The following is a 57671-nucleotide window of genomic DNA, read 5'->3' as shown; positions in this document are numbered from 1 at the left end:
TTGTTGCCGAATTCGTTCCCGGCAAGCAAGGGATACCTAACTAGAGCGTTGCGTAATTCACCGAGCCTAGCCGCGTCCTCGGTTATGAGCGCCCCAACGAGGGCGTGACCCGGTCGGCCCGTCCGGTGCGGCAGGGATGGCAGACCCGCCGCGACACGCGATCTAGGATGGTTCTGTGCTCACCCGCCTTCTCGACTTCGTCGCGCGGCACGGTCGCGGCCTCACCATCGCGAACATCTTCACCCAGGCGGGGATCATCGTCACGGGCGGCGTGGTGCGCCTCACCGGCTCGGGCCTTGGCTGCTCGACATGGCCGCAATGCGAACCGGGCAGCTTCACCCCCGAGTTCCACCCCGAGAATTGGCTCCATCCGGCCGTCGAGTTCGGCAACCGGCTCCTCACCTTCGTGCTGGTGATCGTGGCGCTCGGCGTCGCGATAGCCGTGTGGCGGAACCGTCCTGACCTGAAGTGGCTGGGGCTCGTCCCCGGCATCGGCGTGATCGTTCAAGCGGTCGTGGGCGGAATCACCGTGTTGGTGGAGCTGCACCCGCTCGTGGTCGCCCCGCACCTGCTGCTCTCCGCGCTGCTGGTCTGGTACTCCGTCTGGCTTGCGCTGCAATACCGCCGCGCGCCCCGGCGCGCAGGACGGCCGATGCAGTGGTCGCTCCGCCTGTCGTCCCTCCTGGTCGTGGTGCTGCTCATCCTCGGCGCCCTCACCACCGGTGCCGGACCCCACTCGGGCGACATCAACGCGACCGAGCGCCTCGCGCTCGACCCCGCCGCGATTGCGCGCGCCCACGCCCTTACGGTCTGGGCCTTTGTCGCGTGCCTCGCGTGGATCATCTGGCGCGTGCGCAAGGACGTCTCCGAGGGTGACCGCGACGAGGTGCGCCGCGCGTGGGTGGTGCTACTCGTGGTCACGCTGGCGCAGGGTGCCATCGGTTACGTGCAGTACTTCACGGGCCTGCCCGAGGTGATCGTCGGGTTCCATCTGCTGGGGATCGGCGTCTTCACGGCCGCGCACTCGGCGGCGCACTACCTGCTGAGTTCGCGCAGCTCGCCCATCGCTCCCCGCTAGTACCGGCTCACCTCTGAAGGCGCGTCGCCTCAGGGCGCATCCAGGCCGCATCGGCGGCGCGGAGCGTCGCGAAGCCGTCGCGGCGCGCGCGATCCGCGCTGAGCAGACCTACCACCGCGGACGAGGCGCGCACGCGGCCGTCCATGACGGCCTCGACAGCATCGTCCAGCGACACCCACGCGCCGATCATGTCGCGCTCCTCGTCACGGCGCTCGTGGCGCTCCCCCTCGGGAACCTGCGCGATGCCGCGGGCCAGGAAGACCCGCACGGTCTCGGAGCTGGACCCGCCGGACGGGCAGTAGTCCACGAGCGTGTGCCACTCGGTGGCGGTGAGGTCCGCCTCTTCGTGCAGCTCACGTCTGGCAGCGTCGACCGGGGCCTCGCCGCCGACGTCGAGCAGCCCTGCGGGCGGCTCCCAGCACTCGGCGCCCACAGGGTGCCGGTACTGCCGCACCAGATAGACGCGGTCCTGATCGTCCAGGGCGATGATCACCACCGCGCCCGTGTGGCGCAGGTAGTCGCGAGTGACGACCCCGGACTCCCCTAGGTCCACCTCGTCGCTCGCGACGTCCCACACGTGGCCCTGAAAGCGCTCATGGGTCGCGAGAACGGGGCGCACCCCGGGCTGGTCCGCGAGAGGCTCGTCCGCCATCAGGCGGTCGCGGGCTCGGCGGCCGTCGCGGACGCCTCCTCGCGCACCTCGAGGACCGCGCCGATGAGCCCGGCGAACAACGGGTGCGCCTTCGTGGGCCGCGACAGGAACTCGGGGTGGGCCTGCGTGGAGATGTAGTACGGGTGAGTCTCGCGCGGGAGCTCGACGAACTCGACGAGCTCACGGTCGGGAGACTCCCCCGAGACCACGAGACCCGCGTCCTCGAGCTGCTGGCGGTAGGCGTTGTTGACCTCGTAGCGGTGCCGGTGACGCTCCCCCACAGCCGTGTCGCCGTACGTCTGCGCGGCGACCGAGCCCTCCTTGAGGACGGCCTGGTACTCGCCCAGGCGCATGGTGCCGCCCATGTCGCCCGCGCCGTCAATGAATTCGTGCTGCTCCTCCATCGTGGCGACCACGGGGTGAGGCGTGCCGGGGTCGAACTCGGAGCTCGAGGCCCCCGCGAGACCCAGCACGTTGCGCGCGTACTCCATCACCATGGTCTGCAGACCCAGGCAGATGCCGAGCGTGGGGACGCGGTTCTCGCGGGCCCAGCGCAGCGCGCCGATCTTGCCGTCCACGCCGCGCACGCCGAAGCCGCCGGGCACGAGCACGGCGTCCACGCCGCCCAGCGCCTTCTCGGCGCCCTCGGGCGTCTGGCACGTGTCGGACGCGACCCACCGGATGCTCACCTTGGCGTTGTGGTGGAAGCCGCCGGCACGCAGCGCCTCCCCCACGGACAGGTAGGCGTCGGGCAGGTCGATGTACTTGCCGACCAGCGCGACCTCGACCTCGTGCGCGGGGCGGTGCACGCGGTCCAGGACCTTCTGCCACGCTCCCCACTCGACGTCGTGGAACGGCAGGTTGAGTCGGCGCACCACGTAGGCGTCGAGGCCCTCGGAGTGCAGCACGCGCGGGATGTCGTAGATGCTGGGGGCGTCCTTGGCGGTGACGACCGCCTCGCCCTCCACGTCGCACATCAGCGCGATCTTGTTCTTCATCGCCTGCGGGATCTCGCGGTCCGCGCGGCACACGATGGCATCGGGCTGGATGCCGATCGAGCGCAGCGCCGCGACGGAGTGCTGGGTGGGCTTGGTCTTGAGCTCGCCGGACGGGCCGATGTACGGCACCAGGGACACGTGCAGGAAGAACACGTTGTCGCGGCCCACGTCGTGGCGGATCTGGCGCGCGGCCTCGAGGAAGGGCTGCGACTCGATGTCGCCGACGGTGCCGCCCACCTCGGTGATGATGACGTCGTACTCGGGACCGGCCTGGTCACGCATGCGGCGCTTGATCTCGTCGGTGATGTGCGGGATGACCTGGACCGTGTCGCCCAGATACTCGCCGCGCCGCTCCTTGGCGATCACCTGCGAGTACACCTGGCCGGTGGTGACGTTGGAGCTCGCGGACAGCTTGACGTCCAGGAACCGCTCGTAGTGGCCGATGTCGAGGTCGGTCTCGGCGCCGTCGTCGGTGACGAAGACCTCGCCGTGCTGGAAGGGGTTCATGGTGCCCGGATCCACATTCAGGTAGGGATCGAGCTTCTGCATCGTCACGCGCAGTCCGCGCGAGCGCAAGAGGCGTCCGAGGGACGATGCAGTAAGGCCTTTGCCAAGGGAGGAAACGACGCCTCCCGTGACAAAGATGTGACGGGTGACATGGTCCGTGTTGGACATAAATCGCGTTCGCTCCACGGGCTTCAACACTAACAGCGATTCGCGGCGCGCGGACCGCGACGCCTCACGAGCGTGACCGATTCGTCACGAGCCGGGCGCCGGAACCAGCGTGCGCCCCTCCCCGGGTCCGTAGTGCCCGACCGTGCCGGCGAGGGCCTGCGCCGTCGCGAGCGGAACGGAGATCTGGCCGTACTGGTCGGTGCCCTCGACCACGGTCGCGACGACGGCCGATGCGTCCGGCGAGTTCTGCACCGCGCTCGGCAGGTCTCCGGGCAGGTCAGGGCCCGAGGCCACCGTCACGCCGGGTGTGTACTCGGCCAGGATGACCGCGGTCGCGGCGAGAGAGCTCGAGAACTCGGCCCGCACGGATTCCTCCTGCGACCCCGGCCCTGCGACCAGGACGAAGGACTCGATAGGCGCGGTGGCGGTGCCGGACACCAGCTCGGCCTCGATCAGCAGGTCCAGCAGCAGCGCGGAGCGTTCCGTCGCGTTGGCGGGGTCCGGGAAGTCGGTGTCTGCCAGGTCGGACTCGGTCGATCCGGGCGGCAGCAGCCCCGGCATGAGCGCCTGCGCGAGCGCGTGCGACAGGACCGTCGAGGGGGACGTCTCCGCGTCCACCCCCACCACGTTGGGAGCCATGGTGGACGCGAGCGACGAGCGGAACGCGGTCTGATCGGGATCGGTCCACGCCTCCTCGATCACGAGCTCGCCCGAGACGGTGGCCCCGGCCTGCACCAGTCGGTCGCGGACGCCGGCACCGTCCTCGGGCGCCGGCTGCGCGACCTCGACGGTCGCCACGGAGACTCCCAGGAGGGTGCCGTCCAGAAGCGTGGGGGCTGCCTCGTCCGCGAACTGCTGCGCGGTCGTGGTCTGTGCCATGGCCGCATCCGCGTCCGCACGCGCGGACTCGGCCTCCTGCTCCAGGCTCATGATCTGATCGGACAGATCGCCGACGAGAGCGTCGCGCATGGGACCGGATCCGAGGACGACGCCGACCGCGAGCGCCAGGAACACGGCCACGAGAGACACCACGTGGTATCGGAAATCCTTCATCATGCGCCACCGATCCACGAGTTGACCATCGTCCACAGGTCCTCGGCCCAGGCCCGCCCGGCGGGCGTCGACCATACTGCCGCCCCGAGCGCCACCAACCCGGCCACGACCAGCAGCACGAGCGTCATGGGCGAGTACCGGTGCCGGTACACCTGCGCGAGGGCGGGCGCGTCGACGATGCTCGTGCCGGCCTGCAGCCGCGCGAGGAACGTGCCCGAGGCGTCCGCCTGGGAGGTGTCCAGGTAGTCCTGAAGCGAGGACTCGACTCCCACGGTCACGATGACGGACGCGCCCTGCGTGTGCGCGAGCAGGATCGCGAGCGCGGTCGAGGACAGCGACGAGTCGGAGACGGTGTGCGCGAGCCCCAGCGCGTCGATGCGGGCCTGTCCCGAGGCTCCCCCGCGCGGCTCGTGCAGCAGCACGCGGTCCGCCGAGCGCAGCGCGTCGTCTCCCACGCCGTCGACGTCGCCGATGATCAGGTGAGGCGCCGATGCCAGCTCGAGGGTCGCATCGGCCGCATGCCCGACCGCGATGAGGATGGGGCGGTGGTCGCGAATGTAGCGCCGGATCGAGGCGATCTGCTCGCGGTGGCGGAAACCGGGCGCGACGACCACGACGTGGCGGCCCTCGAGGTCCAGGCCCACGTCCGGCAGCCCCGCCCCGTCGAGGATCGTGTCCGCCTCGCGCTCGACGTGATCCATCGCGTTGGCGGTGAACGTCGCGAGCTGCACGCGCATGCCCTCGGTGGCGTCCTGCATCGCGTCGGCGAGGACATCGTCGGTCACCTCGCGCCCGTCGGCGACGACCGTGCCGTCGACCAGCACCTGGGAGCCAGAGACGGTCGCCTTCGCGCCGTCCTTGGCACCGAGGATCGCGCTGCCGACCTCGTCGATGAGCGGCACTCCCGCCTCGAGCAGCACGCGCGGGCCGCCGGTCGGGTAGCGGCCGGAGATCGAGGCCTTGACGTCGATGACCGCGCCGGGCCGGCGCGCGGCGATCTCCTCGGCGGATTGCTGGTCGAGGTCCAGAATGTCGATGACGGCCACCTCGCCGGGACGCAGGCGCCGCAGCAGCGCCCTGACGCTCGGTTCGATGCGCAGTGCGCCGGTGACGGTGCCGTCGCCCGCGTGGGTGGTGCGGTCGGATCGGCTCATGCCGTCATCGTGCCACGGCGGAGCCCTCCAACAGCTCAAGCGCATGGGCGCGTGCGGTCGTCGAGTCCTCCTGGCCCGACAGCAGCCGCGCGACCTCCTGCACGCGATCCTCGCCGTCGACGGGACCCACCTGCGCGCGCGTGACCGCGCCGTCGGTGGACTTCGCGACCACCACGTGGGTGTGCGCGAACGCGGCGACCTGCGCGAGGTGGGTGACGACGATGACCTGGTGGGTGCGCGCCAGTTCGGCGAGCCGGTTGCCGACCGCGACCGCGGCCTTGCCTCCCACCCCCGCGTCGACCTCGTCGAAGATGAAGGTGCGGCCGGGGCTCTCGGACTCGTGGTCGGCGTCGGCGCCGGCGAGGGACACCTCGATCGCGAGCATGATGCGTGACAGCTCGCCGCCGCTCGCGGCCTCGGCGACCGGCCGGTGCGGCGCCCCCGGGTGGGAGGCGAGGGTCATGGTGACGACGTCCGCTCCATGTGCGGCGGGCTCGGTGCGCTCGACCTGGACGGCCAGGTCCGCGTCGGGCATCGCCAGCCGCGACAGCTCCTCGCGCACCGCGGCCGCGAGCCGGTCGCCGGCGGCGCCGCGCGCCTCGTGGAGCGCCTGCGCGGCGGTGTCGAGTGAGTCGCGCGTGCGGGACTCCTCTGCTCGGCGCTGCTCGAGGGTCTCGTCCCACGCGTCGTCCTGCGCGACTCGGGGGCGAGCGGTCTCGGCGTACTCGAGCACCGCGTCGACATCGGGCACGCCGATGCGCCGCATCAAGGTCGCGAGATCGGAGCGGCGCTGGTGGATCTCGTCGAGGCGACCCGGGTCGGCGTCGAGACGGTCCAGGTAGGACGCGAGTTCGCTGGCGACGTCGGTCGCACCGTACGAGAAGTCGGCGAGCCGCTCTTCGAGCGTCGCGAGCGTGGCGTCGTGCCGCGCGGCGTCCGCGAGGGCCCGTCGCGCCGCCTCGAGGACCGCCACCACTGTGACCTCCTCCTCGCCCGCGATCGCCGCGTGCGCGGCCGCGGTGCCCGTGCGCACCGCCTCGGCATTCTCGAGGACCTGCGCCTCCGCCACGAGGGCCTGATCCTCGCCCTGTTGGGGTGCGAGCTCGTCGATCGCCGCAAGGTCGTCGCGGAGCCGGGCGACCTCGGCCCGCTCGGCGTCGGCGCCCTCCTGCATGCGGCGCAGCGCCTCCGCGGCGTCGGTCCACGCCTCCCAGGCCCGCAGGTACTCGCGGCGCGCGGCCGTCACGTGCGAGCCGCCGTACGCGTCGAGGGTGTCCCGCTGACGCGCGGCCGAGCGCAGGCGCACCTGGTCCGACTGGCCGTGCACCGTCACCAGCTCCGCTGCGACCTCGGCCAACAGGCTCTGCGGCACGGTGCGCGCGCCCATGACGGAGCGCGAGCGGGTGGTCGCGCCCACCGTGCGCGCCACCACCACCGAGCCGTCGTCCTCGACCGCCACCCCCGCATCGGCCAGCCGCTCGGCGAGCGGACCCTCGGCGGGGACGTCGATGACCGCCTCGGCGACTGCCGCCTCGGCGCCCGTGCGCACGGTGGCGGGAACGGTCTTCGCGCCCAGGATCAGTCCCAGGCCCGTGAGCACCATGGTCTTGCCCGCCCCGGTCTCGCCCGTGACGCACGTGAGGCCCGGGCCGAACTCGAGCCGCGCGGACTCGATCACCCCCAGGTCAGAGATGGTCAGTTCGTGCAGCACGGATCAGCCGTCCTCGTCGGGGCCGCCGGCGCGGGTCGGGGTCGGTGCGTCCACGGGCTCCTCGGCCACGGGCCAGGCGTCACCGTGGATCTCCCGACCGATCGGCTTGGGGTGCGAGCGCTCGCCGCGCCAGCCGTCGGTGGGCAGCGAGAACTTCTGCACGAGCCGGGAGGTGAAGGGCGCATCGGACATCCGCGCGAGCTTGACGGTGTGGTCCCCGCGCCGAATGTCCACCACGCCGCCGCGCTCCACCAAGATGCTGCGGGCGCCGTCGAGCACCACCTGGCCGGAGGACTCGGAACCAGGCACCACCTGAATGGCGAACGATGACTGGGGACCCACGACGAGCGGCCGCGCGAACAGCGCGTGCGCGGCGAGGGGCACCAGCAGCAGGGCGTCGACATCCGGCCACAGCACGGGGCCGCCCGCGGAGAACGCGTGAGCCGTCGAACCGGTCGCGGTGGCGACCACCAGCCCGTCGCAGCCGAAGCTCGACAGGGGCTCGCCGTCCACCGCGAGCATCACTTCGAGAGTGCGCAGCCGGTTGGCGCGCTCGAGAGTGGCCTCGTTGAGCGCCCAGCCGTGCTGTTCGGCTCCGTCGGGGCCGGTCACGGTGACGTGGAGGGTGCGACGCTCCTCCACGGTGTAGTCGCCCGCCGCGAGCCGCTGCGCCGCCGAGGCGACGTCCTCCCGCTCGAGCTCGGCGAGGAAGCCCACCCGACCGAGGTTCACGCCCAGCAGCGGGATGTCCGTGCCGTGAGTCTTGCGCGCGGCGTGCAGCATCGTGCCGTCGCCGCCGAGCACGATGGCGGCCTCGATGGGCTCGGAGACGCCGGCAGTGAAATCAGTGCAGGACTCGATGCCCGCGTCCGTCAGCACGCGCGCCACCTCGTCTCCGGCCTCGAGAGTCTCGGGTCGGTGCGGGTTCGCGACGATCAGGATCCTGCGGGTCATGCCTCTCCCTTCACCTCGCGTGCGATGGCTTCCTCCAGGGAATCGCCCTCGAGCACGGGACGCGTGTGCGCGTCACCAGCCCCAGCCTGCCAGACGGATGAGCCCCAGACGAAGAACTCCACATTGCCCTGAGGTCCAGGCAAGGGACTGCGGGCCACGCGGTGAAGCGTGAGGCCCGCATCGGCCATCGCCCGGGCGACGCCCAGGACGGCCGATGCTCGGGCGGCGGGGTCGGTGACCACGCCTCGGGCGCTCAGGCGCCCGCGGCCCACCTCGAACTGCGGCTTGACCATCAGCACGTGGTCCGCGCCCGGGCCCGCGAAGTCCGCCACCGCGGGGATCACGAGCGGCAGCGCGATGAAGGACAGGTCCGCCACCACCAGATCGACCCCGGCGCCGGGCGACGCGGCGTCCAGGTCGCGGACATTGACGCCCTCGCGCGTGGTGACACGCGGGTCCGCGGCGATGCTGGCGGCGAGCTGGCCGTGGCCGACGTCGACGGCGAGCACGTGAGCGGCGCCGCGCTCGAGCAGCACCTGGGTGAAGCCGCCGGTGGACGCCCCCGCGTCGAGGGCGCTCTTGCCGTCGACGGTGAGCCCGTCGCGCGCGCACTCGTCGAGAGCTCCGATGAGCTTGTGGGCGGCTCGGGAGACGTAGCGGCCCGCGCCGGGAGCCACCGACAGCTCGGCCTCGTCAGACACTGGCGTGGCGGGCCTGGTCGCGACGACGCCGTCGACGGTGACGGCGGCCGCGGCGATCAGTTCCTGAGCGTGAGAGCGGGACCGGGCCAGCCCGCGCGCATGAAGCGCCCGGTCTAAGCGCATGAGTGCCCTGCTGTCTGTGCTGCGCTTGAAGTCTGGGCTTGCGCTGATGTCTCTACTGCTCTTCGCGCATGCGCGAGGACAGCGAGTCCTGGATCTTGTCGAAGAATTCGGCCTGCTTGTCGAGGTCGTCCGGGAGCTCCGTGACAGCGGCGAGCGCCTGTCGGACCTCGGCGGGGTACTTGACCTCACCCAGGGGCTCGCGCTGGTCTTTGAGTTCACCCATGAGTGGAGCGTACCTCCACGCCCGGAGTCACCTCAACCCTCACCTCATGCCCCGCGTCCGCGGCAGCCCACGCGGCGGCGCAGGCTGCGCGCGCGCCGTCGAGACCGTCAGGTCCGGCCTCCGACTCGTCGACGTGCAGCTCTCCCCCGTCGACCCACGCGGTGGCCCCGCGCACGCGCCAGCGGTCGCCCTCGCTCACGGGAGCCGGGTGCGGCACCGCCAGCGCGGACAGGTCGCGGCCCAGGAAGGATGGCCGGTCGGTGGGCGGAGCCATGATCGCCTCGCGCACGCCGTCGACTCCGGTGAGCACCAGCAGACCAGGGAACCCTGCGGCGCGCCCGCCCTTGAGGTCGGTGTCCAGGCGATCGCCGATCACCATGGGTCGCTTCGCATCCGCCTTCGCGGCGGCGAGCCGGAACATGGCGGGCTCGGGCTTGCCCGCGCCCGGCGGCACCACGCCCGTGGCGGTCACCACCACGTTGACGAGAGCGCCATTGCCCGGGGCCACGCCGCGCTCGTTGGGAATCGTCAGGTCCTTGTTCGATGCGAAGTACCGTGCCCCCGCGCGGATCGCATACGACGCCTCGGCCAGCTCCCGCCACGAGACGTCGGGCGAAAAGCCCTGCACCACCGCATCGGGCGCCGGGTCGGCGGAGTCCACGATGTCGTAGCCGGCCTCAGCGACGGCGGTGCGAAGTCCGGCACCGCCGACCACGTAGACGCTGGACCCCTTGTCGAGCGACTCGAGCATGAGGGCTGCGACGGCCTGAGCCGCGGTCATCACCTCGCCGACGCTCGCCGGCATCCCCAGGTCGGTCAGGTGTGCGGCGACCGTCTGGGGCTCGCGTGACGCGTTGTTGGTCACGAACACCACGCTCATCCCGGCCTCCCGCGCGGCCGCCAGGCCGGGAGGAGCCGACGGGATCGCGTGCGGGCCCCGGTACGTCACGCCGTCGAGGTCGACGAGCGCCGTGTCGAAGGCGGTGAACAGGGGTGCGTCGGAACCGAGCAGGCGGGACTCGCTCATGAGGTCCTTCCGGTCGTGTCGTCGTCGGAGGTGGACTCGCCGCTCGTCGCGTCCGCGTCGCCCGTCGACTCCGCGACGGGCTCGTCCACGGGTTCGGGGAGTTCGGCCACGTCGTACACGGTCACATCGAACTCGATCTCGCCGTCCTCGTCCACCGTCGCGAGGCCGGCCTCGAGGGCATCGGCATCCGAGTCGCGGCCCAGCGCCCGCAGCACGGGCACCGTCGCCTCATCGATCCGCGCGCGAAGGTCCGCGTCCGTGGTGGCGATGCGCCTGAGGCCCACGAGCGCCGCCTCGACGTCGCCGAGGTCCAGTCGCGCGCCGGCCGCGACGATCTCCAGCTCTGCGCGGGCGTGAGCCGACAGCTGCTCCGCGTCGTCGCTGCGCGCGAGGTCGATCGCGCGCTCGGGCCTGCCGAGTCCGCGTTCGCAATCGGCCATGAGAGGCAGGTACTCGTGAGAGCCGTTGAGGCGGCGCACGGTCCGCAGCTCGCGCAGCGCCTCCGTGTATCGCCCGGTCGCATAGGCCGCGAGGGCGTTGGCCTCGCGCACCACATCCACCCGCCCGCCGCGCTGAAGCGCGACCTGGGCGTGTCGATACGCAAGCTCCGGGTCGATCTCGATGAGAGCCCCGGCCATGATCAGGTGGCGGCCCACGTCCTCGGCATTGTCCTTGCTCAGGGTGCGCAGGCGCTGGCGCACCTCGCGATCCAGCTGGCCGAAGGTGATCTCATCAGGAATCTCGGGTGCCTCGACGACGGGCCGCTGCATGGAGCGGTCCCCGCGTCGCGAACCGCCGTCGTCACGCTCGGAGCGACGGTCGTCGCGCCGCACGGCATCACGGCCACCCGTCCGGGATCCCGCACCTCCATACGACGGGCGGTCACCCCTCTCGGGACGTCCGCGGGAGTCGCCCCGACCGCGAGAATCGGGGCCACCACGTGAGCCTGAACCGCCGCGTGAATCTGAACCGCCGCGTGAAAAGCGGTCGCCGGAGCGGCCGTCCTGACGGGATGCGTCGAGACGGCCATAGCGACTTGAGCCGCCTGCGCGGGAGTCGCCGCGCGGCGATGTGCCACGATCCTGGGCACTTCGAGACTGCGTGCCGCTTGCGCCGCGGTCGCCCCACTGGGGACGGTCTCGGCTCTGCGACCGCTCGGGTCGTGCACCACCTGCGCCCCGCTGGGCACGATCATCGCGCCCGGCACCGCCGCCGCCAGCAGGCCGAGAGTCTCGACGCCGAGCGTCTGAGCCTCCGGCTCGAGCGTCGGGCCTGTCACCGTCACGACCGGAACGCCCGCCGGCAGCGCCGCTGCGGGGTCGTCCACGATCGCCGCCGGCGCGCCCCTCCGAGGGCGCGCCAAATCCGCCGCGCGCAGCATCACCTGCGTTGCGGCGGGGTCCCCCAATCGCTGGAGGTCGTGTGGGTCCGCTCTTTCGAGGGGACGTGCGGTCGTCGCTCGATGGCGCACCTTCGCCAGAGCGCTCCGAGCGCTGCTCTTCGTCTCCGCTGTCGCCGTGTCGATCAGACATGACTCTCCGATCCCTGAAAAGGGCTGTTGCCGATGAACATTCTCGCAAAAATGACGAAGGGCCGCCCAGCATTGGGCGGCCCTTCGTAGAAAGAATGTCCCGCTGCGACCTACTCTCCCACACCCTCACGAGTGCAGTACCATCGGCGCTGAGAGGCTTAGCTTCCGGGTTCGGAATGGAGCCGGGCGTTTCCCTCTCGCTATGACAGCGGAAACTCTATTGAGATATCAGTTACCCGACCGTATCTCGGGAACCGCATAGTGGACGCATAGCACATTGATAAAAGTCAAGTTATCGGCCTATTAGTACCGGTCAGCTTCAAGAGTCGTTAGTCCTCTCTTCCACATCCGGCCTATCAACCCAGTGGTCTGCTGGGGGCCTCTCGAGACGAATCTCATGGAAATCTCATCTTGAGACCGGCTTCCCGCTTAGATGCTTTCAGCGGTTATCCGTTCCGAACGTAGCCAACCAGCCGTGCTCCTGGCGGAACAACTGGCACACCAGAGGTTCGTCCAACCCGGTCCTCTCGTACTAGGGTCAGATTCTCTCAAATTTCCTGCGCGCGCAGCGGATAGGGACCGAACTGTCTCACGACGTTCTAAACCCAGCTCGCGTACCGCTTTAATGGGCGAACAGCCCAACCCTTGGGACCAACTCCAGCCCCAGGATGCGACGAGCCGACATCGAGGTGCCAAACCATGCCGTCGATATGGACTCTTGGGCAGGATCAGCCTGTTATCCCCGGGGTACCTTTTATCCGTTGAGCGCTGGCGCTTCCACATGCCACCAGCGGGTCACTAGTCCCGACTTTCGTCCCTGCTCGACCTGTCAGTCTCACAGTCAAGCTCCCTTGTACACTTGCACTCGCCACCTGATTGCCAACCAGGCTGAGGGAACCTTTGGGCGCCTCCGTTACTCTTTGGGAGGCAACCGCCCCAGTTAAACTACCCACCAGGCACTGTCCCTGATCCGGATTACGGACCGAAGTTAGATATCCAGAGTGATCAGAGTGGTATTTCAACAATGACTCCACCAATACTGGCGTATCGGCTTCAACGTCTCCCACCTATCCTACACAAACCACACCGAATACCAATACCAAGCTATAGTAAAGGTCCCGGGGTCTTTCCGTCCTGCTGCGCGTAACGAGCATCTTTACTCGTAGTGCAATTTCGCCGAGTTCACGGTTGAGACAGCGGAGAAGTCGTTACGCCATTCGTGCAGGTCGGAACTTACCCGACAAGGAATTTCGCTACCTTAGGATGGTTATAGTTACCACCGCCGTTTACTGGGGCTTAAATTTTGAGCTTCGCCTTGCGGCTAACCCATCCTCTTAACCTTCCAGCACCGGGCAGGCGTCAGTCCGTATACATCGTCTTGCGACTTCGCACGGACCTGTGTTTTTAGTAAACAGTCGCTTCTCCCTGGTCTCTGCGGCCTTCAAACGCTCCGGAAGCAAGTTCCTTCACGCCTCAGGCCCCCCTTCTCCCGAAGTTACGGGGGCATTTTGCCGAGTTCCTTAACCGTGATTCACTCGATCGCCTTAGTATTCTCTACCTGATCACCTGAGTCGGTTTGGGGTACGGGCGGCTAGAACCTCGCGCCGAGGTTTTTCTTGGCAGCATAGGATCACCAGTTTCCCGCTATTGCGGTCACTATCAGCTCTCAGGCTATGTGAGTCGCGGATTTGCCTACGACTCGCCCTACAACCTTGGACGTGGACTACCATCGCCACGCCTGGCTACCTTCCTGCGTCACCCCTGTTAATACGCTTGCTTACTACGGACTTGGTTCGCGCGCTCCATCACGTTCCTCCGAAGAGTTCAGTGACTTCGGGCGCTTAGCATTATCTGCCTCTGCATGGGCGGTTCTTCGCCGGTACGGGAATATCAACCCGTTGTCCATCGACTACGCCTGTCGGCCTCGCCTTAGGTCCCGACTTACCCAGGGCGGATTAACCTGGCCCTGGAACCCTTGATCATTCGGCGGACGGGTTTCTCACCCGTCTTTCGCTACTCATGCCTGCATTCTCACTCGTGTGGCGTCCACCGCTGGGTCACCCCGCGACTTCACTCGCCACACGACGCTCCCCTACCCATCCACACGCTTGGATCCGAAGATCAGGCAATGTGTGAATGACACAACTTCGGCGGTGTACTTGAGCCCCGCTACATTGTCGGCGCGGAATCACTTGACCAGTGAGCTATTACGCACTCTTTCAAGGGTGGCTGCTTCTAAGCCAACCTCCTGGTTGTCTGTGCAACTCCACATCCTTTCCCACTTAGCACACGCTTAGGGGCCTTAGTTGGTGTTCTGGGCTGTTTCCCTCTCGACTATGAAGCTTATCCCCCACAGTCTCACTGCTGCGCTCTCACTTACCGGCATTCGGAGTTTGGCTGACGTCAGTAACCTGGTGAGGCCCATTAGCCATCCAGTAGCTCTACCTCCGGTAAGAAACACGCAACGCTGCACCTAAATGCATTTCGGGGAGAACCAGCTATCACGAAGTTTGATTGGCCTTTCACCCCTATCCACAGCTCATCCCCTCGGTTTTCAACCCAAGTGGGTTCGGTCCTCCACGCGGTCTTACCCGCGCTTCAACCTGGCCATGGATAGATCACTTCGCTTCGGGTCTAGAGCACGCGACTCAGACGCCCTATTCGGACTCGCTTTCGCTACGGCTGCCCCTCACGGGTTAACCTTGCCACGTACCACTAACTCGCAGGCTCATTCTTCAAAAGGCACGCCGTCACCCCTGCTAGGGAGGCTCCGACGGATTGTAAGCACACGGTTTCAGGTACTATTTCACTCCCCTCTCGGGGTACTTTTCACCTTTCCCTCACGGTACTGTTCCGCTATCGGTCAGTGGGTAGTATTTAGGCTTACAGAGTGGTCTCTGCGGATTCACACGGGATTTCTCGGGCCCCGTGCTACTTGGGATGACTCTCAGGAGTCCGCGCAATTTCGTCTACGGGGGTCACACCCTCTGTGCCGGGCCTTTCAATGCCCTTCGACTATTACACGGATTTTTGACTCCTTGAGAGAGCGGTAGCTCTCTCCAAAAGGTCCCACAACCCCGCCAACGCAACGCCTACCGGCTATCACACGCTGACGGTTTGGCCTCTTCCGCTTTCGCTCGCCACTACTCACGGAATATCTCTTCCTGTCGGTACTGAGATGTTTCACTTCCCGACGTTCCCTCCACTCGCCCTATGTGTTCAGGCGAGGGTCACTGGACATGACTCCAGCGGGGTTTCCCCATTCGGACATCCTCGGATCGAAGCTTGTTTGCCAGCTCCCCGAGGCTTATCGCAGGCTACAACGTCCTTCTTCGGCTCCCACTGCCAAGGCATCCACCATGTGCTCTTAAAAACTTGACTACAGAAATCAAAGATGCTCGCGTCCACTATGCAGTTCTCAAGGTGCGGGCGGGCCCACCTACCACTGGCGCCTGCCTCGCTGAGCGAGGTGGTTCATCCAGATCCGGTGGTCCGTCCAGCCGGCCATAAGGCCAGCCTGAGGTGAGCTTTCGCCCGATCCCTCAGGACCCAACAGTGTGCCATGCAGCGACTTCTCCATTACTCACGCGTTCCAGCCCTAGGGCGTACTTGGTGAGTGGTGCGTCTATCGCTGCCACGTCGATGTTCCATCCATGAGCTCTCGCCGTTCTACGTATGAGAACGAAACGAGATTTGGACGCTCCTGAGAGCGCCAAGTGCTCCTTAGAAAGGAGGTGATCCAGCCGCACCTTCCGGTACGGCTACCTTGTTACGACTTAGTCCCAATCGCCAATCCCACCTTAGACGTCTCCCTCCCGAGGGTTAGGCCGACGTCTTCGGGTGTTACCGACTTTCGTGACTTGACGGGCGGTGTGTACAAGGCCCGGGAACGTATTCACCGCAGCGTTGCTGATCTGCGATTACTAGCGACTCCAACTTCATGAGGTCGAGTTGCAGACCTCAATCCGAACTGAGACCGGCTTTTTGGGATTCGCTCCACCTTACGGTATCGCAGCCCATTGTACCGGCCATTGTAGCATGCGTGAAGCCCAAGACATAAGGGGCATGATGATTTGACGTCATCCCCACCTTCCTCCGAGTTGACCCCGGCAGTCTCCTATGAGTCCCCACCATTACGTGCTGGCAACATAGGACGAGGGTTGCGCTCGTTGCGGGACTTAACCCAACATCTCACGACACGAGCTGACGACAACCATGCACCACCTGTATACCCCCCCGAAGGACTCCCTATCTCTAGGGATAAAGGGTATATGTCAAGCCTTGGTAAGGTTCTTCGCGTTGCATCGAATTAATCCGCATGCTCCGCCGCTTGTGCGGGCCCCCGTCAATTCCTTTGAGTTTTAGCCTTGCGGCCGTACTCCCCAGGCGGGGCACTTAATGCGTTAGCTGCGACGCGGAACTCATGGAAAGAGCCCCACATCTAGTGCCCACCGTTTACGGCATGGACTACCAGGGTATCTAATCCTGTTCGCTCCCCATGCTTTCGCTCCTCAGCGTCAGTAGTGGCCCAGAGACCTGCCTTCGCCATTGGTGTTCCTCCTGATATCTGCGCATTCCACCGCTACACCAGGAATTCCAGTCTCCCCTACCACACTCTAGTCTGCCCGTACCCACTGCAGTCCCGAGGTTGAGCCTCGGGATTTCACAGCAGACGCGACAAACCGCCTACGAGCTCTTTACGCCCAATAATTCCGGACAACGCTTGCGCCCTACGTATTACCGCGGCTGCTGGCACGTAGTTAGCCGGCGCTTCTTCTGTAGGTACCGTCACTTTCGCTTCTTCCCTACTGAAAGGGGTTTACAACCCGAAGGCCTTCATCCCCCACGCGGCGTCGCTGCATCAGGCTTGCGCCCATTGTGCAATATTCCCCACTGCTGCCTCCCGTAGGAGTCTGGACCGTGTCTCAGTTCCAGTGTGGCCGGTCGCCCTCTCAGGCCGGCTACCCGTCGTCGCCTTGGTGAGCCATTACCTCACCAACAAGCTGATAGGCCGCGAGTCCATCCCAGACCGATAAATCTTTCCAGACGATGACCATGCGATCTCGTCTCGTATCCGGTATTAGCACCGGTTTCCCGATGTTATTCCAGAGTCTGGGGCAGGTTACTCACGTGTTACTCACCCGTTCGCCACTGATCACCCGGAGCAAGCTCCAGGGTCACCGTTCGACTTGCATGTGTTAAGCACGCCGCCAGCGTTCGTCCTGAGCCAGGATCAAACTCTCCGTGAATGCTTATTAGCAATCCGGCAAGCCGGTTTACTTACATAACGAAGTGGTTCCGAAGAACCGTTTAATCTCTAGCTTCGAACAAAATGTCACTGACATTTCGTTGTCTACCAAAGGAATCCTGCATCCCATTGCTAGAGCAAAAGCTCTACCGCCGAGATGCCGGAGTTTTTGGCATCGACTATGTGGCACACTGTTGAGTTCTCAAGGTTCGGACGCGCACCGTCTAGGGCTTTTTAGGCCGTAGTCCGGGGCAACCCTTATAAGTTACGCGCTTGTTTCCGCTCTGTCAAATCGCTGTCTCAGCGCTTGCCATTATGCGTTCCCTTGCGGCAACTCGATTAAGTTACTTGCCTGTCATTAACGTGTCAAATCGCTATTCGCGACTCACCGCTAACCCCGATCAGGCAACTCGGTTAAGTTACTCGGCCGCATTCAGCGTGTCAAATCGCACTCTGTGCGATTTCCACTTGGCTGAACCCATCCGGGCAACCCTGCCAACTTACCCCTTTGCTTTCGGGCTGTCAACTCGCCTTGCCGGCGAACTTCAGCACCCGATCCCGCAGGGGGCTCTCCATCGTACATCACCTCGGTCGCGGTTGCGACCGCGGCTCTGAGTGCGATGGGTAGCTGTCCATGGGGCTTCTCGTGGCCTTCTTCAGTCCTCCGAGAAGCGCTTCCGTCGTTGGCAGCGAGTGAAACATTACGGCTGAGTTACACCCAAGTCAAATCCCGGCCGTCCGGGCGTGTCGCCCTCGACGGCGAGACATCATGCCTGGCAGATAGCGAATCACGGCGCGGGCGGGTCCGGGCTCACGCGTGGATGCGTGCAAGTCCCGCAGACTTTTTTCCACGGCGCAGCACGTACCAGCCCCCCGCGAGCGGCGGGTGGTCGCCCACGGCTGCCTCGATTGACGTCACCTTCACGTTGTTGACGTACGCGCCGCCGTCCTGGACCGCGCGACGGGCGTCGGACTTGGATCCCACGATCCCCGACTCCGCGAGCGCGTCGATGACGGAGGCGTCCGGCGAGATGTCCACGGCGCCGAGTGCGTCCGCGCACCCCTGCAGCGTGGCCTCGTCGAGGCCGACCAGCTCTCCCCTGCCGAAGATCGCTTGAGAGGCGCGCACGACTGCATCGGTCGCATCGGCCCCATGCACGAGCGAGGTGACCTCCCAAGCGAGCGCCCGCTGACCCTCGCGCCGGAAGGGCTCATCGGCGACGGCGCGCTCGAGTGGCTCGATCTCCTCACGAGTGAGGAAGGTGAAGATCTTGAGGAAGCGCACCACGTCCGCATCGTCGGTGTTGAGCCAGAACTGGTAGAAGGCGTAGGGGCTCATCAGATCGGGGGCGAGCCACACGGCTCCCCCTTCCGACTTGCCGAACTTGGTGCCGTCGGCCTTGGTGATGAGGGGCGTGGTCATCGCATGGACCTGCACCCCATCCGCCTTGCGGGCCAGCTCGACGCCACTCAGCAGGTTCCCCCACTGGTCATTGCCACCGGTCTGAAGGGTGCACCCGTACCGTCGGTTCAGCTGCAGGAAGTCGTGTCCCTGCAGCACCTGGTAGCTGAACTCCGTGAAGCTGATGCCCTCGTCTGAGTTCAGCCGGCGGGCGACGGTGTCCTTGGCGAGCATGGTGCCGAGGCGGAAGTGCTTGCCGACCTCCCTGAGCAGGTCGATCGCGGTGAGGTCTCCGGTCCAGTCGAGGTTGTTGACCATCTGGGCCGGGTTGTCACCGGCGAAGTCGAGGAACCTGGAGATCTGCGACCGCAGCCGTTCCACGTTCTCGGCCACCGTCTCCTTGGTGTTGAGCACACGCTCGCCCGACATCCGCGGATCGCCGATCATCCCGGTGGCGCCGCCCACGAGGGGAAGCACCCGGTGGCCGGCTCGCTGGAGATGCCTGAGCACGACGAGCTGCACGAGGTGTCCGTGGTGGAGGCTCGGCGCGGTGGGGTCGAAGCCGCAGTACAGCGTCACGGGGCCGTCGTCGAGGTGGCTGCGAAGTTCGTCGAGGCCGGTGGTCTGCGCGACGAGGCCGCGCCACGCCAGTTCGTCAAGGATGTGCTCAGTCATGGTGAGGCCATTGTGCCAGCCCCGGACGAGCGGTCCTGAGGCGCCGTTGCCTCAGAACACGAATGCGTCGCTGGGCACGCGGAGCGGAATCACGAATCGGCGCTGAGGGGTGGACGTCTTGCGAGGGGTCCGACCGACTCGTGTGTCGCATGCCCAGCGACACCTTCGACGCTAGTCACCAGAATCTGAGAGGCCTCTCAGAGTGAGGGGGGCGTGTCGCGACGTGTCACGGGTCGAGGGGATGGTCGCCGTCGACGCGCAGGTCCGCGTGAAGGAGGGTCTGCTCGCGAGCGAAGTGCGCCTGCTCGACGCTCTGCCAGCGAAGCCACTCGTCACGGACCTCTTCCCCGTCGCGCGCGAGGCCGCGCCGCAGTCTCTCGGCCGGGGCCGCCTCCACCCACACCACGAGGGTGGCGTACGCGCGGGCGGGACGCATCGCGACGCCTACCCCCTCGACGATGAGCACGTCGCTCGCCGGCACCTCCACCTCATGCGCGCGCTGCCCGCGATGCCAGTCCCACACGCGAAACCTGCCCGCGTCGCCCCGCGCGATCGGCGCCAGCACCCGGTCGATCAGAGTGGCGTCCAGCGACGGCAGCCCGTCCCAGCCCTCGTACATGTCGTCGGCGTGGAGAACGTGAACGGACGCGGAAGGAGCACCGGCCGCTGGCTCCCGCTCGAGTGCCTGCGCCAAGCGTGCGGCGAGGGTGGTCTTGCCCGAGCCCGCCGGCCCGTCGATCAGCACCAGCCGGGTGGGGCCGAGGGCCGGCGCCGCGGCTCGGGCGCGCATCGCGATCTCGGCGACGCTCGCCGCGACGGGCGGCACCTGTTGCGGGCTCACCGGGCCAGGCTACGGTAGCGGTATGCATCCCAATGTTCAGCGAGTGAAGGCGATACTCGACGAGGCCGGTCTGCACGGGCGCGTGCGTGAACTCACCGAGGGCACCCACACCGCCGCGCAGGCCGCGGCGCTGCTGGGCTGCGAGGTGGGCGCGATTGCGAATTCGCTGATCTTCATGACGGAGAAGGGCCCGATCCTGGTGCTGACGTCCGGCGCTCATCGCGTCGACACGGACGTGGTGGCGGCGGCGGTCGGCGTCGAGGCGGTGGGCCGAGCGACGCCCGATCAGGTGCGTGCGGCCACAGGTCAGCCGATCGGCGGCGTGGCGCCGGTGGGTCACCCTGCGCCCGTTCCGACGTACATTGACGTGGAGCTGGCCGAGCACGGCGAGCTGTGGGCCGCCGCAGGCGTGCCGGCCAGCGTGTTCGAAGTCTCCTACGACGACCTGAAGTCGCTCACGGACGCCGTCGAGATCGCTGTCGAGTAGGCATCGCGGCAGTTCGGGTGCCCGGCCCCGGCCGGCGGTCTCCTGTTCAGCCGAGCGAGACCTCTCGCGCGTCGACGCCGAACTGCGCGAGCGCATCGGCCTCCGGCTGTTCGCACAGGCCAGGGAACGTGGGCACCGCAATGTGGCCGTCCTCGATCACGTACGCGGTCGTGAGGTCGCGCGCGTAGAACCGTGACGAGGCGGAGATGTCCCCCGGCAGCGTGAAGCCCGGCAGCCCGGCGAGCGCGGCGTTCGCGCCGCGCGCGAGCCCCGTCTCGAGCATCCCGCCGCACCACACCGCGACGCCCGAGGCGCGCGCGACCTCGTGGATGCGCCGCGCCTCGAGGTATCCGCCCACCCGCGAGGGCTTGATGTTGATGACCGCCGCAGCGCCCAGGTGGATCGCATCGGCGGCCGATGCCGCGGAGACCACGGACTCGTCGAGGCACATCGGGGTGGCCATGAGCCGGGCCAACTCGGCGTGCTGGCGCAGGTCGTCCTCCGCGAGCGGCTGCTCGATCAGCAGGAGGTCGAACGCGTCGAGCCGGCGCAGGTGGGCCCCGTCGACCAGCGTGTACGCGGCGTTGGCGTCGACCTGCAGCGGGATGTCCGGGTGTGCCTCGCGCACGGCGCTCACGGGGGCGATGTCCCAGCCCGGCTGGATCTTGAGCTTGATGCGCTGATAGCCCTCGTCGACGTAGGACCGCACCACGTCGAGCAGGGCCGGAATCGAGTCCTGGATCCCGACCGATACTCCCGAGGGAACGCGCGTGCGGGTGACGCCCAGGTAGTCGGCGAAGCTGGTGCCGGTGGCCTTGAGCTGGGCGTCCAGAATCGCCGACTCGAGGGCCGCCTTCGCCATGCGGTGGCCCACGACGGGCTCGAGCAGCTCGCCCACGGTCTCGGCGGTCAACGAGTCGTCGGCGGAGGCCTGTGCGAGGCGCGGCGCCAAGAAGCGCTCGATCACGTCCGCCGCCCCGGCCGCGTACTCGTCCGAATAGACGGGTTCGGCGAGCGCTCCACATTCGCCCCAGCCGGTGACCTCGCGGCCGTCGACCCTGGCCGACACCTCGACGGTGAGCACCGTGCGCGCGGTCTGGGTGGAGAACGAGGTCGTGAACGGCGCGACCAACGGGATGCGCAGCGTGCGCAGGGTGAGGTGGTCGATCTGCATCAGCGATTCTCCAGAAGGTAGCGGTGGTCGTGGAATCCGGCGACGCGGCGGCCACCGTCGATCAGCGGCGCCAGCGCACCGCGGACGGCGCCGCGCCACTGGGCGGCGGCGTGCGGGTCGGTGCGCCGCAGCGCCTCGACATCGGGTGGCACGGCCACCGACAGGTAGCGGGCCGAGGGATCGGGGATGTGCGGGAGCGGCAGTCCGTCCTCGGTCGCCGTGAGCAGGGCCGATGCGCCCGTCCCGGCCTCCCCGTCGTCCTCGTCGCGCGGCGGCGTCGGGAGGTCGCGATCCAACGGCCAGCTCGCGAGCAGGCGGTCGCTCCCCTGCCCCGCGTTGACCCCGTCGCTCATCTGGCCGTAGAAGTCGACCAGATACTCCGGGATCTCCACCCCGAGCCGGTTCAGGTTGAAGGACGCGTTGCGCGACACCAGCGGGTCGAACGTCCACGTGATGCGGGTCAGCCCTCGCTCCAGGCACCAGGCGCGCTGATGGAGCTTGAGCGCGAACCCGATTCCCCGCCGGCCCGCGGCCGGATCGACGCCGGTGACGTGTGAGTGCAGCGCCTCGCCCAGCGGCGTCGAGAAGTAGCCCAAGCAGACTCCCGTCAGCCGCTCGCCTGCGAAGGCGCCCGCGACGTACGCGCCCGAGTGCGCGAGGGCCGTCATCAGCGGGGGCTCGATCGTCGCGGTGCCCCAGATCGACGTCAGCAGGCCCGCGGCGTCCCCCGTCTCCGCCGTCGCGAGCGGGCGCACGGTGACGCCGGCGTGCTCGGCTGCCGCCCGTGCATCGGCCGATGCACGGGCGGGGTCCGGCGCGTTCGTCACGGTTGCGCCTCGCGTGGGTGGGAGACGAGGTCCGCGATCATGAGCGCGAGCAGCGCCGTGCGGTGGGGGACGTGGGCGACGTCGACGTGCTCGTCGTCCGCGTGCGCACCGCCTCCCACGCCGCCCAGGCCGTCGAGCGTCGGGACGCCGAGGCCGGCGGTGAGATTGCCGTCCGAGGCGCCGCCCACCGAGCACTGCTGCAGGGCGTCGATGCCCGCAGCGGGTGCCAGGCGCAGCGCCCTCGCGAAGAGGTCCTCGGCCAGCGCCAGCTCGAGCGGCGGGCGGTTGACGCCGCCGTCGATGCTCAGGGTCGCGCCCTGCAGTGCCGGTGCGAGGGCGCGGATCTGCTCGTCGACGCGGCGCTGCTCCGCGGCGGTGCGGGCGCGCACGTCCACGTCCACGCTGGCACGTGCCGGGACGGTGTTGACGGTGGTGCCGATGCTGCCGCGCGTGGGCGTCACCGTGGTGGCGCCGTCGCCGAGGGCCGCGATGGCCGGCAGCTGGTGGGCGAGTTCGATCCCGGCGTTGATGCCGCGCTCGGGGTCGAGTCCCGCGTGAGCGGCGCGGCCGTGTGCCGTCAGTGTGTACAGCGACACGCCCTTGCGCTCGGTCTTGAGGGCGCCGCCGGGGCCCGACGCCTCCAGGACGAGCACCGCATCGGCGTCTCTCGCCTCGTCCTCGAGCAGCGCGCGGGAGGTGAGCGAACCCACCTCCTCGTCCCCGGTGACGAGCAGCGTGACCCCGGCGACCGCATCGGCCGGTGGGACGCCGTGCCGCGAGGCGAGGGCTGCGACCGCGTGCGCCGCCTGCACGAGGCCGATCGCCATGTCGAAGCAGCCGGGTCCGGTGAGGACGCCGTCGGCGAGCCGCGCGGGGTGAGTCTCGAGGGTGCCGTGGGGCCAGACCGTGTCGTGGTGGCCGAGGAGCAGCACACGCGTGGGGCCGCCGAACCGCCAGCGCAGGTGGGTGACGCCGTCGATGACGATCCGCTCGGGCTCCGGGGGCAGGCCCGCGGCCTCGAATGTCGCTCCGAGGACCTCGGCCGTGACGTCCGCGCTGCGCTCGATCGCCGCGTGATCGTGTGACGGGGACTCGCACTCGATGAGGCGCAGCGCATCGTCGAGCATCGTGGTCAGGCGTGCTCGGGCGTCGTCGAGGAGGGCGGTCATCGTGCCCATCCTGCCAGAACGGCACTCAGCGCCCGCCAGGATTCTCAGCCGCCGCGAAACCGACACTGAGCGACCACTGGCGCGCTAAGGCGGGAAGGGGTCGGGTCGGTAGGTCGGGGTGGGGCGGGTCAGTGGGAGGCGGCGGCCCAGGGGCGGAAGTGCTTGACGCGCGCACGGGCCGCCTTGCCCTGCTCCAGCACGCGCGCGGGCGCGGTGCCGCCTGCGCCGTCGCGGGCCGCCAGCGAGCCCTCGACCGTGAGCACCTCGAGCACGCGCTCGTCCAGCTGGGGGTGGATTGCCTGGAGCTCGTCAGGGGTGAGCTCGTGGAGCTCCTTGCCGCGCTTCTCGCACAGCCGCACGCACGCCCCGGCGACCTCGTGCGCCACGCGGAACGGCACGCCCTCCTTCACCATCCACTCGGCGATGTCGGTGGCGAGGGAGAAGCCTGCAGGGGCGAGCTCCGCGAGGCGGGCCTCGTGGAACACCAGGGTGCGGACCATCCCGGAGAAGGCCGGCAGCAGGGTCTCGAGCGTCTCGACGGCGTCGAAGGCCGGCTCGTGCGTCTCCTGGATGTCGCGGTTGTATGCCAGGGGCAGGCCCTTGAGCGTCGCGAGCAGACCCGTGAGGTCACCGATCAGCCTGCCGGCCTTGCCCCGCGCGAGTTCGGCGATGTCGGGGTTCTTCTTCTGCGGCATGATGCTCGAGCCGGTCGAGTACCCGTCGTCGAGCCCCACGAAGCCGAACTCCACGGTCGCCCACGCGATGATCTCCTCCGATAGGCGCGACAGGTCGACGCCGATCATGGTCGCCACCCACGAGAACTCGGCGACGACATCGCGCGAGGCGGTCGCATCGATCGAGTTCTCGGTCGCCCCCACGAAGCCGAGCTCGTTGGCCACGTGCTGTGGGTCCAGTCCCAGCGTCGAACCCGCGAGGGCTCCGGCGCCGTAGGGCGAGTAGGCCGCGCGGGCGTCCCAATCGGTGAGCCGGTCGACGTCGCGCAGCAGGGGCCACGCGTGCGCGAGCAGGTGGTGGCCCAGCGTCACGGGCTGGGCGTGCTGGAAGTGGGTGCGACCCGGCATGGGGGCGTCGAGGTGGCGATCGGCCTGCTCGAGCAGCGCCTCCACCACGTCGAGCACGCCGGAGGCGATGGTGCGAGCGTGGCGGCGCAGGTACATGCGCGACAGGGTGGCGATCTGGTCATTGCGCGACCGGCCGGCACGGAGCTTTCCGCCCAGGTCCGCGCCGATGCGCTCGATGAGGATGCGCTCGAGGGCGCCGTGCACGTCCTCGTCGGACTCCGCGGCGTGCACCTTGCCGGCCGCGACGTCTTGGCGAAGGTCGTCGAGGCCCGCGACCATGCGCTCGGCCTCGTCGTCGGTCAGCAGTCCGGCCCGCTGGAGCGCGTGCGCATGCGCGATCGAGCCGCGCAGGTCGTCGTCGGCGTAGCGCCAGTCGAAGTGCGTGGACTTCGACAGCGCGGCGAGGGCCTGGGCGGGACCGTCGGCGAACCGGCCGCCCCACAACGAGCCCTCGTTGGTGCCGTGATCGCCGCTCGCGCTGGCGGGACCGGACTGCTGATCGGACATGACTATCCCTTCAGGCGCGCCTCGCGCGCGGCGGCCTGCTTGGCAGCCAGGCCGTAGATCTCGATGAAGCCGCGGGCGGCCGACTGGTCGAACGCGTCACCCTCATCGTAGGTGGCCATGTTGAAGTCATACAGTCCCGTCTCCGAGCGACGGCCGGTGACGGTGGCGCGGCCACCGTGCAGCACCATGCGCACATCGCCGTTCACGTACTCCTGGGTGTCCTCCACGAACGTGTCGAGGCTCTTCTTGAGGGGCGAGGACCACATGCCGTCGTAGACGAGCTCGCTCCAGCGCTGCTCGACCCCGCGCTTGAAGCGCATCTGCTCGCGCTCGAGCGTCACGTTCTCGAGTTCGCGGTGCGCCTCGATCAGCGCGATCGCGCCCGGGGCCTCGTAGACCTCGCGGGACTTGATGCCCACCAGGCGGTCCTCGACGATGTCGATGCGGCCCACGCCATGCGCTCCGGCGCGACGGTTCAGCTGCTCGATGGCCTGGAGCGGGGTCACCTTCTGGCCGTCGATCGCGACCGGAACGCCGCGCTCGAAGGAGATCACGACCTCGTCCGGGACCGGCGGGAAGGCCGGGTCGTCGGTGTAGTTGTAGACGTCCTTCGTGGGCGCGTTCCAGATGTCCTCGAGGAAGCCGGTCTCGATCGCACGGCCCCACACGTTCTGGTCGATCGAGAACGGGTTGGACTTGGTGGTCTCGATGGGCAGCTGGTGACGGCCCGCGTACTCGATGGCCTTGTCGCGGGTGAGGGCAAGGTCACGCACCGGCGCGATGCACTTGAGCTCGGGAGCGATCGAGGTGATCCCCACCTCGAACCGCACCTGGTCGTTGCCCTTGCCCGTGCAGCCGTGGGCGACGGTCGAGGCGCCGAACTTGCGCGCGGCGGCGACCAGGTGCTTCACGATCACGGGTCGCGACAGCCCGCTCACCAGCGGGTACTTGTCCTGGTAGAGGCCGTTGGCCTTGAGGGCCGGCATGCAGTACTCCTCCGCGAACTCGTCGCGGGCGTCGGCCACGTAGGCCTCCACCGCTCCGCAGTCGAGCGCGCGCTGACGAATGACCTCGAGGTCCTCGCCGCCCTGCCCCACGTCCACCGCAACCGCGATGACCTCTGCCCCAGTCGCATCGGCGATCCAGCCGATCGCCACCGACGTGTCCAGCCCGCCTGAATAGGCGAGCACCACCTTGTCGCTCATGTCTGTCCGTTCCTTGTGTGTCGTCGTGCTCTGTCTCGGATCCTGCTGTGCGCGCCGCGTGTCTGGCGGCGCTGGTCTGTGGGACCGCGCGGCTCGTGCCGCGGACCGTCTCTAGTGGACGGCCCGTGCCGCGCGATCCAAGAATCGTCGGGCCAGGCGCAGCCCGCCGTCGCTCTCCCTCGAGATCACCATCAGGGTGTCGTCCCCCGCGACTGTGCCCACGATGTCCGGGTCGTCGTGGCCGTCGATCGCGCTCGCGAGGTATTGAGCGGCGCCCGACGGGGTGCGGATGACGGCGAGGTTGGCGGATCCGTCGGCGCTGAACAGCAGTTCGCCGCACAGCCGCGTGAGGCGCTGGTCGGTGCCCTCTCCGGCGGACATGGTGTCCGCGGTCGCGTACACGTGGTGCCCGTCGGTGCCGCGCACCTTGACGGCGCCCACGTCCACCAAGTCGCGCGACAGCGTGGCCTGCGTGACCGTGATGCCCTGCACCTCGAGACGGATGGCGAGCTCTCCCTGAGACCTGATGGGCTCAGCCTCGATCAGGCGCCGGATCAGTGCCTGACGCGCCGCCTTCGTCGCCGGAATCGTATGCGGGCTCATCGATCCACCAGCCAGCTCAGCAGCGCCTTCTGCGCGTGCAGACGGTACTCGGCCTCGAGCCACACCAGCGACTGGTCGCCGTCGATGACGGAACCCGTGATCTCGTGTCCGCGGTACGCGGGCAGGCAGTGCAGCACGTGGGCGCCGGGGGCCGCCAATTCGAGAGTGCGGTCGTTGATCTGGTAGTCGCCGAAGACCTGCATGCGCTCGGCCTTCTGCGCCTCGTCGCCCATCGACACCCAGGTGTCCGTCGCCACCGCGTCGGCGCCCGTGACGGCCTTGTCGAAGTCCGTCGTGACCGTCACCGAGCCGCCGGTGGACGCGGCGAGCTCCTCGGCACGGGCGACCACCTCCTCGTCGGGCAGGTACGCCTCGGGGGCCCCGATCCGCACGTGCATGCCGGCCGTCGCGCCGCCCAGCAGGTACGAGTGCGCCATGTTGTTGGCACCATCGCCCACATACGCGAGGTCGAGCCCCGCGAGGGCGCCCACTCCCCCGCGCTCGTCGGCGATCGCGGCGAGGTCGGCGAGGATCTGGCACGGGTGAAACTGGTCAGTGAGCGCGTTCACGACGGGTACGGACGAGTGGGCCGCCATCTCGTCGATGCGCTCCTGGCCGTAGGTGCGCCACACGATGGCGCTCACCTGACGCTCGAGCACGCGCGCGGTGTCCGCGACCGATTCGCCGCGGCCCATGTGCGAGTTCTGGGAGTCGATCACCAGCGGGTAGCCGCCCAGCTCCGCGACGCCGGTCGAGAAGGACACGCGGGTGCGCGTGGAGTGCTTGTCGAACATGATCGCCACGGCCTTGGGACCCACGAAGGGCTGCACCTTGTAGCGGTCGCGGCGGAACTCCAGGGCGAGCGCCAGCACCTCGCGCTGCTCGGCGGGCGTGAGGTCGTCATCGCGAAGGAAGTGCCGGGCCATCAGCTGTCACCCTCCGCGACGAAGGGGTGGCGCGCCGCGTAGTCCGCGAACCAGTCGATGAAGGTGTCGGCCTCCGCGGTGGTCAGAGTGAGCGCGGGCACCAGGCGCACGGTGTCGGGCGCGGGCGGGTTGACGATGAACCCGGCGGACAGCGCCGCCTGCACCAGGTCGGGGGCGACGGGGACAGCGAGGCCGACGCCGAGCAGCAGCCCCTCGCCGCGCACCTCGACCACGCCGGGAACCGATCCCAGGCGCTCCTTGAGGTGCTCGCCGACCACCTTGGCGTTGCCGAGCAGGGCCTCGTCCTCGATCGCCTGCAGCGTCGCGAGAGCGACGGCGGCGCCCAGCGGGTTGCCGCCGAACGTCGTGCCGTGCTCGCCCTTGCCCAGCAGGGCGCCGGCGCGTTCTCCGAAGGCCACGACGGCGCCGATGGGGAAGCCTCCGCCCAGGCCCTTCGCCAGGGTCATCACGTCGGGCTGAATCCCGTGGAGCTGGTGCGCGAACCAGGCGCCGGTCCGGGCGACGCCGCACTGGACCTCGTCCAGGATCATCAGCGCGCCCGAGCGGTGCGTGAGGGTGCGGATCAGCGCGAGGTACTCGTGGTCGAGAGGGCGCACTCCCGCCTCGCCCTGGATGGGCTCGGCGATGATGGCGGCGAGATCCTCGCCCGCCGCGGTGACCGCGGCGCGCAGCGCGTCCGCGTCATTGGCGGGCACGAAGACCACGCCGCCCGGCATGGGCGCGAACTGCTCGCGGATCGCGGGTTTGTGGGTCATGGCCAGCGAGCCCATGGTGCGGCCGTGAAAACCGCCCTCGAGCGCGATGACTGTGCCCCGGCCCGTCTTGCGCGACATCTTGAACGCCGCCTCGTTGGCCTCGGCGCCCGAGTTGGAGAAGAACACCCGCGAGCCGGACGGCGCGTGCGACAGCGTGAGGAGGCGCTCCGCGAGCGCGATCTGCGGCTCGGTGGCGAAGAAGTTCGACGTGTGGGCGAGCGTGCCGGCCTGCTGAGTGAGCGCGTTCACCCACGCGGGGTGGCCGTGGCCGAGCGCGTTGACCGCGATGCCGCCCAGCAGGTCCAGGTACTTGTTGCCGTCGGCGTCCCACACGTAGGAGCCCTCGCCGCGCACCAGGGCGCGCAGGGGCGTCCCATAGGTGCCCATGAGCGAGTGCTCGTAGCGCTGGGTCTCGACCCGGCCCTTCTCGAGGCCGGCCTCTCCGTGGCTGCTGAGTTCGCTCATGACGACCACAGGTCCACGTCGTCGGGCCGCACCATGGTGCCGATGCCTCGCGTCGTGAAGATCTCGGTGAGGATCGAGTGCGGCTCGCGGCCGTCGATGATGTGCGCCTGGGGCACGCCGCCGCGCACCGCGCGCAGGCACGCCTCCATCTTGGGCACCATGCCGGCGGCGAGGCTCGGCAGCAGCTTCTCGACGTCCGTCGCGTGGATGCGTCGCACCAGCGAGCTCTCGTCGGGCCAGTTCGCGTACAGGCCCTCGACGTCGGTCAGCATGATGAGCTTGCGGGCCCGCAGGGCCACAGCGATCGCCGCGGCGGCGGTGTCCGCATTGACGTTCAGCACGGTGGTGGGGTCGTCGACGTCGGGGGCGACGGTGCTGACGACCGGGATGCGGCCGGCGTGGATGATGTCCTCCACCGCGGCGGGGTTGACCTTGACGACGTCCCCCACCTGGCCGACGTCGACCTTCTTCCCGTCGATCTCAGCGTGGCGGCGCTTGGCCTGCAACAGGCCGGCGTCCTCGCCGGACAGGCCCACCGCGAGCGGGCCGTGGTCGTTGATGAGCCCCACGAGCTCGCGGGACACGGAGCCGGTGAGCACCATGCGCACCACGTCCATGGCCTCGGGCGTGGTGACGCGCAGCCCGCCCTTGAACTCGGACTCGATGCCCAGCTTGTTGAGCATCTCCGAGATCTGGGGGCCACCGCCATGGACGACCACGGGGTACAGGCCGAGCAGGCGCAGGTGCACGACGTCCTGGGCGAAGGCCGCCTTGAGGTTCTCGTCGATCATGGCGTTGCCGCCGTACTTGATCACCACCGTCGCGCCCTTGAAGGACTCGATCCACGGCATGCCGTCGATGAGGACGCCCACCTTCTGCTGGGGCGTGAGGTCGGGATAGTCGATGTCGTGGCTCATGAGGAGTATGCGCTGTTCTCGTGGACGTATTCGTGGGTGAGGTCGTTGGTCCAGACGGTCGCCGAGGCGTCGCCTGCATGGAGGTCCACCACTACGGTGACCTCGCGGCCGGTGAGGTCGACCAGGTCGCGGTCGTCCCCGACGCCCGCCGCCCGGCACACCTGGACTCCGTTGATGGAGACGTCGATGAGCGTGGGGTCGAACGGAGCCACCTGTTCTGGCACCGTTCCCGCGGCGGAGATCACGCGACCCCAGTTGGGGTCCTCGCCGAAGATCGCGGCCTTGAACAGGTTGGACCGGGTGATGGCCCGGGCGACCTCCTCGGCGGCTGCCTCCGTGGTGGCGTTCTCGACGGTCACGGCGATGTCGTGGCTCGCGCCCTCGGCGTCCGCGACGAGCTGTCGTGACAGGTCGGCGAGCGCCTCGGTGAGCGCCGCCTCGAAGTGGCTCGGGTCCGGGCTCTGGCCGGAGGCGCCGCTCGCCAACAGCAGCACGGTGTCATTGGTCGACATGCAGCCGTCCGAGTCGACGCGGTTCAGCGTGCGAGCGACGGCCGATGCGAGGGCCGCCTTCGCGGTCGACGCATCGATCTCGGCGTCCGTGGTGACGACGCACAGCATCGTCGCCATGCCCGGGGCGAGCATGCCCGCCCCCTTCGCCATTCCCCCGACGGTCCAGCCGTCGCGGCCGGCGACGGCCTTCTTCGGCTTGGAGTCGGTGGTCATGATGGCCTCGGCCGCGGCGTCCCCGCCGTCGTGCGAGAGGCCCGTGATGGCCGCATCGGCGCCCGTGAGGAGCGTGTCCATCGGCAGGCGCAGGCCGATGAGGCCGGTGGAGCACACCGCGACGTCACCGGCGCCCACGTCACGGCCGGACGCGCTGAGCGCCTGGGCGACATGCTCGGCGGTGCGGTGCGTGTCCACGAACCCCTCGGGGCCGGTGCACGCGTTCGCGCCGCCCGAGTTGAGGATCACGGCGTCCACGCGGCCGTCCGAGACGACCTCGCGGGACCACGTGACGGGCGCTGCCTCGATGCGGTTGGTGGTGAAGACGCCGGCGGCGACCTTCGACGGGCCCTCGTTGAGGACCACGGCCACGTCCTTGGCGCCCGTGGACTTGATGCCCGCGGCCACCCCGAAGGCGGCGAATCCCTGTGCTGCGGTGACGCTCACGGTGCCACTCCCCTCAGTTGAAGTCCGGTGGTCTCTGGCAGTCCGAGCGCGAGATTCATCGACTGCAGCGCCGCTCCCGCGGTGCCCTTCACAAGGTTGTCGATGGCGCTGATGACGATCACACGGCCGGCCTTCTCGTCGACCGCGACCTGCACCAGGCACGTGTTGGCGCCCAGGGTCGCGGCGGTGGTGGGCCACTGGCCCTCCGGAAGGAGATGGATGAACGGCTCGTCGGTGTAGGCGGTCTCCCATGCGTCGCGGACCTGCGCGGCGGTGATGCCTGCGGCCAGCGGCGCCGTGGTGGTCGCGAGGATGCCGCGCGCCATCGGCACCAAGGTGGGAGTGAAGCTGATGCGAATGTCCTCTCCGCCGGCGACGCCCAGGTTCTGCACGATCTCCGGGATGTGGCGGTGGGTTCCTCCCACCCCGTACGCGGATGCCGCGCCCAGTCCCTCCGAGGCGAGCAGGTTGGTCGCGAGCTTCTTGCCCGCTCCCGAGTAGCCGTTGGCGAGCACCGCGACGATGTCGGCGGGGTCGACCACCCCGGCCGCGACGCCGGGCTGCAGGCCCAGGGTGACGGCCGTGACGTTGCAGCCGGGAACGGCGATGCGCTTGGCGCCGGGAAGGTGATCGCGCTGGTGACCGTCCGCGGTGATGAGCTCGGGCATGCCGTACGGCCAGGTGCCCGAGTGCTCGCCGCCGTAGTACTCGGCCCACGCCTCGGCGCTCGCGAGGCGGTGGTCGGCGCCGCAGTCGATCACCAGGGTCTCGGGCGGCAGCTGCGCCGCGATCGCGCCGGACGCTCCGTGCGGCAGTGCCAGCACCACCACGTCGTGGCCCGCGAGGGTCTCGGCGCTGGTCTCGACGATGGTGCGATCCGCGAGGGTGCGCAGGTGCGGCTGGTGGACCCCCAGCAGGTCGCCCGCGGACGAGTGGGCCGTGAGGGCCCCGAACTCGATATCTGGATGCTCGCTGAACACGCGCAGCACTTCGCCGCCCACGTATCCGGATGCGCCGGAGACTGCCACTGAGATTGCCATGCGCATAACTATACATGCCCATGAATAGTCTTGAGTCGACGCGCCGGCGCCCGATGCAAGGATGGCAGGCATGAGAGCAATCCAGGCAGACACCGCAGGCGGACCCGAACAGATGCGCATGGTCGACGTGGCCGACCCCGAGATCCGGCCCGACCAGGTGCTCGTCGACGTGGCGGCGAGCGGAGTCAACTACATCGACACGTACCAGCGCTCGGGCGTGTACGACGTGGCGCGTCCCTTCCGGCCGGGCCTCGAGGGCGCCGGAGTGGTCGCCGCGGTGGGCGCGGAGGTCGACTGGGCGGCGCCCGGCGACCGCCTCGCATGGGCGGGCACACTCGGCTCGTACGCCGACCGCGTGGCGCTGTCCCGCGAGGACGCCTACCGCGTGCCCGACGGCGTCGAGCTCGACACGGCGGCCGCCCTGATGCTGCAGGGGCTCACCGCCCACTTCCTGAGCGCATCGTGCTTTCCGCTCGAATCGCGCCACACCGCGCTGGTGCACGCCGGAGCGGGCGGCGTGGGCCTGCTGCTCACCCAGCTGGCGGTGGCCCGCGGGGCGCGCGTGATCACCACGGTGTCGCGCGACGACAAGGAGGAGCTGTCGAGGGCCGCCGGAGCGTCCGACGTGATCCGCTACGAGACGTTCACCGACATCGCCACGGACCTGCCGCGCGCGGTCCGCGACCTCACCGACGGAGAGGGCGTCGACGTGGTCTACGACGGGGTGGGCGCGGCCACCTTCGACGGCTCGCTCGAGTCGCTCGCGGTGCGCGGAACGCTCGTGCTGTTCGGCGGCGCCTCGGGTCAGGTGCCCCCGTTCGACCTGCAGCGCCTCAACCGTGGCGGCTCGCTGTCCGTGACCCGCCCCTCGATGGTCCACTACCTCCGCACCGACGAGGAGCGATCCTGGCGAGCCGGCGAGCTGTTCTCAGCCGTCGCGTCCGGGAAGCTCGACGTCCGCATCGGCGCCACCTACCCGATCGAGGAAGCGCCCGCCGCGCACCGGGCGCTCGAGGCCCGCGGCACGACCGGCAAGGTGCTGCTGCTTCCGTAGGCGTGCGACATGCCAGGGACGCGGTCGCGTCACACGCTCGTGACATGCGCACGGCACAATGAGGGGCATGCAGAACCTCCGGATGCGCGTCATGAGAGACTCCGACCTGCCCGCGATCCTCGCTCTCAACACCGAGGCCGCCCCCGCGGTCACGGTGCTGACCGAGGACCAGATGCGCTCCCTCATCGAGTTCTGCGACGTGTGCCTGGTCGCGCTGAACCGCAAGGGCGAGGTCATCGCCTTCCTGCTGAGCCTCGGTCACGGACAGTCCTACGAGTCCGAGAACTACCGCTGGTTCGAGGACCGCGGCGTGCGGCACCAGTACATCGACCGGATCGTGGTCGGCTCGACCGCCCGCGGCACGGGCGTGGGGCACGCGATGTACGAGTCCGTGTTCGAGCGCGCCCGCGAGCGCGGCGCGACGGAGGTCACCGCCGAGGTCAACCTCGACCCGCCCAACCCGCGCTCGATGGACTTCCACGAGCGCATGGGCTTCCGCCAGCTCGGCGAGCAGACCACCAAGGGCGGCGCCATCAGGGTGGCGCTGCTGTCGCGGCCCGTCGACTGACAGCGTCGACCGACAACGTCGACTGACAGCCCGGAGGCGGGCGCCGTGCCCGTAGCATCGGTGTCATGCGCATCCTCATCGTCGGCGGCACCGGACTGATCTCGTCGGAGCTCGCGGCCCTCGCCGCCGAGCGCGGCGACTCCCTCACCCTCATCAACCGGGGCAACTCCCCCGTCGCGCCCCCTCCGGCCGGCGCCGAGGTGATCCACGCGGACGCGACCGACGCCGGCGCCATGCGCGCGGCCCTGCGGGGGCGCCAGCTGCGCGGCGAGCGGTTCGACGCCGTCGTGCAGTGCGTGGCCTTCACCCCCGAGCACGTGGCCGAGGACGTGGAGACGTTCGCGCGACTCACGGACCAGTACGTGCTGATCGCCACCGGCGCCTCGTACCGGACGGCGGAGCGCTTCCAGTTCCTCACCGAGGAGACCGGCCAGGAAAACCTCTACTGGGAGTACGCGCGACTCAAGCTGGCGGCGGAACAGGTGCTGCGCGCCTCCGCGGGCCTGCCGTGGACGATCGTGCGACCCGCGCACACCTACGGCCCGTCGAAGATCCCGGCCTTCACCGGAAACTCTCGCCACCCGTGGACCATCGTCGACCGCATGCGCCGTGGAGCGGACATCGTGATCCCGGGTGACGGCACCGCGCTGTGGACCATCACCCACGCGCGGGACGTCGCCGCCGGCATCCTGGGGCTGCTCGGCAGCCCCGACGCGATCGGCACGGCCGTCCACATCACCTCGGACGAGGCACTCACGTGGACCGGGCTGTACCGCGAGATCGCGCGGGCCGCGGGGCTCACCGACGAGCAGTTCGAGGCCCAGCGCCTGAGCGTTCCGTCCGACGCGATGGTCGCCGCGGCGCCCTCGCAGGCCGGGTCGATCTACGGCGACAAGATGCACTCCGCCGTCTACGACACGTCCCGCATCGCGGCGCTCGTGCCCGGCTGGCGCGCCCGCATCCCGTTCGACGAGGGCGCCGCCGAGGCGGTCTCGTGGTTCGAGGCCGACCCTTCGCGGCAGACCGTGGACCGCGATGCGGACGCGATGTTCGACAAGCTCGCGGTCATCTACCGGGACGCGCTGCGCCGCGCCGGCGAATAGCCGGCCCCCGCATCGGCCGCCCGCACCCGCTCGACACGGGCGACGCCACGCGCCCGGCTGGCCAGGCTGACGGCCGATGCGCGCGTACAGTGAGGAGCACACGTCACGCCTGCAAGGAGGCAGCATGCGCGTCCTATTCCTCGGCGGCACCGGGCTGATCTCGTCCGCCGTCTCTCCCCTCGCGATCGAGCGCGGCGTGGATCTCACCCTGGTGACGCGCGGTCGCTCGGCGCGCGGCTCGGTCCCGGACGGTGCGCGCTCGCTCATAGTGGACGCGCGGGACCCGCAGGCCCTGCGCGCCGCAGTGCGCGAGGACGTCGCGGAACGTGGGCGGTACGACGCGGTGGTGCAGTGGATCTGCTTCGACACCGACCACCTGCGCGAGGACATCGAGACGTTCTCGGGGCTGACCGATCAGTACGTGTTCATCTCCTCCGCGAGCGCCTATGAGACTCCCCCGTCCCACTACGTGGTGACCGAGGCGGGCACGCCGCTGAGCAACCCCTTCTGGCAGTACAGCCGGGACAAGGCCGCGTGCGAGGCACTGCTGCGCGAGGCCGGGTCCCGCGGGGACCTGCCGTTCACGATCGTCCGCCCCTCCCACACCTACGGCTATTCCGACATCGTGTTCGGGATCGCCTCGTGGACGCACCCGTGGACCGTGGCCGAGCGGCTGCGGACGGGACGTCCGGTGCTCGTCCATGGCGATGGCACGTCGTTGTGGACCATCACCGACCACCGCGACTTCGCGGTGGGCCTGGTGGGGCTGCTGGGCGAACCCCGCGCCATCGGAGAGGACTTCCACATCACCGGCGACGACGTGCTGACGTGGAACCAGATCCACGGGCACGTGGCCGAGGCCCTCGGGTTGAGCCGCGACGCACTGGAGGCGCAGACCGTCCGCGTGCCCACCGATGTGCTCGTCAGGTTCGACCGCGACGAGTTCGAGGGGCCGCTCATGGGCGACAAGGCCAACCCTGCGGTGTTCGACACGAGCAAGCTGCGTGCGATCGTCCCCGACTTCGCGACCCGCCATCACTTCGCGGACGCGATCCACGAATCGGTCGCCTGGTTCGAGGCGGATCCGGCACGGCGCAGCGTCGATCACGAGGCGGATGCGCGATGGGACCGGATCATCCACGCGTACCGAGGGGCGATCGACAGAGCAGTCGACTCGGTCACAGGCGGCGGTTCCTGACAGTCGACACGCGACGCGGGCCCGGCGTGAGGTCGTACCCTGACGGGGTGAGGTTCTCGCGCCGTCGCCGCTCCCGTGACGGGAGCGCAGCCGCCGTGCCCTCCGGCGCCGGCAATGACGAGGCGGCGTTCGAGAACAGGCTGATCGACGCCGCGGTGCGGGTGCTCGCCTCCTCGCCGCAGGCCTCCGTCGAGGACATCGCGCGGCGCACGCACACCGACCCCCGCGAGTGGAGGGTGCGCTTCCCCACGCGAGAGGACCTCATCGAGCGGGCGGTCATGCGCGGCGCGCACCGGATCGCGCGCGGTGCCTTCCTCGAGGACGGGACTCCCGCAGAACAGGTGGCGCTGCTGGTCGGGAGGCTGTGGGACGACCAGGAACCGGTGGCCCCCTTCATCACCATGGGGGTCCGCACCCATCTGCGCATCCCCGTCGAGGAGGCGCTGGCCCCGGCGCGGGCGCTGTTCGCCGATGCGGTCGCTCGCGGCGCCGCGGACGGCACCCTGCGGGCCGACGTGTCGCCGCGCGCCGTTGCGTGGCTCATCGAGCAGTCGATGATGGACTGCCTCGAGGCGCTCGCACGCGGCCTGATGGAGGGCGAGGACGGGCGCGTCTTCGCGATCCGCCAGGCGCTCGCGACGGCCGGACTGTCGTGGATGGACGCCGCGGCGGTCACCGCCGCGGTCGAGCGGCGGCTGTCGTGACCGACCCCAGCACCACCCCGAACGCGGCCGTGATCTGCCGCACGATCAGGAGGTAGCGATGCGTGCCATCGTCAGCGACGAGGGGCTCCCCCTCGACGATCCGAGAGCCCTGCGCGACGCCGAGACGCCCGAACCGGAGCCTGGGCCCCGCGACGTCGTGATCCGCGTCGAGGCGGTGTCCGTCAACCCCGTGGACGTCAAGAAGCGTCGCTCGCACAAGGCCTCCCGAGGGCCGCTCACGCTCGGCTACGACGGTGCAGGAGTCGTGGTGGAGGCCGGCAGCGAGGTCGTGGGGCTGAAGCCGGGCGACGAGGTGTGGTGGACCGGGGACGCGACCCGGCCGGGCGCCAACGCCGAGCTGCAGGCCGTCGACCACCGCATCGTGGCACTGAAGCCCACCACCGCATCGTTCGCCGACGCGGCGTCGCTGCCGCTGACCGCGCTGACCGCGTGGGAGTCGATGTTCGACCACCTGCGCCTGAACCGCGAGGACCGCGGCACGCTGCTGATCGTGGGCGGAGCGGGCGGAGTGGGGTCGATCCTCACGCAGCTCGCGACACGGCTGACCGCTCTGCGCGTGATCGCGACGGCCTCTCGCGACGAGTCCAGGGACTGGGCACTGCGCATGGGCGCACACGCCGTCGCTGATCACCGCGACCTCGTGGCCGCGGTCACGGACCTCGCCCCCGACGGGGTGGAGTACGTGTTCTCGTCCTACACGCGCGGCAGCATCGAGGCTTTCGCGAAGGTGCTCAAGCCCTTTGGGCACGTGGTCTCGATCGACGGGACCGACGAGTCGCTCCTGCCGCTGTTCGCCAAGTCGGCGAGCATGCACTGGGAGTACATGTTCACGCGCTCACGGTACGAGGCCTGGGACATCGCGGAGCAGTCGCGAATCCTCGCCGCCGTGGCGGAGCTCGTGGACCGCGGCACGGTGGCGACCACCGCGACGCGGTACATCGACGACTTCACGGCCGAGGGGATCCGCGAGGCGCACCGGCTGGTCGAGACGCAGGCCATGATCGGCAAGGTCGTGGTGCACCGCTGACACGGCGGGCCCGCGCTGGGTTCAGCCCTGCATCTGCCCCTTGACCGTGTCGAGCAGCTCGTCCCACGAGGCCACGAACTTCTGAATGCCCTCGTCCTCGAGCTGGAGAGTGACGTCGTCGATGTCGACGCCCGCCTCGGCGAGGCGCTCGAAGTCGGCGCGTGCCTGGTCATAGGAGCCGCGCACCGTGTCCCACTCGCCGTCCTGGGCGACGCCGTGCTCGGCGAACGCGTCGATGGTCGCCTGCGGCATGGTGTTGACGGTTCCGGCGGTGACCAGCTCGTCGACGTACATGGTGTCCGGGTACGCCTTGTCCTTGACGGAGGTCGAGGCCCACAGCGGCCGCTGCGGGTGCGCGCCCGCGTCCGCGAGCGCGCTCCAGCGGTCGGAGGCCAGCACCTGCTCGTGGTGCTCGAAGGCGAGCCGGGCGTTGGCGAGGGCGGCCGTGCCGCGCGCCGGCGAGTCGGGACCGATCGCGTCGAGGCGTCCGTCCACCTCGGCGTCCACGCGGCTGATGAAGAACGACGCCACCGAGCCGATGCGGGACAGGTCGTGGCCGTTGGCCTTCGCCTGCTCGAGTCCCGTGAGGAACGCCTCGACCACCTCGCGGTAGCGCTGGAGGGAGAAGATCAGCGTGACGTTGACCGAGATGCCGAGCGAGAGCGCCTCGGTGATGGCCGGCAGACCCTCGGCGGTGGCCGGGATCTTGATCATGACGTTGGGGCGATCCACGAGCCACCACAGCTGCTTGGCCTCGGCGATCGTCGCGCCGGTGTTGCGCGCGAACCGCGGGTCCACCTCGATCGACACGCGGCCGTCGACGCCTTCGGTGGCGTCGTACACGGGTCGCAGCACGTCGCACGCCTCGCGCACGTCGGCCGCCGTGATCATGCGCACGGCCTCGTCGACGTCCACGCCGCGAGTGGCGAGGTCCGCGACCTGATCGTCGTACTGGTCGGAGCCGGCGACGGCGGCCGCGAAGATCGACGGGTTGGTGGTGACCCCCACGATCGAGCTGTCCTTGATGTCGCGCTCAAGCGACCCGGACCGCAGGCGCTCCCGGCTCAGGTCGTCGAGCCAGATCGACACTCCCGCTGAGGACAGTGCCGAAAGGGATGAGGTGTGCGTGGTCGCGGTCATGCGGGGCTCCTTCGCGTCGGGGACGGGGTCTGCTGTGGTCAACGTGCAAGTCATCGCCCAGCATTCCACGTGCGCCCCTCGTCACGCACGGGGCGGCCGCGACCGGCGGCTGTCGCGGGCGAATCGCGCGCCGCGGGAATCCCTCGCGGGTCAGCCCGCGTTGGTATGGACGAGCCACACAAAGGAGGCCGTGTGCCCTGGTCCACCGCTGACATCCCCGACCTGACCGACCGCACCGCCGTCGTGACCGGCGCGAACGGTGGGCTGGGTCTGGAGACGGCGAGGGCGCTCGCCGCTGCCGGGGCGCATGTGGTCATGGCGGCGCGCAGCCCCGACAAGACGGCCGATGCGCGTGAGGCCATTCTCTCCGCTCAGCCCGACGCGTCCCTCGAGATCGTGCCCCTGGATCTGTCCTCGCAGCGCCAGACCCGCGAGGCCGCCGCACGGATCACGGACACCCATCCGCGCATCGACATCCTGATCAACAACGCGGGTGTGATGGCGACCCCCGAGGGCCGCACCGAGGACGGGTACGAGACTCAGCTGGGCATCGATCACCTGGGCCACTGGACCTTCACCGCCGACCTGATGCCCGCGCTGACGCGCGCCTCCGCCGCTCGCGTGGTGACCGTGACGAGCACCGCGCACCACGTGGGCCGCCGCATCGACCCCGCGAACCCGCATCTCGAGGGCCGCTACAGCCCGTGGCGCGCGTACGGCCAGGCGAAGCTGGCGAACCTGCACTTCGCGTACGGCCTCGAGCGCTCCTTCCGCGCCGCGGGTGTGAGCACGCAGTCGCTCGCCGCGCACCCCGGGCTGTCTCACACGGATCTGCAGAAGCGCACGGTGCGCGAGGGCGGCGGCGGCTCGAGCGGCCCCTTCTTCGAACGCATGGCCGCCGAACGAGGCATGCCCGCCGCGCGCGGTGCCCTGCCCCAGTTGAGAGCGGCGACCGACCCGCGCGCCCGCGGCGGACAGTTCTACGGCCCGCGGTGGATGAACGTCGGCAACGCGGTGCGCCTGCCGCTGTACCGGCGCGTCGGGCTGTCGCGCTCGATCGCGGTGCTGTGGGAGGTCTCCGAGGACCTGACCGGAGTGGAGATGTCGATCGATGACTCCCGCGACGCGCGACCGGGGGCGACGCGCATCGCCCAGCCGTAGTGTGAGCAGCAGTGACGTCCCTTCCATGAGATCCCCGTACCCATGAGGAGTGCCATGCCAGGCGCACAGCCCGAGACCCCGTCCGATGCCCTCGTATTCTTCGGCGCGAGCGGAGACCTCGCGCGCAAGTCCATCTTCCCGTCGCTGTACCGCATGGTGAAGTCCGGGGAGCTGCGCGTGCCAGTGGTGGGAGTGGCGTTCTCCCAGTGGGGCATCGACGATCTCAAGGGCCGCGCCAAGGAGTCAGTCGCGGCATCGGACGGCGGCATCGACGACGAGGAGGCGATGGACACACTCCTGTCCCTGCTGCGGTACGTCGACGGCGACTACAACGACCCCCAGACCTTCGAGCGGCTGCGCGACGAGATCCGAGAGTGCGCGGCCCCCACGCACTACCTTGCGATCCCGCCCATGCTGTTCGGCACGGTGGTCGAAGGACTCAAGGCGGTCGGGCTGCACGAGAACGGTCGCGTGGTGGTCGAGAAGCCGTTCGGCCGTGACCTCGCGAGCGCGCTGGAGCTGGACGCCACGATCACGCAGGCGTTCGACCAGTCCGCGATCTTCCGCATCGATCACTTCCTGGGCAAGGAGGAGATCATGAATCTCCTCTACTTCCGGTTCGCGAACGCGATGTTCGAGCCGCTGTGGAACCGCACCCACATCGAGTCGATCCAGATCACCCTCGCGGAGAAGTTCGGCGTGAGCGGGCGGGGCGGCTTCTACGAGTCCGCGGGCGCGCTGCGCGACGTCATCCAGAACCACCTCTTCCAGGTGGTGGCGCTGCTGACCATGGACGCCCCCGCCTACCAGGGCTACGGCGCCGTGCAGGCCGCCAAGGTCAACGTGTTCAAGGCCATGCGCCCCCTCACCCGGCACGACTACGTGCGCGGCCAGTTCCGCGGCTACCGCGACGAGCCCGACGTTGCGCCGAACTCCGACGTCGAGACCTACGCGGCCGTCAAGCTCCACATCGACTCGTGGCGGTGGGCGGACGTGCCCATCTACATCCGCACCGGCAAGTCCCTCGCGGTCTCCGCGGGCGAGGTCGTCGTGAACTTCAGGCGGCCCCCGCAGGCGCTGTTCCAAGACGCACTCGACCCCGATCAGCACCCGAACCGCCTGCGGTTCCGGCTGTCCCCCTCCAGCGAGATCGGCCTGGGAGTGCGCGTCAAGCGCCCCGGTGAGGAGTTCGTGGGACACGAGCAGGAGCTGCGGCTGCACACCGAGAGCCCGCTCGATGTCGAGCCCTACGAGCGGCTCCTCGCGGACGCCCTGCGCGGCGACAGCGCGCTGTTCACGCACGAGGAGTCGGTCGAGGCGGCATGGCGAGTGGTCGAGGGAATCCTCACCGACCACACCCCCGCGATTGCCTACGAGCCCGGCAGCTGGGGGCCGGAGGAGGCCGCCGGCAGGCTCATCGGCCAGGACGGCCCGTGGCTCACGCCACGGGTGGACCCCGACCAGGGCTAGCACCCAGCACCCAGCACCCAGCACCCACGAGACAGCACGAGGAGACGACATGACGACGGACAGCCAGATGCAGATCGGCATGGTGGGACTCGGTCGGATGGGCGCGGGGCTCAGCCGCCGCCTGATGGCCGACGGACACACGGTCGCCGCCCACGACGTCGCGCCTGACGCGGTCGAGGCCCTCGCGGCGGAGGGCGCGGTGCCGGTTCACGAGATCGCCGATTTCGTGAGCGCGCTCGACGCGCCGCGCGCCGTGTGGGTGATGGTGCCCGCGGGCGACGTCACCCACTCCGTGATCGCGGCCCTCACCGAGGCTCTCGAGCCGGGCGACACCGTGATCGACGGCGGCAACAGCTACTACCGCGACGACATCGCACACGCGGCCACTCTCGCCGAGTCGGGCATCCACCTCGTGGACTGCGGCACCTCGGGCGGCGTGTGGGGGCTGGAGCGCGGCTTCTGCCTGATGATCGGCGGCGAGACCGAGCCCGTCGAGCGCCTACGGCCCATCTGGGACACCATCTCTCCCGGCGTCGACGCCGCACCCCGGACGCCTGGCATGGAGGGCGACCCGTCCAGCGCGGAGCGCGGCTGGCTGCACTGCGGCCCGAGCGGCGCGGGGCACTTCGTGAAGATGGTGCACAACGGCATCGAGTACGGCCTCATGGCCGCCTACGCCGAGGGCTTCAACCTGCTGCGCAATGCGGACGTCGGCACGCCATCGCGTCAGGCCGACGGTCAGGCCGCCCCCCTCGCGAACCCGGAGTTCTACCAGTACGACATCGACACCGCGGCCGTGTCAGAGGTGTGGCGCCGTGGGTCCGTGGTCGGTTCGTGGCTGCTGGACCTCACCGCCGAGGCTCTCAACCGGGACTCCGACCTCGACGAGTTCTCGGGTTACGTGTCCGATTCGGGAGAGGGCCGGTGGACGTCGATCGCGGCGATCGACGAGGGCGTGCCGACCCCCGTGCTCACCACCGCGCTGTACTCGCGCTTTGCGTCGCGCGACCAGGATCTCTACGCCGAGAAGGTGCTGTCGGCCATGCGCAAGGGCTTCGGCGGCCACGTCGAGCGGCCCACCGGGGAGTAGCCGGCTCGGCCTGTCGCGTCGACCACGGCCGATGCGCGGGCCGGCTCAGGCAGCGACGCGCGGTCCGAGCGCGGCGAGCAGTCCGGCCTCGTCGGCGACGCCCAGGTAGACCTGACCGCCGCCACGCACGGTCAGCACCACCGCCGTGTCGCCACGCACCGAGTACGCCACCGAGTTCGGGAGGCGATGGCTCCACTTCCATCCCCACCCGCCAAAGTCCTTCATGGGCCGGTACGAACGGCGCTCAGCCGAGACCACGTCGTCCAGCGCGATGGCCTTCTTCACCACCCCGGCCAGGGAGACGCGCACGTGAGTCGCGTCGACGGCGATGGTGAGCGGGAGCCACAGCAGCGACACGATGGCCGCGAGCGTGATCGCGCCCATCCACCAGGCCGCTGCGGATTGCTCGGGATCGCTCCACATCCCGCCGGCCGCGAACAGCGTCGCGCACAGCAGGGCCGTGCCGATCAGCACCCACCGCGCGAGTGGATTCTGGTGCGTGTACTGCCGCGAGCGAAAGGCGATCATGGCGACCAGCCTGCCACGCGCATCGGCCGCTCACCGCATGCCTCCCGTCGGAATCCGCCGGGGGCCCACGCGGTTGTCCCCTTCGATAGGGGCACCACGCATCCATGTGGGGTCCGTACCGCACTCGACACCCCGGAGGCACCCATGTCATTCGACCAGCTGACGTTCGACAACCCGGCCGAGCGCTACTCGCACCTCAAGGGCAAGAAGCAGAAGCAGCCCCTCCCCGGCCTGGACCGCGACCTCGACCCGCAGGCGGACCACGGTGAGGAGAGCTACCGCGGCACCGGTCGTCTCGTGGGACGCAAGGCCCTCATCACGGGTGGCGACTCGGGCATCGGCGCGGCCGTCGCCATCGCCTACGCGCGCGAGGGGGCCGACGTGGCCATCAACTACCTCGAGTCGGAGCGCGCCGACGCCGAGCGGATCGGCGGGCTGATCGAGCACGAGGGCGGCAAGGCCATCCTGATTGCGGGCGACATCCGCCACCGCGACTTCTGCCGCGAGCTCGTCGCCAAGGCGGTGGACGCTCTGGGAGGACTCGACATCCTGGTCAACAATGCGGGCCACCAGGTGTACCACGAGGACTTCACCGACATCGGCGACGACGATCTGGATCGCACCATGAAGACCAACGTGTACGCGATGTTCTGGATCACACAGGACGCGCTGCAGCACATGGGCCCGGGCTCGACCATCATCAACACCAGCTCGGTGCAGTCCTACAAGCCCTCCCCCGTCATCGTCGACTACGCGACCACCAAGTCCGCGATCGTGGGCTTCACCAAGGGCCTCGCGATGCAGCTCGCGGAGAAGGGCATTCGCGTCAACACCGTGGCGCCCGGCCCCGTGTGGACGCCCCTCCAGGTGACCGAGGGCCAGCCCCAGGAGAAGCTCGAGGGCTTCGGCGAGGTCACGGCGCTGGGCCGCATGGGCCAGCCGGTCGAGATGGCCCCCGCCTACGTCTTTCTCGCCTCGCCCGAGTCCAGCTACGTGGTGGGCGAGACCATCAACGTGAACGGCGGCATGCCGGTCCCGTGATCGCCGGCGCGGCGCCCGGGCGCGCCGCCCCTCACGGGGCGACGCGCCTGGACATCGCCGGGGCGCGGCGAGCCGAGCGCACGCGGCGCAGCGACCGCGCGTAGAGGCGGCGCAGCAGTCGAAGGCGGCGCAGCAGTCGAAGGCGGCGCAGTCGACGAGTGCGAGACTCGCGGCGCGCATGCTGCGCGTCCGCGACGAGTTCGCGGTGGTCCGCGCGGTGCAGCGCCAGCAGCGCTGCGGGATCCTGGAAGTACATCATTCACCTCCCCTCGTCAGTCGGGCTGCGAGGGCATGCCGGCACGTGCGCGGGCGCGGCAGCGCGACCGCGGGCGTGCGGAGCGGGGGCGCCCTGAGCGTGCCGCGATGATCGCGGCGCGGCGGGCGTGATCACGCCGTCAGGCGTGGAGGGGCGGGGCCGTGCGAGGGGTCCCGCGTGCGGTCAGCGTGTGCCGCCGGGCCCGGGCGTCAGTTGCGGCAGCGGGCGCGGAAGGGGAGCACACGGGTGCGCGCGACGGTGCGCGACGTGATGACGATGGTCATCATGGCGTTCTCCTTCCTGAGGTGATTCGGCCGGCGGCGGGACGCCTCCGGGCTGCAACCGGGATGACGTTACCCCTCGAAGCGATCGGGGGGAAGGACATTTTGCCGATTCGTGACACTGACGCGCAGGATCGGCGCGACCAGCGCCACCGCGACTGCGACGGCCGCCCCCGCCCATGCCAGCGCGGCGAAGGTGGAGCCCGCGACGATCAACCCGGAGGCTCCCCCGCCCGCGGCACTGGACGCGGCGATGAAGAAGTCCGCACGACCCTGGAGGCGCGCGCGCCGCACCAACGGCGGCGCCGTGGACAGCACCTGGGTGCCCGCGACGATTCCGAGGCTCCACCCCATCCCGAGCAGCACCAGCCCGACCGCGATCGGAACCAGCGACTCCCCCGGGGCCAGCGCGAGCGTGGTGGCGGCCGCGATCAGCGTCAGGCTCGCCGCGATGACGGTCGGCACCACGCCCCAGCGGTCGACCACCAGGCCCGACAGCGGGGCGGGGAGGTACATCGCGGCGACGTGAAGCGAGATCACGGTCGCCGCCGCGGAGAGCGTGTGGCCATGCGCGGTCATGTGGACCGGCGTCATGGTCATCACTCCCACCATGACCGCCTGCGTGCCGACCATGGCGGCGATGGCGCCCACGACCCGGGGTCGCCACCGCGGCTCCCCCTCGTCCTCGGTCACCTGAGCCGGCGAGGCTTGCGCCAGCGGGGCGTCCGCCGGCCTCGCGCCGAGCCGGAGCGCGAGCAGCAGCGGGTCGGGACGCAGCCACAGGGCGAGCACGGCGGCACCCACCGCGTATGCGAGGGCCGCCACCGCGAACGGGCCCGTGAGCGCGCTCAGCCCCCACGGCTCGACCAGTCCACCCGACGCCTCGGCCAGCTGCGGGCCGAGCACGGCGCCCGCGGTCGTCGCGACCAGCACGATGGCCGATGCGCGGGCGCGCTTGGCGGGTGGGGCCAGGTCGGCGCCGGCGTAGCGGGCCTGAAGGTTGGCCGCCGTTCCCGCTCCATAGACGAACAGGGAGGCGAACAGCAGCGGCACCGAGTCGATCGCCGCGGCGAGCACGACGCCCACGGCGCCGACCGCGCCGGCGGCATAGCCCCACGCCAGGCCCACGCGGCGTCCTCGTCGCTGAGAGAGGGCGCCGATCAGCACAGCGGCCCCTCCGGACCCGAGGGCGAACAGCAGCGCCGGGACGCCTGCGGCCGAGGTGGAGTCCAGCATCTCGGCGGCGAGCAGCGCCCCCACGGTGACTCCGGCGGCGAGGCCGGCCCCCGAGAGGATCTGGGCGATGACCAGCGTTCGCAGGACCGCCCGCTGAGCCGTCGCCCGCTCGTCTGCGTCGCCCTCCCGCGCGACCTCCGGCTCGGCCGTCACGGCGTCGAGACCAGGTCGAGCGCGCGCCACTCCAGCACGCCCACCTCCGTCACCCGGGCGGTGCGGCCGTGACCCCGGAGGATCTCGACGGCATCGTGCGAGAGCGAGCAGAAGCGCCCGCGGCAGTACACGACGTACGACGCCTCGTCCGGCAGCTCCCGCATGCGCTCCTCGAGTTCGGCGACCGGCACGTTGACGGCGCCGTCGTAGTGGCCGTGAGCGAACTCCTCGGCGGGGCGCACGTCGAGCACCACCTCGTGGCTCGCGCCCGCCGGCGAGGGGCCGTCATCTTCCCCGCGCGGCGCGACGACGTCGTACAGCCGCAGCAGCAGCGCCGTCACGTGGTCGCCCGCGAGCGCGTAGACCACCGTGGTGCCGTCGCGCCGGGCGGCGACCAGTCCCGCGTCCTTGAGCACCTGCAGGTGGGCCGAGGCGGTGGTGAGCTTGACGCCCGCGAGGTCGGCGAGATCGCCCACGCTCCGGTCCGCCTGCGCCAGCAGCTCCAGCATCGACACACGCGTGCCGTGCGCGAGGCCCTTGCCCACCCGCGCGACGGCGTCGAGGGAGTCGGCCTTGGTGCGGGCATCGGCCTTATTCCATAAATCCATGGAATACACGATAGCGCGCGGCACGCGGCCGCGCCAGCGGATCGGCCGCCTCTGGCTCCGCTCAGCCGCCCATCGCGGTGATCACGATCAGCGCCACGTTCAATGCGACGATCGCGGCCACCACCACCCAGCCGACCACGCGCAGCGGCAGCCCCGAGGCGTGCTCGCCCATCACCGAGCGGTCGCTCGTGAGCCGCACCAGCGGGATGAGTGCGAACGGGATGCCCAGGCTCAGCACCACCTGGCTCAGCACCAGCGCCCACGTGGGGTCGACTCCCATGGCGATCACCACGAGGGCGGGCACGAGGGTGATGAGCCGGCGCGTCAGGAGGGGGATGCGCCGGTGCAGCAGCCCGCCCATGATGACCGCGCCCGCGTACGCCCCCACCGAGGTCGCGGCGAGGCCGGACGCCAGCAGCCCCACCGCGAACACCACGCCGATGATGGGGCCGAGGTTGGCCTCGATGGCGGCGTGAGCGCCCGCGATCGTGTCCGTCCCGCCGACTCCGCGCAGCGATGCGGCCGCGAGCAGCAGCATCGCGATGTTCACCGATCCCGCGATCACCAGGGACCACAGCACGTCGAGCTTCGTGGCGCGCAGCAGCACCGGCAACCGCGACCGCGATGCACCGGCCCCCGCCTCGTTGGCGCGAGAGACGGCCGCGGCCCGGTGGGCGCGCACCTCAGCCGGCACCGTGGGCTCAACGAGCTCCGTGGCCTCGATCAGCCCTCGGGGCTCCGCCTTGGCGGCAACCTCGGCCGCGTCCCTCTGCCCTGGCAGATGGCGGTCGCGCGCGAGCGCGGAGTGCAGGTAGATCGCGTGCGGCATCACCGTCGCACCGAGCATCGACGCGGCGAGCAGGACGGTGCCCGAATCCCCGAATCGCGGCACCAGCCCGCCCGCGGTCTCAGCCCAGTCCACCGGGGACACGAACAGGCCCGCGAGGAAGCCCACGGCGATGATCGCGAGAAAGCCGATGATCACGAACTCGAACGGCCGCTGGCCCTTGCGGGAGTGAACAGCGAGCAGGAGCATCGACACCGCGCCGGTGATGAGGCCTCCCCACACCAGCGGCAGCCCGAACAGCAGGTTGAGGGCGATCGCTCCCCCGATCACCTCGGCGAGGTCGGTGGCGGCCGCGACCACCTCCGCCTGCCCCCAGTACGGCAGGCGGCTGCGGGTGCCCAGTCGTGCGCCCAGCAGCTCCGGCAGCGACCTGCCGGTGACCAGGCCGAGCTTGGCGCTCAGGTACTGAATGAGCACCGCCATCGCGTTGGACACCACCAGCACCCACACCAGCAGGTAGCCGTACTCGGCCCCCGCCGTGAGATTCGCCGCCACGTTGCCGGGGTCCACGTATGCCACGGCGGCCACGAATGCGGGGCCGAGCAGCATCCACAGGCGATGCTCGGGACGGCGCCCCGCACCGCCTGCGGGCGCCGCCGCGGCGGGCGTCGCAGGACGAGGTTTCGGCATGCCGAACAATCTAACACCGAGACTTCGGCACTCCGAACTTGCGAGAAGAGACGAGGCCGGTCCGGCGATCGAGGCGCCGATCGTCGGGGCGCGGTCAGCGGGGCGCGAGCATCATGATCCCCGCGCCGATCAGGCACAGGGACGCGCCGGTCCAGTCCCACACGTCGGGCTTGAACCGGTCCACCACGATTCCCCACGCGAGGGACCCCGCCACGAAGATGCCGCCGTACGCCGCGAGGATGCGCCCAAAGTGGGGGTCGGGCTGGAAGGTCGCGATCACGCCATACAGCGCCAGCGACACCACACCGAGCCCGACGAACACCGCGCCCCTGTGCTCGCGCAGCCCCTGCCACACGAGCCACGCGCCGCCGATCTCGGCGATCGCGGCCGCGACGAATAGCAGGATCACCCGGGCGACGTGCATGGCCGCGACGCTATCAGCGACCCTCTAGTTCACGAGTTCTCGGTACAGCGCGTACTCGTAGTCCGAGTAGGTGCAGAACGTCACGGCGCTGATCGACGGGTGATCCTGGACCGCCTCGCGCACGGTCGACACCGCCACCTCGGCCGCGCGGTCCTGGGGGAAGCCGTAGGTTCCGGTGGCGATGCACGGGAAGGCGATGGTCGCCAGGCCGTGGCCCGCCGCGAGCGCTATCGAGTTCCGGTAGCACTCGGCGAGCACCTCGGCCTCGCCATGACCGCCGCCCCTCCAGAACGGACCCACCGTGTGGATGACGTGCGTCGCGGGCAGCTGGTAGCCGCCCGTCATCTTCGCCTCTCCGGGTTCGCAACCGCCGAGCTCGCGGCACTCTTCGTGAAGCCCCCTGCCGGCCGCGCGGTGGATCGCGCCGTCCACTCCCCCGCCGCCGAGCAGGGTCTCGTTCGCCGCGTTGACGATCGTGTCGACGGCCAGCGTCGTGATGTCGTCCTGGATCACTGAGAGCTCGGTCATGCCCCTAGTGTCGCCCGGTTTCCGCGGTAATGCAGGCTCGACCCCCCGGTCACGGGGCGGGTCGTGCGGTGATGATCCCCGCGTAAGGGCCGGACAGCGCGCCCGGCTCCGCCATGCCCGCGACCCACAGGTCGGAGATCTGACCGTCCAGGTAGAGCGCGTCATCGATGCCCAGCGCGTCGCGGAACAGGGTCGCGAAGTCCCACAGGTTCGTCAGCCCCCACGACATCGCGAGCGTGACCGTGGTGCCGCCGGGACTCACGCCCACCCCCGATCGCAGGGCCAGGTTGTCCGAGCCCTCGCGGAACTCGGGGTGGACCTCCGAGTCGAGCACCAGCGCCGGCCCCGACTGGGTGGCATGGAGCACGCCGGCCGGCTCGTACGCGGTGCTGTCCACCACCGTCGCCGTGCCGTCCTCGAGCACCGCGAACACCGCGTTGGGCATGAGGTGGAAGTTGCCGCCGCCGTCCGAGAGGTTCAGTCCCACCAGCTCCTCGCCGTCGCTCACCAGCAGCCCTCCGGGCTCGACCTCGGGCGTGAAGATGCCCGCGTTGGTGGCGACCGCGACGGCCGGGTCGGCGTCGATGACGTCCGCGAGCATGGTGCCGCCCGGCTCCCAGTCCACGCGCACGTCCCATTCGTCCAGGGGCAAAGTCACCACCAGGTAGTCGCGACCGGCATGCTCGACCATCTCGGCATCCACCACGTCGGCGCCAGCGGCCGATGCGCCCGTCGGTTCTCCCCCCGGCGTCGGCTCGGGTGCGGGCAGGGTGGCAGCGGGCTCCGGGTCGGCGGTGACCGTGACGCGCGGGGTCGAGGGCGGATCGGCCGCGCACGCCGCGATCGCGAGCGCCGTCAGCGCCGCGGTGCAGCATGCCGCGGCCAGCCGCGGGAGCGAGGAGGCAGCCACGCGCCGGCCGCTCACAGCTCGAGCCGTATCTGCTCGGCATCCAGTTGCGCGAGGGCGGCGGCCAGCGCGGCCGAGCTGAAGGCGCCCAGCGCGCGCACATCGAGCAGCGCCTCGCGCTCCGCCTCGATGACGGCGATCCGGTGATCGCGGTCCTCGTCCTCCGCGGTGGCCTCGGCGGACAGGGGGAAGCCGCGATCATCGGTGGGGCTGACGGTCTCGGGATCGGCACGGTCGCTCTGCTCGGCCTCCCGCCGGTCCTGTGATCGCTCCCGGGTCTCGCGCAGGTGCTGACGCTCGTCCTCGACGGCCGCGTCCAGCACCTCCCGCAGCCCAGCGGACTCGACGGCGAGCTCCTCGGGGGTCGCCGCGCGGGCGGGCTTCAGCAGGCGCAGCATCCACGTCATGGTCCCGCCCTGAATCACCAGCGAGCCGATCGCGACGAGATAGGCGATCAGCACCAGCAGCGAGCGGCCCGGGGTGTCGAAGGGCAGTGTCTGGGCCGCGGCGACGGTGACGACGCCGCGCATGCCGGCCCACACCATGACGCCGCCCTCGCGCGGGCCCAGGGGCGAACGGAGCAGGAACCCGTGGTCCGCACCGGTCCGGGCGATGCGCCGCTTGACCTCCTCGACGCGCGACTGGTGCGGGATCGCGGGATTGGCGCGTCGCACCAGCCGGGACACGTGGTGCGCCGCGCGGGCGGCGGGGCCGGGCTGCTCCAAGGCCTTGCGCAGGCGCGGCCGCATTCGCTGCGACCGCCGAGCGGCGTGGCGCTGAATCACCAGCAGCGGCGCCACGAAAGCCGCACGCGTGACGAGCGCCGCCACCAGCACCAGGCCCGCCGCGCCGAACGCGAACAGCACGCCCAGGTCGTCCTGGCTCACATCCTCGATGGTCCGGAGCAGCTCGAGCCCCAGAATCAGGTAGATCGCCCCTTCGAGCATGAGCTCCGCGGTGTGCCAGTTCTGCTGATGAGAGCGGCGCACCTGCGGGGAGAGCCGGCGCGCCGCGCCGTTGCCGCTCACCAGGCCCGCGACCACGGCCGCCACCAGGCCAGAGGCGCCGACCGCATCGGCCGGCAGCGAGGCGAGGAACGGCACCGCGAACGAGAACACCGTGGCGGCGTTCACGTCCGTCATCCGCGATCGCACCCACAGGCTGACCCGGCCGACGATCCAGCCGATCACCACCGCGACCACCATGGAGACCACGAAGTCGACGGCGACGGTCCACAGGCTCACGGCCGATGCAGTGGCGGCCACGGCGGCTCGCAGCAGCACGAGGGCGGCGGCGTCGTTGAAGAGGCTCTCCCCATCGAGCAGCGCGACCAGGCGCGGCGACACCCCCTGTCGCTTGACGATCGCCGTCGCCACCGCATCGGTGGGGCTGACGATCGCGCCGAGCGCGAAGGCCCACGGCCACGACAGGGCGGGGAACATCCAGTAGAAGACCACGCCCATCAGCACGGTCGTGACGATGGTGAGAGCGACCGACAGGGCGCCGATGGACCGGAAGTCGCGCCTGAAGTCCGTGGCCGGCACGGACACCCCCGCGGCGTACAGCAGCGGCGGCAGCACCCCGGCGAGGATCAGCTGCGGGTCGACGGAGATCTCCGGGCCGAAAGGCACCAGGCTCGCGCCCACCCCGAGCGCCACCAGCACCAGCGGGGACGCGACCCCCAGGCGCGGGCTGAGGACCGTGGCGAAGGCGATCGCGACGAGCGCGATGACGCCGATCACGAGGAGGTCCACGCGCCCATCGTAGGCAACGCGGGCGGGGCTGAACTGCGACCGGGCGCGGCGCTGGTGCCCCGTCGCGGGCACGCCGGCGGGCTCGGCGCCGTCGCCGCCGCTCAGAACAGCGTGGGCTCCGACTGCAGTTCGGCGAGGTTGGCGCGGGCGCCCGTCGCGAGCCCACCGGGAGAGTTCGCGGTGCGGCGCCACTCGCCCTGGTCGTCCCGCGCATCGACGCGGCGCGCCGGCGCCGTGTCCACCGAGGTCGAGCCCATGGACCCGGTGTTGGGGTCCTCCGGCGCGCGCTCGAGCCCGTGCGCCTCGATCAGCGGCTTGATGCGGGCCGCGAGCCAGCGACGATACTCCTTGGGTGCGTAGGCGCCGTCGCCGTACAGCTCGCGATAGCGCGGCGTGAGATCCGGCCGGTGCGTGTTGAGCCACCGCGCGTACCACTCCTTGACGCCGGGACGCAGGTGGAGGGCCGTGTAGGTGACCGACGTCGCACCCGCGGCCTTGATGCGGGCCAGGGCGCCGTCCAGGTGCTCCTCGGAGTCGGTGAGGAACGGCAGGATCGGCATCATGAACACCGCGACGTCGAAGCCGGCCTCAGCCGCCGCGGCGACGGTCGCGAGCCGCGCCTTCGTGGTGGGGGTGCCGGGCTCCATGGACTGCTGGAGCTCGTCGTCGGCGATCGCGATGGACAGCGCGAGGTCGACGGGGACCTGGGTCGCCGCCTGGGCAAGGCGGGGCAGGTCGCGGCGCAGCAGCGAGCCCTTGGTGAGGATGGACAGCGGAGTGCCGGACTCGGCGAGCGCGTCGATGATTCCGGGCATGAGCTTGTAGCGGCCCTCGGCGCGCTGGTACGGGTCCGTGTTGGTGCCGAGCGCCACGTGCTCGCGGGTCCAGGACTTCTTGGCGAGGTCCGCCCTCAGCGCCTCGACGATGTTGATCTTGACGATCAGCTGGCTGTCGAAGTCCTTGCCCTCGTCGAGTTCGAGGTACTTGTGGCTGGGGCGCGCGAAGCAGTACACGCAGGCGTGGGAGCAGCCGCGGTACGGGTTGATGGTCCACGTGAACGGGACCGCGCTAGAGCGCCCCACCTTGTTGAGCGCGCTCTTGGCGAGCACCTCGTGGAAGACCATCCCCTCGAACTCGGGGGTGCGGACCGAGCGCACGAGGTTGCCCATGCGCGCCAGACCCGGCAGCGCATCGGCGCTCTCCGTCGTAACCGCTTGGCCTTCCCATCGCATGGCCCCATTCGAACACGCGTTCGAGTCGCGGTCAAAGACCCGGCCGCGCGCGTGTCGCGCGGGCACGCCGAGCCTCCCCCGCATCGGCCCCTCACCATGACCGCCGGGACGAAGGTCCCTTGACCCAGCCTTGACGAAAGCCATACTCATGGGAGGCGACCCCGCGCCGAGATCACCCGCACCGTGACACCGAGCCGCTGCACGACCGACCCCCGCGAGGAGCCACCATGACCACCACCACGACCGCCACCGACCTGAGCGGCGTCGCCCTCGCTCCCGACGTTCGCCGCGTGCTCGACGCCGCCCCCTCCGTGACCGTGCCCGCGACGCGCGCGGAGCTGTACGCCCTCGCCCTCGGCCCCGACGGCGGGCCGGAGTTCTCGGTGGACTACGACGTGGACGGGGAGACCATCACGGAGGCGACCGTGACCCGGTGCCGCAACGGGCTGGCGGTCAACTACCCCGAGGACTACATGCGCCGGCGCGACCCGCAGTGCATGGTGATCGCGGACTGGCGCCCCACGGACAAGACGCGCTTCGTGGACCGGTTCGGTCACGGCTTCTCCGACACGCGCGCCGACACCCTCGCGTGGCTCGCGCGCCAGGACCTGGTGGTGGTGCCGTTCAAGGCCGGCGGCCCGGTCTACGGCTCGCCCTCGCTCGCGATCGTGCCCGCGAACTCCGCGTTCTTCGCGCTGGCCCTCGTGGACCTGCAGGGATGGGTGACGCTCGACGAGCTGGGACCCTTCGAGCCGCGCTCGATCCTGTACGTCGCTCCCCCGTTCCGTCACAGCCACTTCGAGGGCCGCCAGGTGGTGGTGCACGATCGCTCGGAGACGCTGCACGAGATCTTCGCCTACAACCTGTACCCGGGGCCGAGCGCCAAGAAGGGCGTGTTCTCCGTGCTGCTGGACATCGGCGAGGCGGAGGGGTGGATCACCGCCCATGCCTCGTCCGTCCGGGTCACGACGCCGTACGACAACGACACGGTGGTGATGCACGAGGGCGCCTCTGGCGGCGGCAAGTCGGAGATGTGCCAGGACCTGCGGCGCGAGGACGACGGCCGGATCCTGCTGGGCGCGAATGTCGTCACGGAGGAGCCGTACTACATCACGCTGTCCGAGACCTCGGACCTGTCCCCCGTCACCGACGACATGACGCTGTGCCACCCCGCCGTCCAGGACGGCAGCGGCCGCATGGTGGTCGCGGACGCGGAGGACGGGTGGTTCGTGCGCGTGGACAACCTGCGCACCTACGGCGAGGACCCGCACCTCGAGCGCGCCGTCATCCACCCGGACGCGCCGCTGGTGTTCTTCAACATCCACGGCGTGGCCGACGCGACGGTGCTGCCGTGGGAGCACACGCTCGACTCGACGGGAAAGCCGTGCCCCAACCCCCGCGTGGTGATCCCCCGACGGATGATCGAGGACATCGTCGACGTGCCGCAGCCGGTGGACGTACGCACCTTCGGCGTGCGCATGCCCGCGTGCACGCGCGACGCCCCGAGCTACGGGATCATGGGCCTGGCCCACTTCGTGCCGCCCGCCGTCGCGTGGCTGTGGCGGCTCGTGGCCCCGCGCGGAGACAAGAATCCGTCGATCGGCGAGGCGGCCGATGCGCTCGACCGGCTCGAGCATGGCGGCATGGTCTCAGAGGGCGTGGGTTCGTACTGGCCGTTCTCGACCGGCACCAAGGTGGCGGCCGCGAACCTGCTGCTCGACCAGCTCCTCACGTACGACCGCACCCGCTACGTGCTGACACCCAACCAGCACGTGGGGGCATACCGGGTGGGGTTCTCCGCCGAATGGCTCACGCGGGAGTGGCTGGCGCGCAAGGGCGGCGGGCGCATGCGCGCCGAACAGCTGGAGCCCGCGCGGTGCGCGCTGTTCGGCTACAGCCCCAAGCAGATCACCCTGGACGGGCAGCCCGTGCGGCGCACGCTGCTGCGGCCCGAGATGCAGTCGCAGGTGGGGCTCGAGGCGTACGACGAGGGCTGCCGGATCCTCACCGGCTTCTTCAAGTCGGAGCTCGCCCAGTTCCTCACGCCCGACCTGTCGGACCTGGGGCGGCGCATCATCGACACGTGCCTCGCGGACGGCACGGTGGAGGACTACGAGGCCCTCACCCCCACGTACCTGTAGCCGAGCGCGCGGGTGGGCGCGGGCGTAGCCTCAAAGCATGGCCGATGCGCGTGCCCGCGGCAGTCCCGACGTCAGGGTCGCGACCATTCAGGACGCGACGGTGCTGGCGCGCATGCTGTGGGACTTCAACACCGAGTTCCACTGACCGCTCGCCCCGAACGCACACGGCACGGCGCGGACGGTGACCGTCCGCGCCGTGCCGTTGCTGCAGGGGGTGTGGCTAGTGGCCGCCGCCCAGGTTCCCGGCGAGTAGGTCCAGACGGGTCTGGGTGTCCTCGTTGGCCCCGACGATCGTGACGGACTTGCCCTTCTTGGCGTACTTGTGGCGCACTGCGTCGAGGGCCGCGACGGTCGACGCGTCCCACACGTGCGCCCCGGAGATGTCGATGACGATCTCGTGCGGGTCGCCCGAATAGTCGAACTGGTAGATCAGGTCGTTCGACGAGGCGAAGAACAGCTCTCCCTCGACCGCGTAGACGCGCTGGTCGTCCTCGTCGGACGCGTCCAGCCGGGTCACCGTGGTGAGGTGAGCGATGCGGCGGGCGAACAGCACCATCGCGGTGAGCACGCCCACGCCCACGCCGATCGCGAGGTTGTGGGTCCACACGGTCACGACGACGGTCGCGATCATCACGGCGGTCTCGGACTTGGGCATCATCTTGAGCGTGCTGGGGTGCACCGAGTGCCAGTCGAACGTGCCGACCGCGACCATGATCATCACGGCGACCAGCGCAGCCATCGGGATGGTGGCCACGATGTCGCCCAGCCCCACCACCAGGATCAGCAGGAACACCCCGGCCAAGAAGGTCGAGATGCGGGTGCGAGCGCCGGAGGCCTTCACGTTGATCATGGTCTGGCCGATCATCGCGCAGCCGCCCATGCCACCGAAGAAGCCGGTGACGATGTTCGCGGTGCCCTGGCCCCAGGTCTCGCGGGTCTTGTTCGAGTGCGTGTCGGTGACATCGTCCACGAGCTTGGCGGTCAGCAGCGACTCGATGATTCCGACCAAGGCCATGGCGAGGGCGTACGGCGCGATGATCTGGAGCGTCTCGAGGTTGAGCGGGACGTCGGGGATGAACAGGCTCGGCAGCGAACGGGGCAGCTCTCCCTCGTCCCCCACCGTGGGGACGTTGATCACGGCGAGAATGGCGGCCGCGGTGAGGAACACGATCGCGACGAGCGGCGCGGGCACCACCTTGGTCCAGCGTGGCATCAGCACCATGATGATGATGCCGATCGCGACCATCGGATAGACAGCCCACGGCACATCGACAAGGTGCGGGATCTGCGACATGAAGATCAGGATCGCGAGTGCGTTGACGAATCCCACCATGACCGAGCGCGGGATGAACCGCATCATCTTGGCGACTCCCAGCACGCTGAGCACCACCTGCAGCGCCCCGGCCAAGATCACCGTGGCGATGAAGTAGTCCATCCCGTACTCGCGCACGACGGGCGCGATGACCAGCGCGATCGCTCCGGTCGCTGCAGAGATCATCGCGGGGCGGCCTCCCACGAAGGCGATCGTCACCGCCATGGTGAAGGAGGCGAACAGGCCCAGTCGGGGGTCCACACCCGCGATGATCGAGAAGGCGATGGCCTCGGGGATCAGCGCGAGTGCCACGACGAGCCCGGCGAAGACCTCGGTGCGCAGGCGGCGCGGGGACTTCAGCGCCTCCAGGACGGAGAAAGACTCGTCGGCCTCGGGCGCACCCTTCACGGGTACGGGTTCAGGAGCGGGATCGGCCAGGTATGGGCGGGCGTTATCTGACACGCAGCATTCCTTCGTGTGTTGCGGGCGCGCACGCCCGAGAACCAGCGCCATGTCGGCGCGGACCCTGATGGGGACTGGACTGGAGCGCGCAGCACTGCGCAAGATCGACGCGAGATGGTCGCGATGCCGGGAGGCGCATGTCGGTGCGGTTCACAGGTTCTCTGTGATCGCACGCAGCGCCCGCCTGGCCGCGCACCACCCTACCCTAACGTCACGGAAGATTCGGGCGGCCCCAGGGTCGCCCCATGACCTGCATGGGGCGCGTCAGCGCCACCGGACTAGTTGTAGTGCCCAGGGACGTTGTTTGAGTTCCGGGCGATGAGGAGAACCTCCGGGCAGAGTGGAGCTGTCTAGTTCTTCGCTCTTAACCCGGAGGTTCTCGTGTCTCACGCTAATGCT

The 57671-nt window shown here is 69.6% G+C and carries 48 protein-coding genes and 3 rRNA genes; 13 read left to right on the top strand and 38 right to left on the bottom strand.

The window, feature by feature from the left end; translation table 11 throughout:
- Window positions 1-175 precede the first annotated feature (175 nt).
- On the top strand, window positions 176-1078 hold the full coding sequence (locus ACNI14_RS08065; protein ID WP_420519482.1) for a COX15/CtaA family protein: 903 nt from the start codon (window positions 176-178) through the stop codon (window positions 1076-1078).
- A 7-nt stretch (window positions 1079-1085) separates the two neighbouring features.
- On the opposite strand, the gene ACNI14_RS08060 is transcribed toward ACNI14_RS08065, so the two are convergent.
- The 15 genes from ACNI14_RS08060 to ACNI14_RS07990 all read right to left on the bottom strand — a co-directional run bounded on the left by ACNI14_RS08060 (window position 1086) and on the right by ACNI14_RS07990 (window position 20046).
- Window positions 1086-1730, bottom strand: a complete 645-nt coding sequence (locus ACNI14_RS08060; RefSeq protein ID WP_420519481.1) for an NUDIX domain-containing protein — start codon at window positions 1728-1730, stop codon at window positions 1086-1088.
- Entirely contained in the window at window positions 1730-3403 is a 1674-nt protein-coding gene (gene pyrG / locus ACNI14_RS08055; protein WP_420519480.1) for a CTP synthase, read from the bottom strand. The genes ACNI14_RS08060 and pyrG overlap by 1 nt, the downstream gene beginning before the upstream one ends.
- A gap of 84 nt (window positions 3404-3487) precedes the next feature.
- Window positions 3488-4459, bottom strand: coding sequence for a copper transporter (locus ACNI14_RS08050; RefSeq protein WP_420519479.1), 972 nt, complete (start codon window positions 4457-4459; stop codon window positions 3488-3490).
- Complete coding sequence (steA, locus tag ACNI14_RS08045; protein WP_420519478.1) at window positions 4456-5610, bottom strand: putative cytokinetic ring protein SteA; 1155 nt, start codon at window positions 5608-5610, stop codon at window positions 4456-4458. The genes ACNI14_RS08050 and steA overlap by 4 nt, the downstream gene beginning before the upstream one ends.
- 4 nt (window positions 5611-5614) lie before the next feature.
- Window positions 5615-7321, bottom strand: a complete 1707-nt coding sequence (recN, locus tag ACNI14_RS08040; protein WP_420519477.1) for a DNA repair protein RecN — start codon at window positions 7319-7321, stop codon at window positions 5615-5617.
- 3 nt (window positions 7322-7324) lie between these two features.
- The gene (locus ACNI14_RS08035) at window positions 7325-8275 is read right to left on the bottom strand and encodes an NAD kinase (protein ID WP_420519476.1); all 951 of its coding nucleotides are present in this window, start codon (window positions 8273-8275) and stop codon (window positions 7325-7327) included.
- Window positions 8272-9099, bottom strand: coding sequence for a TlyA family RNA methyltransferase (locus tag ACNI14_RS08030; protein ID WP_420519475.1), 828 nt, complete (start codon window positions 9097-9099; stop codon window positions 8272-8274). The genes ACNI14_RS08035 and ACNI14_RS08030 overlap by 4 nt, the downstream gene beginning before the upstream one ends.
- Before the next feature lie 52 nt (window positions 9100-9151).
- Complete coding sequence (locus ACNI14_RS08025; protein WP_420519474.1) at window positions 9152-9322, bottom strand: hypothetical protein; 171 nt, start codon at window positions 9320-9322, stop codon at window positions 9152-9154.
- A complete protein-coding gene (locus ACNI14_RS08020) occupies window positions 9315-10349 on the bottom strand; it encodes an HAD-IIA family hydrolase (RefSeq protein WP_420519473.1) in 1035 nt (344 codons plus the stop codon). Before ACNI14_RS08020 ends, ACNI14_RS08025 begins: the two co-directional genes overlap by 8 nt.
- Complete coding sequence (locus ACNI14_RS08015) at window positions 10346-11182, bottom strand: hypothetical protein (RefSeq protein WP_420519472.1); 837 nt, start codon at window positions 11180-11182, stop codon at window positions 10346-10348. The genes ACNI14_RS08020 and ACNI14_RS08015 overlap by 4 nt, the downstream gene beginning before the upstream one ends.
- A gap of 795 nt (window positions 11183-11977) precedes the next feature.
- A 5S ribosomal RNA gene (gene rrf, locus ACNI14_RS08010) occupies window positions 11978-12094 on the bottom strand.
- Between the two features lie 69 nt (window positions 12095-12163).
- Window positions 12164-15261, bottom strand: a 23S ribosomal RNA gene (locus tag ACNI14_RS08005).
- A 346-nt stretch (window positions 15262-15607) separates the two neighbouring features.
- Window positions 15608-17129, bottom strand: a 16S ribosomal RNA gene (locus ACNI14_RS08000).
- The 16S, 23S and 5S rRNA genes sit together here, the layout of an rRNA operon.
- An 810-nt stretch (window positions 17130-17939) precedes the next feature.
- Complete coding sequence (tyrS, locus tag ACNI14_RS07995; RefSeq protein ID WP_420519471.1) at window positions 17940-19205, bottom strand: tyrosine--tRNA ligase; 1266 nt, start codon at window positions 19203-19205, stop codon at window positions 17940-17942.
- A gap of 226 nt (window positions 19206-19431) precedes the next feature.
- Window positions 19432-20046, bottom strand: coding sequence for a uridine kinase family protein (locus ACNI14_RS07990; protein ID WP_420519470.1), 615 nt, complete (start codon window positions 20044-20046; stop codon window positions 19432-19434).
- A gap of 22 nt (window positions 20047-20068) precedes the next feature.
- Here ACNI14_RS07990 and ACNI14_RS07985 point away from each other — a divergent pair, with 22 nt between their 5' ends.
- Window positions 20069-20533: a YbaK/EbsC family protein gene (locus ACNI14_RS07985; RefSeq protein WP_420519469.1), complete on the top strand. Its 465-nt coding sequence runs from the start codon at window positions 20069-20071 to the stop codon at window positions 20531-20533.
- A 46-nt stretch (window positions 20534-20579) separates the two neighbouring features.
- Here the strand turns inward: ACNI14_RS07985 and menC are convergent, their stop codons facing one another.
- The 11 genes from menC to argC form a co-directional block, all read right to left on the bottom strand.
- On the bottom strand, window positions 20580-21707 hold the full coding sequence (menC, locus tag ACNI14_RS07980) for an o-succinylbenzoate synthase (protein WP_420519468.1): 1128 nt from the start codon (window positions 21705-21707) through the stop codon (window positions 20580-20582).
- On the bottom strand, window positions 21707-22534 hold the full coding sequence (locus tag ACNI14_RS07975; RefSeq protein WP_420519467.1) for a hypothetical protein: 828 nt from the start codon (window positions 22532-22534) through the stop codon (window positions 21707-21709). Before ACNI14_RS07975 ends, menC begins: the two co-directional genes overlap by 1 nt.
- Entirely contained in the window at window positions 22531-23703 is a 1173-nt protein-coding gene (locus ACNI14_RS07970) for a M20/M25/M40 family metallo-hydrolase (RefSeq protein WP_420519466.1), read from the bottom strand. The genes ACNI14_RS07975 and ACNI14_RS07970 overlap by 4 nt, the downstream gene beginning before the upstream one ends.
- A 128-nt stretch (window positions 23704-23831) precedes the next feature.
- On the bottom strand, window positions 23832-25292 hold the full coding sequence (gene argH, locus ACNI14_RS07965) for an argininosuccinate lyase (RefSeq protein WP_420519465.1): 1461 nt from the start codon (window positions 25290-25292) through the stop codon (window positions 23832-23834).
- 2 nt (window positions 25293-25294) lie between these two features.
- Window positions 25295-26497: an argininosuccinate synthase gene (locus tag ACNI14_RS07960; RefSeq protein ID WP_420519464.1), complete on the bottom strand. Its 1203-nt coding sequence runs from the start codon at window positions 26495-26497 to the stop codon at window positions 25295-25297.
- Between the two features lie 111 nt (window positions 26498-26608).
- Window positions 26609-27100, bottom strand: a complete 492-nt coding sequence (gene argR, locus ACNI14_RS07955) for an arginine repressor (protein ID WP_420519463.1) — start codon at window positions 27098-27100, stop codon at window positions 26609-26611.
- Window positions 27097-28026 (bottom strand): ornithine carbamoyltransferase, encoded by a 930-nt coding sequence (gene argF / locus ACNI14_RS07950; protein WP_420519462.1) that lies wholly within the window; start codon window positions 28024-28026, stop codon window positions 27097-27099. Before argF ends, argR begins: the two co-directional genes overlap by 4 nt.
- Window positions 28026-29267 carry an acetylornithine transaminase gene (locus ACNI14_RS07945; RefSeq protein WP_420519461.1) on the bottom strand — a complete coding sequence of 414 codons (1242 nt, stop codon included), beginning with the start codon at window positions 29265-29267 and terminating at the stop codon, window positions 28026-28028. The genes argF and ACNI14_RS07945 overlap by 1 nt, the downstream gene beginning before the upstream one ends.
- Window positions 29264-30184: an acetylglutamate kinase gene (gene argB, locus ACNI14_RS07940; RefSeq protein ID WP_420519460.1), complete on the bottom strand. Its 921-nt coding sequence runs from the start codon at window positions 30182-30184 to the stop codon at window positions 29264-29266. Before argB ends, ACNI14_RS07945 begins: the two co-directional genes overlap by 4 nt.
- On the bottom strand, window positions 30181-31356 hold the full coding sequence (argJ, locus tag ACNI14_RS07935) for a bifunctional glutamate N-acetyltransferase/amino-acid acetyltransferase ArgJ (RefSeq protein WP_420519459.1): 1176 nt from the start codon (window positions 31354-31356) through the stop codon (window positions 30181-30183). The genes argB and argJ overlap by 4 nt, the downstream gene beginning before the upstream one ends.
- Window positions 31353-32396: an N-acetyl-gamma-glutamyl-phosphate reductase gene (gene argC, locus ACNI14_RS07930; protein WP_420519458.1), complete on the bottom strand. Its 1044-nt coding sequence runs from the start codon at window positions 32394-32396 to the stop codon at window positions 31353-31355. Before argC ends, argJ begins: the two co-directional genes overlap by 4 nt.
- Before the next feature lie 70 nt (window positions 32397-32466).
- Here argC and ACNI14_RS07925 point away from each other — a divergent pair, with 70 nt between their 5' ends.
- The 6 genes from ACNI14_RS07925 (at window position 32467) to ACNI14_RS07900 (ending at window position 38071) form a co-directional block, all read left to right on the top strand.
- Window positions 32467-33450, top strand: a complete 984-nt coding sequence (locus ACNI14_RS07925) for a quinone oxidoreductase family protein (protein ID WP_420519457.1) — start codon at window positions 32467-32469, stop codon at window positions 33448-33450.
- 67 nt (window positions 33451-33517) lie between these two features.
- Window positions 33518-34018 carry a GNAT family N-acetyltransferase gene (locus ACNI14_RS07920; RefSeq protein WP_420519456.1) on the top strand — a complete coding sequence of 167 codons (501 nt, stop codon included), beginning with the start codon at window positions 33518-33520 and terminating at the stop codon, window positions 34016-34018.
- Window positions 34019-34083: 65 nt separating this feature from the next.
- Window positions 34084-35121, top strand: coding sequence for an NAD-dependent epimerase/dehydratase family protein (locus ACNI14_RS07915; protein WP_420519455.1), 1038 nt, complete (start codon window positions 34084-34086; stop codon window positions 35119-35121).
- Between the two features lie 124 nt (window positions 35122-35245).
- Window positions 35246-36319, top strand: coding sequence for an NAD-dependent epimerase/dehydratase family protein (locus ACNI14_RS07910; RefSeq protein WP_420519454.1), 1074 nt, complete (start codon window positions 35246-35248; stop codon window positions 36317-36319).
- 47 nt (window positions 36320-36366) lie between these two features.
- Window positions 36367-37023 carry a TetR/AcrR family transcriptional regulator gene (locus ACNI14_RS07905; protein WP_420519453.1) on the top strand — a complete coding sequence of 219 codons (657 nt, stop codon included), beginning with the start codon at window positions 36367-36369 and terminating at the stop codon, window positions 37021-37023.
- Between the two features lie 58 nt (window positions 37024-37081).
- Complete coding sequence (locus ACNI14_RS07900) at window positions 37082-38071, top strand: zinc-binding alcohol dehydrogenase family protein (protein ID WP_420519452.1); 990 nt, start codon at window positions 37082-37084, stop codon at window positions 38069-38071.
- Between the two features lie 21 nt (window positions 38072-38092).
- On the opposite strand, the gene tal is transcribed toward ACNI14_RS07900, so the two are convergent.
- A complete protein-coding gene (tal, locus tag ACNI14_RS07895) occupies window positions 38093-39211 on the bottom strand; it encodes a transaldolase (protein WP_420519451.1) in 1119 nt (372 codons plus the stop codon).
- Window positions 39212-39403: 192 nt separating this feature from the next.
- Between tal and ACNI14_RS07890 the strand changes: the two genes are divergently transcribed.
- The 3 genes from ACNI14_RS07890 to gnd are packed head-to-tail and all read left to right on the top strand — an operon-like array spanning window position 39404 to window position 42932.
- On the top strand, window positions 39404-40372 hold the full coding sequence (locus tag ACNI14_RS07890) for an oxidoreductase (protein ID WP_420519450.1): 969 nt from the start codon (window positions 39404-39406) through the stop codon (window positions 40370-40372).
- A gap of 54 nt (window positions 40373-40426) precedes the next feature.
- Complete coding sequence (zwf, locus tag ACNI14_RS07885) at window positions 40427-41842, top strand: glucose-6-phosphate dehydrogenase (protein ID WP_420519449.1); 1416 nt, start codon at window positions 40427-40429, stop codon at window positions 41840-41842.
- 49 nt (window positions 41843-41891) lie between these two features.
- The gene (gnd, locus tag ACNI14_RS07880; RefSeq protein WP_518486581.1) at window positions 41892-42932 is read left to right on the top strand and encodes a phosphogluconate dehydrogenase (NAD(+)-dependent, decarboxylating); all 1041 of its coding nucleotides are present in this window, start codon (window positions 41892-41894) and stop codon (window positions 42930-42932) included.
- Between the two features lie 45 nt (window positions 42933-42977).
- Here gnd and ACNI14_RS07875 read toward each other — a convergent pair whose 3' ends face one another.
- Window positions 42978-43460, bottom strand: coding sequence for a hypothetical protein (locus ACNI14_RS07875; RefSeq protein ID WP_420519448.1), 483 nt, complete (start codon window positions 43458-43460; stop codon window positions 42978-42980).
- A gap of 144 nt (window positions 43461-43604) precedes the next feature.
- Here ACNI14_RS07875 and ACNI14_RS07870 point away from each other — a divergent pair, with 144 nt between their 5' ends.
- Window positions 43605-44501: an SDR family oxidoreductase gene (locus ACNI14_RS07870; protein ID WP_420519447.1), complete on the top strand. Its 897-nt coding sequence runs from the start codon at window positions 43605-43607 to the stop codon at window positions 44499-44501.
- A gap of 31 nt (window positions 44502-44532) precedes the next feature.
- Here the strand turns inward: ACNI14_RS07870 and ACNI14_RS07865 are convergent, their stop codons facing one another.
- The 9 genes from ACNI14_RS07865 to ACNI14_RS07825 all read right to left on the bottom strand — a co-directional run bounded on the left by ACNI14_RS07865 (window position 44533) and on the right by ACNI14_RS07825 (window position 53357).
- The gene (locus ACNI14_RS07865) at window positions 44533-44760 is read right to left on the bottom strand and encodes a hypothetical protein (RefSeq protein WP_420519446.1); all 228 of its coding nucleotides are present in this window, start codon (window positions 44758-44760) and stop codon (window positions 44533-44535) included.
- 350 nt (window positions 44761-45110) lie between these two features.
- Complete coding sequence (locus ACNI14_RS07860) at window positions 45111-46427, bottom strand: MFS transporter (RefSeq protein WP_420519445.1); 1317 nt, start codon at window positions 46425-46427, stop codon at window positions 45111-45113.
- Window positions 46424-47035, bottom strand: coding sequence for an ArsR/SmtB family transcription factor (locus tag ACNI14_RS07855; protein ID WP_420519444.1), 612 nt, complete (start codon window positions 47033-47035; stop codon window positions 46424-46426). Before ACNI14_RS07855 ends, ACNI14_RS07860 begins: the two co-directional genes overlap by 4 nt.
- A 61-nt stretch (window positions 47036-47096) precedes the next feature.
- Window positions 47097-48512 carry an Nramp family divalent metal transporter gene (locus ACNI14_RS07850; protein WP_420519443.1) on the bottom strand — a complete coding sequence of 472 codons (1416 nt, stop codon included), beginning with the start codon at window positions 48510-48512 and terminating at the stop codon, window positions 47097-47099.
- Between the two features lie 94 nt (window positions 48513-48606).
- Entirely contained in the window at window positions 48607-48936 is a 330-nt protein-coding gene (locus tag ACNI14_RS07845) for a YnfA family protein (RefSeq protein WP_420519442.1), read from the bottom strand.
- A gap of 24 nt (window positions 48937-48960) precedes the next feature.
- Window positions 48961-49464 (bottom strand): O-acetyl-ADP-ribose deacetylase, encoded by a 504-nt coding sequence (locus ACNI14_RS07840; protein WP_420519441.1) that lies wholly within the window; start codon window positions 49462-49464, stop codon window positions 48961-48963.
- 49 nt (window positions 49465-49513) lie between these two features.
- Complete coding sequence (locus ACNI14_RS07835) at window positions 49514-50374, bottom strand: phosphodiester glycosidase family protein (protein WP_420519440.1); 861 nt, start codon at window positions 50372-50374, stop codon at window positions 49514-49516.
- An 11-nt stretch (window positions 50375-50385) separates the two neighbouring features.
- Window positions 50386-52125, bottom strand: coding sequence for a cation:proton antiporter (locus ACNI14_RS07830; protein ID WP_420519439.1), 1740 nt, complete (start codon window positions 52123-52125; stop codon window positions 50386-50388).
- Between the two features lie 101 nt (window positions 52126-52226).
- Window positions 52227-53357, bottom strand: a complete 1131-nt coding sequence (locus tag ACNI14_RS07825) for an Rv2578c family radical SAM protein (RefSeq protein WP_420519438.1) — start codon at window positions 53355-53357, stop codon at window positions 52227-52229.
- A gap of 227 nt (window positions 53358-53584) precedes the next feature.
- Between ACNI14_RS07825 and ACNI14_RS07820 the strand changes: the two genes are divergently transcribed.
- A complete protein-coding gene (locus ACNI14_RS07820) occupies window positions 53585-55498 on the top strand; it encodes a DUF4914 family protein (protein ID WP_420519437.1) in 1914 nt (637 codons plus the stop codon).
- Window positions 55499-55718: 220 nt separating this feature from the next.
- On the opposite strand, the gene ACNI14_RS07815 is transcribed toward ACNI14_RS07820, so the two are convergent.
- Window positions 55719-57218, bottom strand: a complete 1500-nt coding sequence (locus ACNI14_RS07815; RefSeq protein ID WP_420519849.1) for a SulP family inorganic anion transporter — start codon at window positions 57216-57218, stop codon at window positions 55719-55721.
- Window positions 57219-57671: the final 453 nt, after the last annotated feature.

The sequence above is a fragment of the Demequina pilifera genome, assembly GCF_048814985.1.
In the GTDB taxonomy this organism is placed as follows: domain Bacteria; phylum Actinomycetota; class Actinomycetes; order Actinomycetales; family Demequinaceae; genus Demequina.
The sequence above is the reverse complement of the archived record's forward strand: the minus strand, read 5'-3'. Positions and strand labels throughout refer to the sequence as shown.

Bases quoted from the DNA above. Each gene is read 5' to 3' on its own strand.
- ACNI14_RS08060 (WP_420519481.1), bottom strand. From the start codon at position 1,730: ATGGCGGACGAGCCTCTCGCGGACCAGCCCGGGGTGCGCCCCGTTCTC.
- pyrG (WP_420519480.1), bottom strand. From the start codon at position 3,403: ATGTCCAACACGGACCATGTCACCCGTCACATCTTTGTCACGGGAGGC.
- ACNI14_RS08050 (WP_420519479.1), bottom strand. From the start codon at position 4,459: ATGATGAAGGATTTCCGATACCACGTGGTGTCTCTCGTGGCCGTGTTC.
- steA (WP_420519478.1), bottom strand. From the start codon at position 5,610: ATGAGCCGATCCGACCGCACCACCCACGCGGGCGACGGCACCGTCACC.
- ACNI14_RS08035 (WP_420519476.1), bottom strand. From the start codon at position 8,275: ATGACCCGCAGGATCCTGATCGTCGCGAACCCGCACCGACCCGAGACT.
- ACNI14_RS08030 (WP_420519475.1), bottom strand. From the start codon at position 9,099: ATGCGCTTAGACCGGGCGCTTCATGCGCGCGGGCTGGCCCGGTCCCGC.
- ACNI14_RS08025 (WP_420519474.1), bottom strand. From the start codon at position 9,322: ATGGGTGAACTCAAAGACCAGCGCGAGCCCCTGGGTGAGGTCAAGTAC.
- ACNI14_RS08020 (WP_420519473.1), bottom strand. From the start codon at position 10,349: ATGAGCGAGTCCCGCCTGCTCGGTTCCGACGCACCCCTGTTCACCGCC.
- tyrS (WP_420519471.1), bottom strand. From the start codon at position 19,205: ATGACTGAGCACATCCTTGACGAACTGGCGTGGCGCGGCCTCGTCGCG.
- ACNI14_RS07985 (WP_420519469.1), top strand. From the start codon at position 20,069: ATGCATCCCAATGTTCAGCGAGTGAAGGCGATACTCGACGAGGCCGGT.
- menC (WP_420519468.1), bottom strand. From the start codon at position 21,707: ATGCAGATCGACCACCTCACCCTGCGCACGCTGCGCATCCCGTTGGTC.
- ACNI14_RS07970 (WP_420519466.1), bottom strand. From the start codon at position 23,703: ATGACCGCCCTCCTCGACGACGCCCGAGCACGCCTGACCACGATGCTC.
- argH (WP_420519465.1), bottom strand. From the start codon at position 25,292: ATGTCCGATCAGCAGTCCGGTCCCGCCAGCGCGAGCGGCGATCACGGC.
- ACNI14_RS07960 (WP_420519464.1), bottom strand. From the start codon at position 26,497: ATGAGCGACAAGGTGGTGCTCGCCTATTCAGGCGGGCTGGACACGTCG.
- argR (WP_420519463.1), bottom strand. From the start codon at position 27,100: ATGAGCCCGCATACGATTCCGGCGACGAAGGCGGCGCGTCAGGCACTG.
- argF (WP_420519462.1), bottom strand. From the start codon at position 28,026: ATGGCCCGGCACTTCCTTCGCGATGACGACCTCACGCCCGCCGAGCAG.
- ACNI14_RS07945 (WP_420519461.1), bottom strand. From the start codon at position 29,267: ATGAGCGAACTCAGCAGCCACGGAGAGGCCGGCCTCGAGAAGGGCCGG.
- argB (WP_420519460.1), bottom strand. From the start codon at position 30,184: ATGAGCCACGACATCGACTATCCCGACCTCACGCCCCAGCAGAAGGTG.
- argC (WP_420519458.1), bottom strand. From the start codon at position 32,396: ATGGCAATCTCAGTGGCAGTCTCCGGCGCATCCGGATACGTGGGCGGC.
- ACNI14_RS07925 (WP_420519457.1), top strand. From the start codon at position 32,467: ATGAGAGCAATCCAGGCAGACACCGCAGGCGGACCCGAACAGATGCGC.
- ACNI14_RS07920 (WP_420519456.1), top strand. From the start codon at position 33,518: ATGCAGAACCTCCGGATGCGCGTCATGAGAGACTCCGACCTGCCCGCG.
- ACNI14_RS07915 (WP_420519455.1), top strand. From the start codon at position 34,084: ATGCGCATCCTCATCGTCGGCGGCACCGGACTGATCTCGTCGGAGCTC.
- ACNI14_RS07910 (WP_420519454.1), top strand. From the start codon at position 35,246: ATGCGCGTCCTATTCCTCGGCGGCACCGGGCTGATCTCGTCCGCCGTC.
- ACNI14_RS07900 (WP_420519452.1), top strand. From the start codon at position 37,082: ATGCGTGCCATCGTCAGCGACGAGGGGCTCCCCCTCGACGATCCGAGA.
- tal (WP_420519451.1), bottom strand. From the start codon at position 39,211: ATGACCGCGACCACGCACACCTCATCCCTTTCGGCACTGTCCTCAGCG.
- zwf (WP_420519449.1), top strand. From the start codon at position 40,427: ATGCCAGGCGCACAGCCCGAGACCCCGTCCGATGCCCTCGTATTCTTC.
- gnd (WP_518486581.1), top strand. From the start codon at position 41,892: ATGACGACGGACAGCCAGATGCAGATCGGCATGGTGGGACTCGGTCGG.
- ACNI14_RS07875 (WP_420519448.1), bottom strand. From the start codon at position 43,460: ATGATCGCCTTTCGCTCGCGGCAGTACACGCACCAGAATCCACTCGCG.
- ACNI14_RS07870 (WP_420519447.1), top strand. From the start codon at position 43,605: ATGTCATTCGACCAGCTGACGTTCGACAACCCGGCCGAGCGCTACTCG.
- ACNI14_RS07865 (WP_420519446.1), bottom strand. From the start codon at position 44,760: ATGATGTACTTCCAGGATCCCGCAGCGCTGCTGGCGCTGCACCGCGCG.
- ACNI14_RS07855 (WP_420519444.1), bottom strand. From the start codon at position 47,035: ATGGATTTATGGAATAAGGCCGATGCCCGCACCAAGGCCGACTCCCTC.
- ACNI14_RS07850 (WP_420519443.1), bottom strand. From the start codon at position 48,512: ATGCCGAAACCTCGTCCTGCGACGCCCGCCGCGGCGGCGCCCGCAGGC.
- ACNI14_RS07845 (WP_420519442.1), bottom strand. From the start codon at position 48,936: ATGCACGTCGCCCGGGTGATCCTGCTATTCGTCGCGGCCGCGATCGCC.
- ACNI14_RS07840 (WP_420519441.1), bottom strand. From the start codon at position 49,464: ATGACCGAGCTCTCAGTGATCCAGGACGACATCACGACGCTGGCCGTC.
- ACNI14_RS07825 (WP_420519438.1), bottom strand. From the start codon at position 53,357: ATGCGATGGGAAGGCCAAGCGGTTACGACGGAGAGCGCCGATGCGCTG.
- ACNI14_RS07820 (WP_420519437.1), top strand. From the start codon at position 53,585: ATGACCACCACCACGACCGCCACCGACCTGAGCGGCGTCGCCCTCGCT.